Annotated in this window: 57 protein-coding genes and 1 tRNA gene (1 of these 58 running past the window's edge); 35 read left to right on the top strand and 23 right to left on the bottom strand. The window is 39.9% G+C overall.

Going from position 1 to position 57,671, the window contains the following annotated elements:
* Together PP181_RS00290 and PP181_RS00285 are read left to right on the top strand one after the other, a co-directional pair.
* A protein-coding gene (locus PP181_RS00290; RefSeq protein WP_272635531.1) for a LysR family transcriptional regulator crosses the window boundary here: on the top strand, window positions 1-7 show its 3' end. Its footprint begins 884 nt before the window's first position; only the last 7 of its 891 coding nucleotides appear in the window; the start codon falls outside the window, past its left edge; its stop codon occupies window positions 5-7.
* A gap of 92 nt (window positions 8-99) precedes the next feature.
* Window positions 100-654: a nitroreductase family protein gene (locus PP181_RS00285; RefSeq protein WP_272635530.1), complete on the top strand. Its 555-nt coding sequence runs from the start codon at window positions 100-102 to the stop codon at window positions 652-654.
* On the opposite strand, the gene PP181_RS00280 is transcribed toward PP181_RS00285, so the two are convergent.
* On the bottom strand, window positions 651-1,160 hold the full coding sequence (locus PP181_RS00280) for a DUF456 domain-containing protein (protein WP_272635529.1): 510 nt from the start codon (window positions 1,158-1,160) through the stop codon (window positions 651-653). The two genes, PP181_RS00285 and PP181_RS00280, sit on opposite strands and share 4 nt — an antisense overlap.
* Window positions 1,161-1,355: 195 nt before the next feature.
* Between PP181_RS00280 and PP181_RS00275 the strand changes: the two genes are divergently transcribed.
* The 14 genes from PP181_RS00275 (at window position 1,356) to rfbD (ending at window position 12,869) form a co-directional block, all read left to right on the top strand.
* The gene (locus PP181_RS00275) at window positions 1,356-1,718 is read left to right on the top strand and encodes a BlaI/MecI/CopY family transcriptional regulator (protein ID WP_272635528.1); all 363 of its coding nucleotides are present in this window, start codon (window positions 1,356-1,358) and stop codon (window positions 1,716-1,718) included.
* Window positions 1,715-3,346 (top strand): M56 family metallopeptidase, encoded by a 1,632-nt coding sequence (locus tag PP181_RS00270; protein ID WP_272635527.1) that lies wholly within the window; start codon window positions 1,715-1,717, stop codon window positions 3,344-3,346. The genes PP181_RS00275 and PP181_RS00270 overlap by 4 nt, the downstream gene beginning before the upstream one ends.
* Window positions 3,347-3,565: 219 nt before the next feature.
* On the top strand, window positions 3,566-4,042 hold the full coding sequence (locus PP181_RS00265) for a hypothetical protein (RefSeq protein ID WP_272635526.1): 477 nt from the start codon (window positions 3,566-3,568) through the stop codon (window positions 4,040-4,042).
* A gap of 3 nt (window positions 4,043-4,045) precedes the next feature.
* Window positions 4,046-4,603, top strand: coding sequence for a crossover junction endodeoxyribonuclease RuvC (ruvC, locus tag PP181_RS00260; RefSeq protein WP_154917279.1), 558 nt, complete (start codon window positions 4,046-4,048; stop codon window positions 4,601-4,603).
* Between the two features lie 35 nt (window positions 4,604-4,638).
* Window positions 4,639-4,995, top strand: a complete 357-nt coding sequence (locus PP181_RS00255) for a four helix bundle protein (protein WP_154917278.1) — start codon at window positions 4,639-4,641, stop codon at window positions 4,993-4,995.
* Between the two features lie 99 nt (window positions 4,996-5,094).
* Entirely contained in the window at window positions 5,095-6,261 is a 1,167-nt protein-coding gene (gene hemW / locus PP181_RS00250) for a radical SAM family heme chaperone HemW (protein ID WP_154917277.1), read from the top strand.
* Window positions 6,262-6,293: 32 nt separating this feature from the next.
* Window positions 6,294-7,046, top strand: a complete 753-nt coding sequence (locus PP181_RS00245) for a cyclase family protein (RefSeq protein WP_272635525.1) — start codon at window positions 6,294-6,296, stop codon at window positions 7,044-7,046.
* Window positions 7,043-7,402 (top strand): DUF4260 domain-containing protein, encoded by a 360-nt coding sequence (locus PP181_RS00240; protein WP_272635524.1) that lies wholly within the window; start codon window positions 7,043-7,045, stop codon window positions 7,400-7,402. Before PP181_RS00245 ends, PP181_RS00240 begins: the two co-directional genes overlap by 4 nt.
* Window positions 7,395-8,018, top strand: coding sequence for a DUF4230 domain-containing protein (locus PP181_RS00235; RefSeq protein ID WP_138257735.1), 624 nt, complete (start codon window positions 7,395-7,397; stop codon window positions 8,016-8,018). The genes PP181_RS00240 and PP181_RS00235 overlap by 8 nt, the downstream gene beginning before the upstream one ends.
* 95 nt (window positions 8,019-8,113) lie before the next feature.
* Window positions 8,114-8,437, top strand: coding sequence for a Dabb family protein (locus PP181_RS00230; protein ID WP_317129170.1), 324 nt, complete (start codon window positions 8,114-8,116; stop codon window positions 8,435-8,437).
* 114 nt (window positions 8,438-8,551) lie between these two features.
* On the top strand, window positions 8,552-8,911 hold the full coding sequence (locus PP181_RS00225; protein WP_154917273.1) for an MmcQ/YjbR family DNA-binding protein: 360 nt from the start codon (window positions 8,552-8,554) through the stop codon (window positions 8,909-8,911).
* Between the two features lie 250 nt (window positions 8,912-9,161).
* Window positions 9,162-10,937, top strand: a complete 1,776-nt coding sequence (locus tag PP181_RS00220; RefSeq protein WP_272635523.1) for a MutS-related protein — start codon at window positions 9,162-9,164, stop codon at window positions 10,935-10,937.
* A 507-nt stretch (window positions 10,938-11,444) separates the two neighbouring features.
* Window positions 11,445-11,993: a dTDP-4-dehydrorhamnose 3,5-epimerase gene (rfbC, locus tag PP181_RS00215; RefSeq protein WP_272635522.1), complete on the top strand. Its 549-nt coding sequence runs from the start codon at window positions 11,445-11,447 to the stop codon at window positions 11,991-11,993.
* A gap of 9 nt (window positions 11,994-12,002) precedes the next feature.
* Window positions 12,003-12,869, top strand: a complete 867-nt coding sequence (rfbD, locus tag PP181_RS00210) for a dTDP-4-dehydrorhamnose reductase (RefSeq protein ID WP_272635521.1) — start codon at window positions 12,003-12,005, stop codon at window positions 12,867-12,869.
* A gap of 34 nt (window positions 12,870-12,903) precedes the next feature.
* Here the strand turns inward: rfbD and tamL are convergent, their stop codons facing one another.
* The 5 genes from tamL to PP181_RS00185 all read right to left on the bottom strand — a co-directional run bounded on the left by tamL (window position 12,904) and on the right by PP181_RS00185 (window position 24,503).
* Window positions 12,904-15,225 carry a translocation and assembly module lipoprotein TamL gene (gene tamL / locus PP181_RS00205; protein WP_330072445.1) on the bottom strand — a complete coding sequence of 774 codons (2,322 nt, stop codon included), beginning with the start codon at window positions 15,223-15,225 and terminating at the stop codon, window positions 12,904-12,906.
* Window positions 15,226-15,228: 3 nt separating this feature from the next.
* The gene (locus PP181_RS00200) at window positions 15,229-20,205 is read right to left on the bottom strand and encodes a translocation/assembly module TamB domain-containing protein (protein WP_272635520.1); all 4,977 of its coding nucleotides are present in this window, start codon (window positions 20,203-20,205) and stop codon (window positions 15,229-15,231) included.
* Between the two features lie 407 nt (window positions 20,206-20,612).
* Window positions 20,613-21,713 (bottom strand): DUF4407 domain-containing protein, encoded by a 1,101-nt coding sequence (locus PP181_RS00195; protein WP_272635519.1) that lies wholly within the window; start codon window positions 21,711-21,713, stop codon window positions 20,613-20,615.
* Window positions 21,714-21,826: 113 nt separating this feature from the next.
* The gene (locus PP181_RS00190) at window positions 21,827-24,136 is read right to left on the bottom strand and encodes a M56 family metallopeptidase (RefSeq protein WP_272635518.1); all 2,310 of its coding nucleotides are present in this window, start codon (window positions 24,134-24,136) and stop codon (window positions 21,827-21,829) included.
* 1 nt (window position 24,137) lies between these two features.
* Window positions 24,138-24,503, bottom strand: a complete 366-nt coding sequence (locus tag PP181_RS00185) for a BlaI/MecI/CopY family transcriptional regulator (protein ID WP_154917266.1) — start codon at window positions 24,501-24,503, stop codon at window positions 24,138-24,140.
* A 155-nt stretch (window positions 24,504-24,658) separates the two neighbouring features.
* On the opposite strand from PP181_RS00185, the gene PP181_RS00180 reads away from it, so the two are divergent.
* Both PP181_RS00180 and PP181_RS00175 read left to right on the top strand, forming a co-directional pair.
* The gene (locus PP181_RS00180) at window positions 24,659-25,861 is read left to right on the top strand and encodes an NAD(P)/FAD-dependent oxidoreductase (protein ID WP_272635517.1); all 1,203 of its coding nucleotides are present in this window, start codon (window positions 24,659-24,661) and stop codon (window positions 25,859-25,861) included.
* A gap of 91 nt (window positions 25,862-25,952) precedes the next feature.
* The gene (locus tag PP181_RS00175; RefSeq protein WP_272635516.1) at window positions 25,953-26,531 is read left to right on the top strand and encodes a PhnA domain-containing protein; all 579 of its coding nucleotides are present in this window, start codon (window positions 25,953-25,955) and stop codon (window positions 26,529-26,531) included.
* Between the two features lie 92 nt (window positions 26,532-26,623).
* Here PP181_RS00175 and PP181_RS00170 read toward each other — a convergent pair whose 3' ends face one another.
* Window positions 26,624-28,018, bottom strand: a complete 1,395-nt coding sequence (locus tag PP181_RS00170; RefSeq protein WP_272635515.1) for a dipeptidase — start codon at window positions 28,016-28,018, stop codon at window positions 26,624-26,626.
* A 202-nt stretch (window positions 28,019-28,220) separates the two neighbouring features.
* Here PP181_RS00170 and PP181_RS00165 point away from each other — a divergent pair.
* The 13 genes from PP181_RS00165 to PP181_RS00105 all read left to right on the top strand — a co-directional run bounded on the left by PP181_RS00165 (window position 28,221) and on the right by PP181_RS00105 (window position 41,602).
* Window positions 28,221-28,302: transfer RNA gene (locus tag PP181_RS00165), tRNA-Leu, on the top strand.
* Window positions 28,303-28,695: 393 nt separating this feature from the next.
* Entirely contained in the window at window positions 28,696-30,483 is a 1,788-nt protein-coding gene (locus tag PP181_RS00160; protein ID WP_272635514.1) for a ParB/RepB/Spo0J family partition protein, read from the top strand.
* 261 nt (window positions 30,484-30,744) lie between these two features.
* Window positions 30,745-30,906 (top strand): hypothetical protein, encoded by a 162-nt coding sequence (locus tag PP181_RS00155; RefSeq protein ID WP_272635513.1) that lies wholly within the window; start codon window positions 30,745-30,747, stop codon window positions 30,904-30,906.
* A 389-nt stretch (window positions 30,907-31,295) separates the two neighbouring features.
* Window positions 31,296-32,132 carry a DUF932 domain-containing protein gene (locus PP181_RS00150; protein WP_272635512.1) on the top strand — a complete coding sequence of 279 codons (837 nt, stop codon included), beginning with the start codon at window positions 31,296-31,298 and terminating at the stop codon, window positions 32,130-32,132.
* Window positions 32,133-32,230: 98 nt separating this feature from the next.
* Window positions 32,231-32,398 carry a hypothetical protein gene (locus tag PP181_RS00145; protein ID WP_272635511.1) on the top strand — a complete coding sequence of 56 codons (168 nt, stop codon included), beginning with the start codon at window positions 32,231-32,233 and terminating at the stop codon, window positions 32,396-32,398.
* Between the two features lie 498 nt (window positions 32,399-32,896).
* Window positions 32,897-33,241, top strand: coding sequence for a single-stranded DNA-binding protein (locus tag PP181_RS00140; RefSeq protein ID WP_092205827.1), 345 nt, complete (start codon window positions 32,897-32,899; stop codon window positions 33,239-33,241).
* 120 nt (window positions 33,242-33,361) lie between these two features.
* Window positions 33,362-33,745: a DUF6876 family protein gene (locus PP181_RS00135; protein ID WP_272635510.1), complete on the top strand. Its 384-nt coding sequence runs from the start codon at window positions 33,362-33,364 to the stop codon at window positions 33,743-33,745.
* An 11-nt stretch (window positions 33,746-33,756) separates the two neighbouring features.
* Window positions 33,757-33,954 (top strand): hypothetical protein, encoded by a 198-nt coding sequence (locus PP181_RS00130; RefSeq protein WP_272635509.1) that lies wholly within the window; start codon window positions 33,757-33,759, stop codon window positions 33,952-33,954.
* Window positions 33,955-34,395: 441 nt separating this feature from the next.
* Window positions 34,396-34,776, top strand: a complete 381-nt coding sequence (locus PP181_RS00125) for a BfmA/BtgA family mobilization protein (protein ID WP_272635507.1) — start codon at window positions 34,396-34,398, stop codon at window positions 34,774-34,776.
* An 11-nt stretch (window positions 34,777-34,787) separates the two neighbouring features.
* Window positions 34,788-35,819, top strand: coding sequence for a MobB family relaxase (mobB, locus tag PP181_RS00120; RefSeq protein WP_272635506.1), 1,032 nt, complete (start codon window positions 34,788-34,790; stop codon window positions 35,817-35,819).
* A gap of 3 nt (window positions 35,820-35,822) precedes the next feature.
* On the top strand, window positions 35,823-37,403 hold the full coding sequence (locus tag PP181_RS00115) for a type IV secretory system conjugative DNA transfer family protein (protein WP_272635505.1): 1,581 nt from the start codon (window positions 35,823-35,825) through the stop codon (window positions 37,401-37,403).
* A 111-nt stretch (window positions 37,404-37,514) separates the two neighbouring features.
* Window positions 37,515-40,172 (top strand): TrlF family AAA-like ATPase, encoded by a 2,658-nt coding sequence (locus PP181_RS00110; RefSeq protein ID WP_272635504.1) that lies wholly within the window; start codon window positions 37,515-37,517, stop codon window positions 40,170-40,172.
* Between the two features lie 74 nt (window positions 40,173-40,246).
* Window positions 40,247-41,602 carry an RNA-binding domain-containing protein gene (locus PP181_RS00105; RefSeq protein WP_272635503.1) on the top strand — a complete coding sequence of 452 codons (1,356 nt, stop codon included), beginning with the start codon at window positions 40,247-40,249 and terminating at the stop codon, window positions 41,600-41,602.
* Window positions 41,603-41,611: 9 nt separating this feature from the next.
* On the opposite strand, the gene PP181_RS00100 is transcribed toward PP181_RS00105, so the two are convergent.
* The 9 genes from PP181_RS00100 to PP181_RS00060 are packed head-to-tail and all read right to left on the bottom strand — an operon-like array spanning window position 41,612 to window position 48,806.
* Complete coding sequence (locus PP181_RS00100; protein ID WP_272635502.1) at window positions 41,612-41,974, bottom strand: DUF4878 domain-containing protein; 363 nt, start codon at window positions 41,972-41,974, stop codon at window positions 41,612-41,614.
* A gap of 7 nt (window positions 41,975-41,981) precedes the next feature.
* Entirely contained in the window at window positions 41,982-42,818 is an 837-nt protein-coding gene (locus PP181_RS00095; RefSeq protein WP_272635501.1) for a DUF4138 domain-containing protein, read from the bottom strand.
* Window positions 42,815-43,744: a conjugative transposon protein TraM gene (traM, locus tag PP181_RS00090; RefSeq protein WP_272635500.1), complete on the bottom strand. Its 930-nt coding sequence runs from the start codon at window positions 43,742-43,744 to the stop codon at window positions 42,815-42,817. The genes PP181_RS00095 and traM overlap by 4 nt, the downstream gene beginning before the upstream one ends.
* Window positions 43,734-44,348, bottom strand: a complete 615-nt coding sequence (locus tag PP181_RS00085) for a conjugal transfer protein TraK (RefSeq protein WP_272635499.1) — start codon at window positions 44,346-44,348, stop codon at window positions 43,734-43,736. The genes traM and PP181_RS00085 overlap by 11 nt, the downstream gene beginning before the upstream one ends.
* Window positions 44,349-44,368: 20 nt before the next feature.
* Window positions 44,369-45,211 carry a hypothetical protein gene (locus tag PP181_RS00080; RefSeq protein WP_272635498.1) on the bottom strand — a complete coding sequence of 281 codons (843 nt, stop codon included), beginning with the start codon at window positions 45,209-45,211 and terminating at the stop codon, window positions 44,369-44,371.
* Window positions 45,212-45,213: 2 nt separating this feature from the next.
* On the bottom strand, window positions 45,214-45,840 hold the full coding sequence (locus PP181_RS00075; RefSeq protein WP_272635497.1) for a conjugal transfer protein: 627 nt from the start codon (window positions 45,838-45,840) through the stop codon (window positions 45,214-45,216).
* 4 nt (window positions 45,841-45,844) lie between these two features.
* Window positions 45,845-48,247, bottom strand: a complete 2,403-nt coding sequence (locus PP181_RS00070) for a TraG family conjugative transposon ATPase (protein ID WP_272635496.1) — start codon at window positions 48,245-48,247, stop codon at window positions 45,845-45,847.
* Window positions 48,234-48,518, bottom strand: coding sequence for a hypothetical protein (locus PP181_RS00065; protein WP_272635495.1), 285 nt, complete (start codon window positions 48,516-48,518; stop codon window positions 48,234-48,236). Before PP181_RS00065 ends, PP181_RS00070 begins: the two co-directional genes overlap by 14 nt.
* The gene (locus PP181_RS00060) at window positions 48,519-48,806 is read right to left on the bottom strand and encodes a hypothetical protein (protein WP_272635494.1); all 288 of its coding nucleotides are present in this window, start codon (window positions 48,804-48,806) and stop codon (window positions 48,519-48,521) included.
* A gap of 189 nt (window positions 48,807-48,995) precedes the next feature.
* On the opposite strand from PP181_RS00060, the gene PP181_RS00055 reads away from it, so the two are divergent.
* The 4 genes from PP181_RS00055 (at window position 48,996) to PP181_RS00040 (ending at window position 51,051) form a co-directional block, all read left to right on the top strand.
* Window positions 48,996-49,637: an N-acetylmuramoyl-L-alanine amidase family protein gene (locus PP181_RS00055; protein ID WP_272635493.1), complete on the top strand. Its 642-nt coding sequence runs from the start codon at window positions 48,996-48,998 to the stop codon at window positions 49,635-49,637.
* 209 nt (window positions 49,638-49,846) lie between these two features.
* Window positions 49,847-50,218, top strand: a complete 372-nt coding sequence (locus tag PP181_RS00050) for an ArsR/SmtB family transcription factor (protein ID WP_047550245.1) — start codon at window positions 49,847-49,849, stop codon at window positions 50,216-50,218.
* Between the two features lie 12 nt (window positions 50,219-50,230).
* Window positions 50,231-50,845: a mercuric transport protein MerTP gene (gene merTP, locus PP181_RS00045; protein WP_272635492.1), complete on the top strand. Its 615-nt coding sequence runs from the start codon at window positions 50,231-50,233 to the stop codon at window positions 50,843-50,845.
* Window positions 50,845-51,051 carry a GDCCVxC domain-containing (seleno)protein gene (locus PP181_RS00040; protein WP_272635491.1) on the top strand — a complete coding sequence of 69 codons (207 nt, stop codon included), beginning with the start codon at window positions 50,845-50,847 and terminating at the stop codon, window positions 51,049-51,051. Before merTP ends, PP181_RS00040 begins: the two co-directional genes overlap by 1 nt.
* A gap of 17 nt (window positions 51,052-51,068) precedes the next feature.
* On the opposite strand, the gene PP181_RS00035 is transcribed toward PP181_RS00040, so the two are convergent.
* From PP181_RS00035 to PP181_RS00005, 7 genes are all read right to left on the bottom strand, one after another.
* On the bottom strand, window positions 51,069-51,731 hold the full coding sequence (locus PP181_RS00035; RefSeq protein ID WP_272635489.1) for an ATPase: 663 nt from the start codon (window positions 51,729-51,731) through the stop codon (window positions 51,069-51,071).
* Window positions 51,715-52,467 carry a hypothetical protein gene (locus PP181_RS00030; RefSeq protein ID WP_272635488.1) on the bottom strand — a complete coding sequence of 251 codons (753 nt, stop codon included), beginning with the start codon at window positions 52,465-52,467 and terminating at the stop codon, window positions 51,715-51,717. The genes PP181_RS00035 and PP181_RS00030 overlap by 17 nt, the downstream gene beginning before the upstream one ends.
* A gap of 3 nt (window positions 52,468-52,470) precedes the next feature.
* The gene (locus tag PP181_RS00025) at window positions 52,471-52,755 is read right to left on the bottom strand and encodes a helix-turn-helix domain-containing protein (protein ID WP_047550478.1); all 285 of its coding nucleotides are present in this window, start codon (window positions 52,753-52,755) and stop codon (window positions 52,471-52,473) included.
* A gap of 299 nt (window positions 52,756-53,054) precedes the next feature.
* Window positions 53,055-53,891, bottom strand: a complete 837-nt coding sequence (locus PP181_RS00020; RefSeq protein ID WP_272635487.1) for an RteC domain-containing protein — start codon at window positions 53,889-53,891, stop codon at window positions 53,055-53,057.
* Window positions 53,892-54,166: 275 nt separating this feature from the next.
* Window positions 54,167-54,949, bottom strand: coding sequence for a helix-turn-helix domain-containing protein (locus PP181_RS00015; protein WP_272635486.1), 783 nt, complete (start codon window positions 54,947-54,949; stop codon window positions 54,167-54,169).
* 137 nt (window positions 54,950-55,086) lie between these two features.
* Window positions 55,087-55,575 carry an asparaginase domain-containing protein gene (locus tag PP181_RS00010; protein WP_272635485.1) on the bottom strand — a complete coding sequence of 163 codons (489 nt, stop codon included), beginning with the start codon at window positions 55,573-55,575 and terminating at the stop codon, window positions 55,087-55,089.
* 79 nt (window positions 55,576-55,654) lie between these two features.
* On the bottom strand, window positions 55,655-57,625 hold the full coding sequence (locus PP181_RS00005) for a heavy metal translocating P-type ATPase (protein ID WP_272635484.1): 1,971 nt from the start codon (window positions 57,623-57,625) through the stop codon (window positions 55,655-55,657).
* Between the last annotated feature and the right edge of the window lie 46 nt (window positions 57,626-57,671).

Genomic DNA, 57,671 nt, shown 5'->3' with positions numbered 1-57,671 from the left:
TAAATAGCATAGAAATCGTTGAGATTCATTTAATTGCTGTACTTAGACTTTGGAATCATGGGTTTTGAGGCTTAATTTTATGAACCTAAATATTGAACTATGATATTTGATTTGATTAAAAATAGAAGGTCGGTATTTCCACCTCAATATATAGAAAAGGAACTATCCAAAACCGATTTGGAGCGCATATTGGAGGCCGCCAATTGGGCGCCCACGCATAAAAAAACGGAACCTTGGCGATTTAAGGTGCTACGGGGAAAATCCAAGGAAGCCCTGGGCGCATTCCTGTCCAAAAAATATGAGGATACCGATGCACGGCCCCAACAGATCAAGATCAAAAAGTTACGCGCCAACGCCGATCAATCCGCAGCGATCATCGCCATTTGTATGCAGCGAGATCCAAAGGAAAGCCTTCCCGAATGGGAAGAGGTAGCTGCGGTTGCCATGGCGGTGCAGAACATGTGGTTATGTTGTACCGAGCTGGGAATTGGGTGTTATTGGAGCTCCCCGGGAATTATAAAGTATATGGATGAATTTTTCGACATGGCCGATGGGGAAAAATGCCTAGGATTTTTGTACATGGGCTATTATGACGGCGATGTGCCGGTATCTGCCAGAAATCCAATTTCCGAAAAAACCGTTTGGCTGGATTAATTAAAATACGGAAACAACGCCGCTCTGTACTCCCAAGCGGTGGAGATGTACAGTCCCAAATAAACCACGGCGACCACAAACTTCATAAACGTACCTGTAAGGAAACCCAAAAAGGAACCAAAGGCAGCTTTTAGGGCCGTTTTGTTATCGGCCTTCGCCGATAGTTCCCCTAGAAAGGCACCTACAAAAGGACCTATAATTATACCTCCAGGTATGGGTGCGAGCAAACCAACTATGAGGCCGATGGTCGTACCTATCATCCCGGCCCGTGTTCCACCAAATTTCTTCGTACCCATGGCAGGAATGATATAATCCAGCGCAAATACAATCAATGCAATGGTGAGTGTGATGCCCAACACCCACCAATTGTTGGGAATGGCCTTGGTAAGGTATAGAAGTAAGAGTCCGATCCAACTAATAGGTGGTCCTGGAAGTACGGGAAGAAAGCTGCCAAGGATGCCCAAAAGCATAAAAATAAACCCGATAATCAACAGTGCTATATCCATATAACGATGGGACGAAAATAGGTAGGATTTGTTACATCGGTATACATAAATACATTTTTAACTAAAAAATTAGTTTAAACTAAATATTTAGTTGTATTAGCACTGAAGTTTAATCATCGAACCGCTATCCTGAGCGGAGTCGAAGGGTGCTATAACTGAAATTTGTATTTAGAATAAAAATAAAAACCTAAAGTAATGAAGCAATTAACAAAGGCCGAAGAGGAGGTGATGCAGGTATTGTGGCGATTGGAAAAATCGAACGTAGCGGGTGTCATTGATGAATTGCCCGAACCCAAGCCGGCCTACAACACTGTTTCCACCATCATTCGGATTTTGGAGAGCAAGGGCTTTGTGGACCATGAGAAGGAGGGAAAGGGATACCTCTATTATCCAATCGTGAAAAAATCGGATTACAGCAACCAAAGCATTAACAAATTGGTGGACGGATATTTTCAGGGCTCCTTCAAGAGTATGGTTTCTTTTTTCATGAAGAAGAACGAAATGAGCCTGTCCGAATTGGAGTCCATTATGAACGAAATTAAAAAGGACAAGAAATGATACAGTATATCCTGGAGTGCATCGCCTTTCAATTGGTGTTCCTCGTCATTTATGATTTTTTCCTTAAGCGCGAGACCTTCTTTCAATGGAACCGGGTCTATCTGTTAGCCACATTTGCAGCTTCCCTGGTCTTGCCCTGGGTAAAAATAGAGGCCTTTAAAACCGATGCCCCCGCTATATTAGGGTATTCCGAATATTTATGGAACCTTCAGCCGACGCCTATCGTGGGAGTTGGAACTGCTCCGGAGGCCATGGAAATTACTTGGCCCATGGTCCTGTTTTTGGTTGGGTGCGGAATGGTCGCCATTGCCTTTGTCGTGAAACTTTGGCGCTTGCGAAACTTAAAGTTGACGGGGACGGTGCAATGTTATCGGGACCACAGAAGGATTCTGATTCCACACAGTTATGCGGCCTTTTCATTCCTAAAGTCCATTTTCTTAGGCGAGTATTTTAGCCCGAAGGAAACCGAATCCATTGTAGCACATGAGTTGGTCCATATTAGGCAGTGGCACACCTTGGACCTACTGTTTTTCGAAGTGCTACGAATCGTGTTTTGGTTCAATCCCTTGGTCTATGTCTATCAAAACCGATTGACGGAACTGCACGAATTTATCGCCGATGCCCAGGTTCCCAAACAAGAGCGACAAAACCACTGTGAAATGCTGTTGTCCCAAGCGTTCGAAGTGCAAAATATATCCTTCATCAATCCATTTTTTCAATCATCATTAATCAAAAAGCGAATAGTCATGTTACAAAAAAAAAGATCAAAAAAAATCTGGCAGTTAAAATATCTGGTATTGGTACCCCTGGTACTCGGTAAGTTATTCTATACCTCGTGTGAAAGCGAGGCAAATTCCAAAGAAAATTTGGAAGCTACTACCTTAAAATCCAATATGGTAACATTTTCAGAATTAGATGCTGTACCTATTTTTCCAGGTTGTGAGAATTCCGGAGATAAAAGGGCCTGTTTCAATCAAAAAATTATGGAACACATCAGTAAAAACTTTAATTATCCAGAGGAAGCCCTAGAGAAAAACATCGAAGGTCAAGTGAGTGTTATGTTTACCATAAATACAGAGGGAAGTATAGTTAATATCCAAAAGCGCGGTCCCCATCCTCTTTTGGAGGAGGAAGTGGAACGGATTATTTCCAAGCTTCCTAAAATGGAACCGGGGTTAAAGGATGGTAAGACCGTGAACATACCTTATTCCATTCCCGTAGTTTTTCAACTGGACGGAACATCGGCCCAAACAATTCGGGCCAATAAGGCTCTTGAATCGAATGCAATACCATTTGGGGAAGTAGATGAGGTTCCCGTTTTCCCGGGCTGTGAAAATGCAACCGACTCCCATGCCTGTTTCAATGAGAATATCATGCTGCATATCAGTAAAAATTTCAGTTATCCCCAAGAAGCCAAGGACAGGCGAATCCAAGGCAGGGTAAGTGCCCTTTTTACGATTTCAAAAGAAGGAAACGTCGAAAATATTGCCATGCGCGGACCTGATAAACTTTTGGAGGATGAGGTAGAGCGAATCTTAAAGCGTTTGCCAGTGATGAAACCGGGTAAAAATGTGGGAGAGGACGTGGCGGTTGCCTATTCCATTCCGGTAAATTTTAAGTTGGAATAATACGTTTTTAATTAAATAATTTAAGATCTGTCAGGTTTTCAAAACCTCACATGTCTTGTACTTCAAAATACATTCTACATAAATCATTAAACTGGAAATTCAAATAGCTTACCTTTCCAAAATAGCAACCAAACGCATTTCCGATCTCAAGGTGGAAATCCACTTACCCAAAAACTAAACCCGTCAAAAATTTGTAATTTCCACCATAGATTTGGTGACATGCAGCGCATATTGGTATTGTTGGTCGTTTTAAGTTTGGGTTCCTGTAACCTTTTCCAGTCCAAGGAAAAAAGGACCCAAGAATTGATTAACGCGGAACTTCGGGAAATGGACTGGAACTCCGTGGATTCCTATCCGCTGTTTATGGAATGTGATGAAACGGCCAGCAAAGAGGCACAGAGAAAATGCTTTGAACATCAATTGACGACCCATTTTGAAAATACCTTGCGGGAATTTGAATTTACCGTTGATTCTGACCGAGGGGCCATGGTAGATGTTATCTTTGTCATCGATGCGAAGGGGAAAATCAGTGTCGAAAAGATAATCAAGGATGCGGCCATCCTACGGCAAATGCCCGAATTTGATGGTATCATCACCCAAAGTCTCAAGAACATACCTCCCATCGCCCCGGCCCTAAAAAGGGGCATTCCGGTAAAAACAAAATTTAAGATACCCATACAATTAAACACCAAATAAGGTTTGGCGACAGAAAAAATCATTTTAGGGATAGATCCCGGAACTACGATTATGGGCTTCGGCCTTATAAAAGTAGTGGGCAAAAAGATGCAGTTCCTCCAAATGAACGAACTGCAATTGAAAAAATATGAAGACCCCTACACCAAGCTCAAATTGATCTTTGACCGCACGATTGAACTCATCGACACCTACCATCCGGATGAAATTGCGATCGAAGCACCGTTTTTTGGCAAGAACGTCCAGTCCATGCTAAAATTGGGCAGGGCACAAGGAGTTGCCATGGCGGCAGGTCTTTCCAGGCAGATACCTATTACGGAATATCTCCCAAAAAAGATAAAAATGGCCATTACGGGCAATGGGAATGCCAGTAAAGAGCAGGTGGCCAAAATGCTCCAAAGCCTACTCTCCTTAAAATCGCTCCCCAAAAATTTGGACAGCACGGACGGACTTGCGGCAGCAGTCTGTCATTTCTACAATGAAGGCAGGGTAGAGGTAGGGAAGTCGTATACTGGGTGGGAATCCTACATTAAAAGTAATCCGGGAAAGATTGGAGGTACTTAATCAATGAATAATTATCAGTTAACAATTAACAATGAATGAAAAATAATCCATTAGCTGAAAAGTCATATTTATTTGCTTTAGAGATTGTAAAAACTTCCAGATTTTTTATCGATGAGAAAAGGGAATTCATTCTTTCAAAACAGCTGCTTCGTGCAGGAACCTCTATTGGAGCTAATATTGCCGAGGCAAATGGTGCTATTTCAACAGCTGACTTTTCTTCTAAGATATCCATTGCCTACAAGGAAAGTTTAGAAACTAAGTATTGGTTGAGATTGCTTCAGGATTCTTATTATTTAGAAAAAAGTATTGCTGTTGATTTACTTGAAAGAGCGGACGAATTATCTAGAATTATGTTTTCAATATTGAAGTCCACACGAATTAATAAAGGTTAATTGAAAATATTATTATGATTATGATACTGCTAACTGTTTACTGTTAATAGCTAACTGCTTATTGTTAATTGCTAAATGATTCTTGAAAATCAGCTTCGTATGAATACTGAAAATAGCTCCCCCTTTGGGGGCGGGGGGGGCTTGTACATCCACATCCCTTTTTGCAAACAGGCCTGCCATTATTGCGATTTTCATTTTTCCACATCCCTGGGAAAAAAGGAAGCTATGATAGCCGCTTTAAAAAGGGAATTGGAATTACGAAAGTCGGAATTCGCCACTGAAAACGTGGAAACCATCTATTTTGGGGGTGGAACACCCTCGGTGCTGGAATTGGGTGAAATCCATGATTTGGTCTCGACCGTCTATAAGCATTATAAGGTGGCCGATACGCCAGAAATTACCCTGGAGGCCAATCCGGATGACCTTTCGCTCCAAAAAATCCAGGCATTGGCAAAAAGCCCCATCAACCGATTGAGCCTTGGCATACAGTCTTTTTTTGACACCGATTTAAAACTGATGAACCGTGCCCATTCTGCCGATGAAGCATCGGAATCCCTAAAAAATGCGGTACGCCATTTCGACAATATTTCCATCGACCTTATCTACGGCATGCCAGATATGACCTTGGACCGATGGAAAAAAAACATCGAAAAGGCCCTTTCCTATGGAGTGCCCCATATTTCAAGCTATGCGCTCACTATAGAGCCCAAAACGGCATTGGCCAATTTTGTGGACAAAGGATTGATTCGGCCTGCCAGTGATGAACTGGCCCAAGAGCACTTTCACCTCTTGTACGAAACATTGCTGCAGGAAGGTTTTATTTGTTACGAAATCTCCAATTTTGGCAAGCCGGGCTATTTTTCCCAGAACAATTCGGCCTACTGGCAGCAAAAGAAATATGTGGGTATCGGGCCATCGGCACATTCCTTTGACGGGATTCGCAGGGGGTGGAACATCGGCAACAACCCCAAATACATAAAGGCACTGGAAAAAGGGGAACTTCCCATGGAAACGGAAACCTTGTCCACAAAGGATAAATACAACGAGTATGTCATGACCGGCCTTCGAACCATTTGGGGCGTGGACGTAACCCGAATCCAAAAAGAGTATGGGGAAAAATTTAAGGACTATCTTTTGATGCAATCCAAAAAGTTTAGGGAAGAAGGCCTGTTGGTATTAGAGGAAAATGTACTTTCTACCACCAAAAAAGGGAAGTTTTTGGCGGATGGAATTGCCGCTGATCTGTTTATGATTAACTTGTCATAACAAACAAACCACGTAACCGATCTACAATTGTTTTGAAAGCGACCCTAACCATTAAAAAAAGGACTTATCAAGTAGACCTTTCCAAACCTTTGGATTTATCCATACCCATGACCGGTGATATTTCCAATGTGAATGCGTGGTACGTGGACCATCCCAGGATCGAGCCGCATGTGGAACATGGTTTTACGGGTAGCGTAAAGCAGGGCGCAAGCACCAATTTTAATGATATCTGGTTCAACCCCCATGCCCATGGCACGCACACGGAGTGCTACGGCCATATTACCCGTGAGGTCTATTCCGTCAACGAAAAATTGAAAAACTACTTTTTTTTGGCCGAAGTCATTACGATCGCCCCGGGAAAATTGGGGGACGATTTTGTGATTTCCAAGCATCAGTTGAGCAATGCCATGAAGGGGGCAAAACCGAATGCCTTGGTGGTACGCACCTTGCCCAACACCAAGGAGAAGTTCTCAAAACAGTATTCCAATAGCAATCCCCCTTATTTTATGGAGGATGCCATGGCATTTTTGGTCAACAGCGGTATAGACCATTTATTGGTAGACCTACCATCCGTGGATAAGGAAAGGGATGGCGGTGCCTTGCGTTGCCATCGAACCTTTTGGAACATGAACGGCGACATACGAAAGGAGGCCACCATTACGGAATTTATTTTTGTGCCCAACGAGGTAGCCGACGGAATGTATTTGTTGAACCTACAGGTAGCGCCGTTCGTGAATGATGCCAGCCCAAGCAGACCAGTGTTGTTTAAAATTACCGAAGTATGAGGAATTTATTGAGTTTGGAGGAAGTGGCCATGTTCGTGCTAGGCGTATTTATGTACGGACTATTGGGTTATCCGTGGTGGTTGTTTTTCGTACTGCTGCTAACGCCGGATATTGGTATGCTCGGTTATCTGATAAGCGAAAAGGTTGGGGCCATTGCATATAATCTTTTTCACCATAAGGGAATTGCCATACTTTTGTATTTTCTGGGGATGTACCTTTCCATGCCGGTCGTTCAGATGATAGGGGTCATACTATTCGCCCACGCATCTATGGACCGGATTTTTGGGTATGGACTTAAATATGAAAAGGGATTTAAATACACCCATTTAGGGGAGATAGGAAAAAGGAATGGATAATATACTTGATGTCTTTTTGGGCCTTATTTTGGGCGGAATCAGCATGTATTGGCTGTTTTCCCTCTTCCGAAAAAAACAGAGCAAGGAAATTACTACGCATCAGTCCACCGTTTTATTGGAAAAGATACGCAGTGTCTGCAAGTTGATTTCGGTTGAGGGCGATTTTGCCGAAGTCTACAAGTATGAAAATACGCGGGAACGGTTTATGAGCCTGTTGAGCAGCAAAAAAAAGGCGCTCATCGTCATTAAGGCGAAAGCCCAGATTGGGTACGACCTTAATAAAATATTGATGCATGCGGATACTGGCAAAAGGAAGATTATCCTTTCCAATTTTCCCGAACCTGAGGTTTTGTCGATTGAGCCCGATTTGGAATTTTATGATATTAAAAACGGACTTTTCAATACCTTTACCCCTGATGATTTGACAAGTCTCAACACCGAGGCAAAAAAGCATATCAGGGAAAAAATACCGGAAAGCGGACTCATGGAGACCGCCAAGAAGGAAGCGTTGCAATCGGTTTTGCTCATTGAAAAAATCGTGGAGACCATTGGCTGGAAATTGGATTATTCCGCCTTGCATATTTCGGAAAAGGACAAGAGACTACTCGAACAATAAACTTATCAAACTACGGATACAATCACATGAAAACTATAACAACTTTAGTATTTTTGGTACTTACAACCATGGCCTTTGGCCAAACAAAAGAAAACATGAAAGAATTCGATCCTAATTTCAACCATACCGTATTTTTTTGGTTGAAAAATCCAGATAGTCAGGCCGATAGAGATGCCTTTGTAAAATCCCTGTCCAAATTTCTGGACAATTCCGGGTATGCCAAGACCAAGTTCATAGGAACCCCGCCAAAAGCGAGTAGGGATGTCGTGGATGGTTCCTTTACTTTTTCATTGATGGTATCCTTTGAATCTGCAGAGGCACAACAGGCGTACCAAGATGAAGCCCCGCATAAACTTTTCATCGAGGAATCAGAACATCTTTGGGAGAAAGTGATTGTTTACGACTCAACAGGTATATAAGAGCCTCCCCAATCCCTCCAATGCTTTTACTTCGCTCAGCATAGGTGAAGGGAGGACTTAAATAGAAGAAAGATTTGCATTTTTTCCCTTAGGGTTTAAATAGTATTATTTGCAATGAACATTGAGGAATTTCGGGAATACTGCTTATCCAAAAAGGGCGTAACGGAAGGATTTCCTTTTGACGAAAAGACCCTCGTTTTCAAGGTCATGGGAAAAATGTTTGCGTTGTGCGGCTTGGAACGGGTACCCTCACAAGTGAACCTAAAGTGTGACCCGGATCGTGGCGAGGAATTAAGGGAAAAGTATGATGGCCAGATCATTCCCGGCTACCATATGAGCAAGATCCATTGGAATACCCTTTTTCTAGAAAACTTACCACCAAAATTGGTACTGGAGCTTACGGACCATTCCTATGATTTGGTGGTAGCGAAGTTCCCTAAAAAGCTTCGGACGGAATACGATGCCTTATTATAAGTAAGAGCAAGAAGAATCTTGGTTAATGCAACCAGACCCCAAAGGTTTTTTAAACCTTTGGGGTCTTTTAATTCCTGCAACCAAACGGATTTATAATTCCCCAATCTCGTGCCCCCACCAGCTCTGCAAGTTTTCGATTTTCGGAGCTACAGAACAACGGCTGGTTATGTGAGTGATTCAATCCCTATAAATTTCCCTGCTTAGCGTTTGAAACCCTACTTTTGTTGAAACTTCAGAAGTAAGCAATGGCATGAGGAATCCCCTATCTTTTTATCAGGATGAAATAAAATCGTACCAGGGGCTATTGGAAACGGTAAAGTCACAATTGCTCGCCTCCAGCACCGTTCGTTTGGTCGTTTTCATACTTGCGGTTGTTGGTGTTTATTTTTTATATGGGAATACCAGAATGGTCCTGGTAGTTTTGGTCGTTGCCATCGTCATTTTTCTTTATTTGGTCTCTAGGCATACCGATTTACAGTATAAAAGGGACAAGCTCAAAAGATTGATCGCTATCAATGAAACCGAGATCCAGGTTTTAAACAGGGACTATAAAAACCTTCCAACAGGAGATGAATTTAAGGACGATACCCATTTTTATAGTCAGGATATTGATCTATTTGGCAGGGGTTCCTTTTTTCAGTATCTGAACAGAAGCATCCTTCCGGAAGGCGGCCTACTCTTAGCTTCCATACTAAAGGAAAACACTGTGGACCGAATTGAAGCAAAACAAGAGTCAATGAAGGAATTGGCTCAAATCCCCAAATGGCGACAGGATTTTGCCGCCACCGCGGCGTTGTCGAAGTCGGAAGTAACTACCCAAACGGCATTGCACTGGATAACCAGTTACAGGCCCTTTGTTCCGGGTGTTATGCGATTTTTACCGTGGCTGTACACCGGAGGCAGTATTCTGTTTTTTGGCCTGTTGCTTATGGGTTTTCTACCTACTTCGGTATTGTTCTACTGGTTGTTGTTGGGGCTATTGATAACAGGTGCCTTTACCAAAAAAATGACCAAACTCGTTTCAGGCACAAGTAAGATCCAATCTTTATTCGAACGCTATAATCGTTTGCTGTCGGCCATCGAATCGCAAAAATTCGAGTCGGCCCTACTGAAGGAAAAACAGGCAGGAATACAAAGCCATGGCAAAAAGAACTCCGTAGTGCTAAGGGAATTCGCCGGTTTATTGTCGGATTTGGACCAAAACAACAATCTATTATACCTTATTTTTGGAAACGGCTTGTTTCTAAGAGGCCTGTATACGGCATATAAGGTTGAAAAATGGATTTCTGAGCACAAAGAATCCATGGGTATTTGGTTCGATTGTATCGCCTTTTTCGATGCCCATAATAGCTTGGCGAATTTTGTCTTTAACCATCCGGGATATACCTTTCCAATTCTTAAGGAAAACGGAATATGCATTAAATCCAAGCAGGCCGGGCATCCTTTGCTGGACCCCAAGAAATGTGTACGAAACGATTACGAAATAGGGCAAACCGATTTCTTTATCATCACGGGGGCCAATATGGCCGGCAAAAGTACCTTTTTGAGAACGGTTTCCTTACAGATTGTGATGGCGAATATTGGACTTCCTGTATGTGCGGCATCCATGGAATACAGTCCCATAAAACTGATCACCAGTATGCGTACATCAGATTCCCTTACGGATGACGCCTCCTACTTCTTTTCAGAATTGAAAAGGCTAAAGTTCATTGTGGACGAAATAAAAAAGGATCGTTATTTCGTTGTCTTGGACGAGATTCTCAAAGGCACCAATAGTACGGATAAGGCCGCAGGCTCAAGGAAGTTCGTGGAGCGTTTGGTATCTTCGGGTGCTGCGGGGATCATTGCCACCCATGACCTAAGCTTGTGCGAGGTGGCCCAGAAACTATCAAAGGTTAAAAACTACTATTTTGATGCGGAGATTGTGAATGACGAACTTCATTTTGACTATATCTTCAAAAAGGGTATCTGCCAGAACATGAACGCCTCTTTTTTATTAAGGAAAATGGATATCATAGGCGAGTAGCCAATACCTTGTTTATATATCCAAACTTAGTGATTGCAGATTCTCCTATTTAAACTTTTTTAATTAAGATCATAATCTAAGGTAATTTACCATTCGTCTACAGTAATTTGGGGTTTCATCTTGAGAGTCCTCATGTTCTCATTGCACGACTTTATATTTGTTTCATAATTAAATACAAACTATTATGAATAAGCGAAGTAAACTCAAAAAATCCCTGGGCTATTTAGAAATATCAAAATCACATTGTATTTATCAGATTTGTGATGTTAGTATCAACAGAAAGGAAATAATTCTAAGCACCCTAACTACCATAGCTCCTTAAAGTAAAACTACCATAGGTAGTTTCCCCCGAATCTTTCAAAAGCCGATATCCCTATCGGCTTATTTTTTTAGTTGAGGTTTACGTTTGGCATATTTCAAAACCAACTTCCCAAAAAGTAAGTATCTTGCACGTGTGAAATTTAGAAGAAGCAAACTTACTGTACATTTCATTGGCTGAAAGTGTAGATGCAAATTAAAGAAACAAACATAAAGGACTGTTATGAATTGGAACCTAGGGTCTTTGAAGATCAAAGGGGGTATTTCTTCGAGAGTTTTAATCAAAAAAGGTATGCTGAGCTTACAGGCTTTATGGTGAATTTTGTTCAGGACAATCAATCATTTTCCACAAAAGGGGTGTTGCGCGGGCTGCATTATCAAAAAGGTGAAAGTGCCCAGGCAAAACTGGTAAGGGTGCTTCAGGGAAAGGTGTTGGACGTGGCGGTGGACATCCGAAAGGATTCCCCAACGTATGGAAACGTATTCAAAACGATTTTATCCTCAGAAAATTATAGACATCTTTTTATCCCAAGGGGATGTGCACATGGTTTTGTTACCCTTAGTGATACGGCAACCTTCTTTTACAAGTGTGATAATTACTACGACCCAAAGGCCGAGGCGGGAATCATCTATAATGATCCTAACCTGAATATCGATTGGGAATTATCCGATAGCGAACTTGTCATTTCCGAGAAAGATCAAATACTTCCTCAATTCAAGGATTTGGTAATCCATTAAGCCCTATAGATGCAGCGTAAAAAAAGAGTATTGGTGACCGGAAGTTCGGGTCAGTTGGGAACAACCTTACAAAAATTGGTTCAACCGATTGATAAGAGCATTGAATTTGAATTCGCTAATTCGAAGGATTTGGATATTACGAACCTAGAGGCAGTCACGGAATTTTTAAATAAGTACAGCTTTGATTATTGTGTCAATTGTGCTGCTTATACCCAAGTGGACAAAGCAGAGGAGGATTCGGAAAGAGCCTTGCTCATAAATCAGCAGGGTGCCCAAAATCTAGCAAAAGCCTGCCATGCATACAACATTGTTTTAATACACATTTCTACGGATTTTGTTTTCGATGGCACAAAAAATACTCCCTACTTGGAAACTGATAGACCTCGTCCAATGGGTATTTATGGACATTCCAAATTCAAGGGCGAACAGGAGGTAGTAAGGAATATGGAGCGATATTTTATCATACGTACTTCTTGGTTGTATTCGGCATATGGTCATAACTTCTTTAAGTCCATGCTCAAATATGGTATGGAACGGGATCAGTTATCGGTCGTTTTCGATCAAGTGGGCACGCCCACATCGGCACATGATCTATCCGAAGTAATTCTAAAAATCATTTCGGAGGAAATAGACGCGTATGGAATCTATCACTTTAGCAATGAAGGCGTGGCCAGTTGGTACGATTTTGCGGCGGCCATCTTCGAAATCAACCATATTGAGGTAGACCTAAGACCCATCCGTTCCAAAGACTATCCAACGCCAGCTGAGCGACCCAGCTATAGTGTTTTGGACAAAAGCAAAATCAAGCATGTATTGCATTTGCGCATACGACATTGGAGAAGAAGTCTTGCAGAGGTATCCAAATTTATGGAATAGTCCTTATAGCCTTGTAGGTGCCAAAGAGCAACTCCTAAAAAGGGTATCCAATAGCAAAATTCAGTGTCATTCTGTTCCCTTTATCCCCAAAAAATGGAATATTCCATCGGTCGTTTTCTGGTCGGTAAGGAATGCGAAACGGTGATGCCAAGTCCAAACGAATTACAAAGTTTTGAATGTCGACCCGCGCTCCAAATCCAAATCCGGCAGCTACTTCACTAATCCAATCGGATTCAAATTTCCCATCAGTAAACAACGAATTGGAAGCTGCACTTTGTTGTTGGTCCGCTTCTAAATCCTCATAGCTTCCGGTCAACCAAACATTTCCCGCATCAACAAAGAAAGCACCTTTTAGATAGGATACTATTGGGAACCGATACTCCAAATTTGCTTCTAGCACCAGGTTTCCGGACCTATCGAAATAATCGGTAGTGGCATCTTCTTGTTGGGCATTAAAATTCCCGGGACCTAGGGATCGAATGTTAAAGGCCCTGACACTATAGGGCCCTCCAGAAAAAAACTGTTTTACAAAAGGTAAGGTTTCGCTATTGCCATAGGGTACGCCCCACCCTGCATAGACACGCGATACCAAGGTTTGATCATTGCCCCAACGCAAATAAAACCTAAAGTCCGCATCTAACTTCGCATATTGCGCATATTCCGAACCTATAATGGTGCCCGAGCCACCATCGATTAAACTGAAAAGATTTCCTGCAATATCCAGGTTGGTGGAGAAGAATATTGGGTAGTCTTTTTCCAAATCAGAAACTTCATCATAGGTAAATCCATATAACAATCCGGCGATGAACCTTTGCTCAAAACTGCGTCTTAAAAAGGGGTTGTCATCCAGGATTTCCTGAAAATCCTCCGTGACGTTCGTTAATCTCGCATAGCTCAGGCTTACGGGGTCCAATTGATGGTACACATACCTGTTCTCCTTCCAGGTATAACCAAAGGACCCGTTGATGGAGCTCAAGGTGAACAGCTGACTACGTCTCAAGTAATCGATACCAGCAGAAATTTTTGTTTTAGGCACGGAATATCTAAAGTTTTTTGGGGAAAAGGGAATGGATCTGGGGAATATTAGGTCTCCCTTGACCCCCCAGGCAATGCTGCTCAGACTTGAATTGTTTCCTGAAGATAGCTGCGATTCATAGGAAAAATTCGTGGATAAACTAAGTGTTTCGCCTCCCTTGAACAAATTTCTGTTACTATAGGTCAGTTGTATTCCGGGTCCGGTAAAACCATTGGATTTGGTTACGGCCTGCACCTCTGCCCGAATGGAACGTTTCGTTAATGGGGCCAAATAAATATCGGCAGCAAGGGAACCCCCGTCACCATCGGTCATGGTAGTGTCCAGTTCTGTATATTGGATATTCACATATTTGTAACTGCCCAATGAAGAAAGCCTATTGCTGGTAATCTTAGAGGTATTGGCATCATATAGATCACCTTCCTTAAAGAGTAAGTAGGTTTCCAATAATTCGGGTCTAAAGTAGAATTCGTTTTGGATAAAATCAGTTCCGTTTACGGTGGTTTTCTTTTGGTTAGAAACGGGTATGGTGTCGCCTTCTATAGAATAATTCGGGAAAACGGTAATGGAGTCTATAGTGAATGGAATGGCTGATTTTTTAGGGACTTCTTTTTTAAGTCTAAGGAACAGGTCGAATTTTCTGTTATTGTATTGGTTGGTATCCGCCTCAAAAATCAAAAGATTGGCTTGGCTGTTGTAATACCCTTTCTGCTTCAGGCCATTGTCAAGCCTTTCCCGTTCCGCTTTTAACAGGTCAAGGTCGAATCTGTCTTCCTTTTTTAAAGGGGTTTCTACAATTAGCTTTTTCAACTCCCTATAAATAGGGAGCGAATCCCTATCCAATTGATATTTCCCGAGGGTGTAGGGTTCTTGAATGGAAATACCATAATTGACCGAAGCCTTTTTATTCCCTATGATGGCTTCTGAGCTTGATCTACTGTAAAAGAAACCGTTATTGTCCAGTCGGTTCAATAAGAGCTCCTCTACTTGTTCCGGATTTATTTCAGAGAAGTATACAGGTTCTTCTCCAAAAGAATTGTTTAGGAATTTATATATAAAACCTGGACGCTCCCTTTGAGCCTTATAATAAAAAAAAAGTGCTGGTTTCATACCTAGAAACTTGGTATTTGGGTTAGGGGTTATTAAAGTTGTTAATTCCCTCTCGATATTTTTAAGGTCCCTAATGTCACCAATGGTATCCACTTTTAAAGTGGCACCCGTATATAGTTTTTCTCCTTCAGGAATGAACTTCTCAACACTACAGGCGGAGAGGAACATTACCAATAGGGGGAAGAGCGCGTATTTTACGTGGAACGTTTTCAAAGTCTAGTTCTCCTTTTTTTGGTTGTCATTTTCCTCTATATTGTCTTCTGTTTTTACCTTGACCGGGCTAAATAGTTGACTGAATTTATTAAACTCCCTATCGAAGATAAATGCAAGTCCGGTCACGATTAATTGTCCATCAATGATATTTTGATATTCTTGTCTTCTAAACCCTTTTAAGCGGTAGGTTCCCTTTTCGGATAAAAGATATTCAAGCATTACATTACCGATGACCGGAGTGGAAGTGTCTGAATTGGCGGCACTGCCCTCCACATCCAAGGCGCTTCCGGCCGTAACAATTAGGCGGTCATTGAATAATTTTTTACTTGCATTGACATTCAGTTGGGTTCTGTTCCGGTAGCCGTTTCCTTGATAATCCTGAAAACTGTCCAGGTCAAAATCAAGTTCAAAACCACTGTTTCCCAATATTTTGTTCGAAATCGTGTTCAGTTCGCTGGACAATACCTTGTTGACATTGTTTCTTGCCAAGGCAATGGCGCCCCCATTACTTCCATCACTACCGGAGGTGGGATAAAAACGATTCAGGGCCAGGAGGGAGAATACCTGTTTGTTCAATTCAGATTCCTGCTCGTTCAATTGTTGTATGCGCCCATACACCGCTCCACCGTAGGAACCCTGTGCATTTTCGGGCATATCGAGGGCAAAGGAGAGCTCGGGAGTGGTTATTTCCCCACCTACATTCAGATATACTAGAAAAGTGGATGATCTTTGATATTGCCCCGAAATTCCAGTATCCTGACCAAAACTGATAGATGACATTAAGGGTGCAGCCGATGTTTCCAGTTCGTAGATGGCCGTTACATTCAATTTTGCATTGTATGGGTCACCAGACCAGGTGACACTACTCCCCTCATTGATGGTAAACTCCCTGCTAACCAAATTGTACAAACTGGTCCTGTAAAAACCTGAATTGAGTTCCAACCTTCCTGATAATCGAATATCTTGATTGGGATCAATGTTTAGGCTTAAACTGGCATTGCCGGAGGCTTGTAATTTGTCTTGGGTCTTTTCATCCAGCACAATCGTAAAAACAGCATCGTCTAAAATCTCCAAGGTGGTATTGATGTCCATTCCGGAAAAGACGGAGCTGGCCGTCTCCCCGGTATTTCTCGTCAATATAGCATCCGGGTTTTCTCGATTTACAAAGATGACCACACCTTCCCTTTCCTGAATTTCGTATTGTGTTTGAGGTACCAAATAGGTAAGGTCCGTAGCGTAACCTATACTCAGGGAGCCATCAATAACCGGTAGTTCCAAATCTCCTGTAATTTCTAGGTCGGTATCGATTACGGCAGACCCATACACCAATTCGTTATCTCCTTTTTCCGAATTCAAGGCTGTAAAGTTTTTGGCCTTTACGGTAAGTTGAAAACCTGGATTTAAGAGGTTGTCCGTGGTAATCGCTCCATCCAATAGTAGGCTGCCTTGGTTGGAGTCATTTATACGAAAGGAGTTGAGGGCGATTTCTTCTTCGTTCAGATCCAACTGTTGGCCATTTATTTTGAGATCGGTTTTAAAGGCAGATAGTGTAAGACCCACATCATTGAATTTGATCCTACCCGAATACTCTGGCTCGGTTAGTGAACCGTTGACCAATAAACTTCCAGATATATTTCCTGAAGGGTTTGAGAGTTCATCGGCATAAAAACCTTGTACAATAGCAGTCTCCAATTTTTGTATGTCCAGCTCCAAGTTTAAATCGGCGCCGTTCTGTGTTGCCGCATAATCCCCCGTAAGGCGTACATTGGCACCACCATCTTTTAATAGTAAGTCGATATCATAATCCGATAGCGATTTTGAGGAGGCATTTAAGCTGAGGGTCCCTAACGGGTTTTGTAGCAACCGAAATTGGTCTATATTGAGTTCAGACACCAAACCGGATGCCCCGTACGGATTTAAAATGACAAAGTTGCCATCCACGATGCCCTTGGCCAAGGATTCTTCTGGATTGAAAAGGCTTAAAAAGGTCTGTAGCTGGAAGTTTTCAAATTGGATGCCGATATGGTCCGATGACATTTCAGGAATTTGGGTTGATACCTCCAATTTTTGACTGTTTCTGGAGAGTAATACGTTTTTAAATTGGGAGTACGAGTTCGCTAAGAGTATGACATTGTCCTCTGGAATGTCCCATGGTTTTTTGTTCAATACGAGATTTTTTGGAGACACATGAAGCCGAACCGTATCACGTTGGAAAACAAGTTCCGATGCAACGTGCATTACCGTAGTGCTATCGTCTACCGAACTAAAATCCAAGACCAGTTCCTTGTTTTTAAGACTGCCCTCCAAATACGTCTTTTTTAAAAGAACCGGTTGGTAATCAAGTTCAGAAACCCCGGCCATGAATTTAAAATCCTGGGAGTCGCCCTCCAAATCCACCCGGAGGCTATCTATCGTGCTCCCTGCATAGGAGACCCTGGGGACGATGACCTGACCGGATATTTCCTTGGTAAACGAATCGAACTTAGCATCAATGGTCAGGGAATCCAGTTCTTGTATACCATCAAAAAACACCTTTGAAATTATGGGGGTAGGTGCAAGTGCCAAGTCCAGGGTGGCTTTAACACTGTCCAACTCCATGGTCGTTAGGGAATCCGAACTGAAATAGGTTTCAAATTGGTTTTTTAAAGCGGCTGTGATTCTGGCAGGGGAGGCGTTTGAAAATAGTCCTCCGTTAATAAAACCGCTCTTTATTTTTACATCCGTAATAGAATCTTCTACATGGGCATTGATGTTGAGCGGCGCAATTTGATATTGTTGGTTGTCCGTTACCGCAATTCCATTGTCGATGGTGGTTTCAAGGCTGAAATTATTCGAAAGCCCGGTATAGGAGCCCTCCATATTGGCGGCTAGTTTAATATCCTTTCTGGTAAGGCCCAATGCCCTTAAGTCCGCCCCTATTAAATTGGCATTGAAGTTTACGGAATTGGTTGCTGCTTTTAAATCAATTGTTGCCGTGGATTTGAAATTAAGATTCCTGTCCTGCATTTCAAGGGACGCACCACCTGTTCCATTACTAATTTCCCCATTGATAAGAATATCTTTATACGCATAGTCATGAAATTCCACCATCGGGATTTGACCATCAATTTTAGAATTTAGGTTGGAAAGGTTTGTTCCGGACCCGCTGGCGTTTAGATGTAGTGATAGCAATCCCAACTGCGGATTTTTCAAGATTTTACCCAGATGGAGACTATCGGTTTTTAGGGTGCCATCAAAACTTTGAGTCGTATCAAAACGTGCATTACCATCCAGATGGACGAATCCTTCAGGGATTGAAAGTTGTAAATGCGTTTCTAAGGATTTTAATGTGCCTTTCGCATTCCCTATAAGTGCTATGGATTCTGAAATTTCAATTCCCAATTCTTTGTCCGATACGAGCTTATAAACATCCGTGTTTATCGTATTTAGGTTAATATCGTTCAAATTATAGCTAAATTCAATTTCATCCGTGATAGCACTGGCCTCCCCTTGAATGTAAAGATGTGTATTGGGACCCCAATGTATTTCCGACTGAAATCGGTCAATCCTTTTCACGTTTCCGAATACCTCTAGGTTCCCTGTAATATTGTGCTGCGATAGGGAATCCAAATATCGGTTGTGTTGGAGTTGTGGAAGGAATTTTTGAACATCCTTGGTGGCAATGGATACATCCGTAATACTGGCGTTTAGGTTGGAGTTGGACGTGTTGACCAACGCCTGCTCTAAGCTTTCATATTCCATCTCAAAATTTGCACGAGCTTTACTCTGATTGAAGGAAACAGATAAATCTTTTAGAGAGGACGCTTTGTCAGATACCTGCACATTGAAACCCAATTGTTTAAGGACCATTCCACTGGCTTCCTTAAAAGCTGTTTCATCCAAGATTAGTTCGAAAATTTTAGGCTTATAATTGAAATCTCGCGCAAGGAACGTCATCTCTTGAAAGTTGAGATTGTTCGGGTTGAAAGTGGTTTCGTTTGTATGGGCGTCCGGTCTGGAAAAATGGACTTCATTATTCTTTAGGCGGATATTGTTCGCGGAAAGTTCCATTTCGGGCCACTTGAAGGAAGTGTTCTGTGTCTGGGTGGTATCCACGGACTGATTAAGGGTGAGGGCTATTGATGAATCTTCAACAATGAAGTCCTCCACAGTGAATATAGATTCGGAAAGGTTCACATTCGCTTCCGTGATGTTAAAATGGTTTAGTTTTCCAGAGGTTGCAATACTATCGGGAGAGGAAGAATATTCATACGTTACGTTGTCAAGTAACAATTGGTCGACGTTTATTTTGGGTAATGGACTTGAATTAGGTTCGTCGCTTTCCGGAAAAGCATGTGCTTGGTTATAGGTTATTTGGGTATTTCCAAGTTCAAAATCGACAACACTAAAAATCATCGTTTCCAAATCGAATTCCTCCATATCGGTTTCTAAGGTTCCCAAGGAAAGATGTACGTAGGTCCCCAAATAGTCGTCCTCGTAGTCCACTTTCCAGTCGGAAAGGGAAAAATTACCCAAGCTAATTTCCATAGGTTCCGAGGACTGTGTGGAATCGGTCGGCGTCGAAAAAGCATCGATTATAAAGGAAAAATTGAATCGGTCCCTCTCAGAACCTCTATGGATATTGGCAATAATACCATCCGCAGAAACATCGTCGATGGAAAGTCGGTTCTTAAAAAGCAGTGGATAGAGGGGTAGATCCAATTGAAGTTCCTTTGCAAAGAGTAAAGTATCCCCTTGGATATCCTCCAAATAAATACCCTTGGTTTTTAAGTCTCCTGCAAATGTGATGAATACTCGTTCTATGGCTACTTTTGTACCTGTCTTACCGGAAACATAATCCGTTAGTTGCGTAACGATATAGTTTTGTGCCCATGGTGTTCTAAGAACCAAAACCAAAAGAACGAACAAGGCTAAAAGGGCAAGAAAAATCTTTCCTACCGATTTAAGAATGCGTTTGCGGTTCCATTTTTTGTTTTCCATAGGTCGTTAAAAAAGGAGATAAATAGGCGATTGGCCCTTGGCCATTTTATAAGGTATTCACCAAAATCGCGGTAATAATTACAAGCAGAAGGGAAATTATAATTACCAGATTGTATACCCTCCTCTTTTTCTGCTTTTGTTCCTTTAATGTACCCATTAAGCGCAAAGGTAGGTTGATATCTTCAAAAGGTGATGCTGTTATGAAATAAAGAGTGTCTCTTTTACTTGTAGTTAGATAGAGGAACGCCCACCTCTATCACGCTGGTTTGAAGGCTTAAAATTCAATAGTCCAGGCCGAAATAGCAGGGAAATTGTGGTTTGTCCTTTATAGGATATCCAGGAAGAATATCTTACATTTTAGGAAATCTAAACTTAAGTGGCTTAGGAAATCTTAACTTAATTGGTCTTTAGAGGTTTTTAACCTGAACCTCGTGGAATTTATCGGCCTGGAGGCGTAAGAGTTCCTCGGCTTTTTGTTTTTTGTACCCGTAAAGTTCCTCTTCTCCTTTTAAATCTTCGTAGATTTTTTGGTTGAGTTCCCCGTCCGTGGAAACAATGAGTTGACGCTGTGCCACCTTTTGGGCCACCCAAGAGGAAAGGATACTTTCCTGTTCTTCCAATTTTACATCGTACTCACCTTTGGGAGCCAGTAACTTGGCAATGATGGGAGAGGTTTCAATGGCAAGGAACAAAAGAAAGATGAAAAAGGAGGGAAACCAAGGTAGTTCACCTAAGGCATTGATACGGGCCATGAGTCCGTCAAAACCGTCTATGATGGGTTGGGTGTTCTGTACTACTTCTGCATATTCCGAATTAAGATCGGTTATTTGGTTTTCCAAACCGACAATCTTTTCACCGATGCTGGTTTTTAATTGTTGTAATTCGGCCAAGGAAGCATCGTGTTTCTCGCGTTTTTCCTTGTAGACTGGTCCTTTTCCGAGAAGACCCGTACCGGCTGTTCCCTCAGCTTCGTTGATATAGATATCATAGAGGGCGTTTGTTTCGGCTTCCTTTGCCGCTATTTCCGATTTTAGATTGGCGATATCCTGGTTCAATTGCTCCACTTTGGGCGTGTACTGTAAAGCAAGTTGTTCCTTGTTGGCCAAGGTAAGTTCGTTTTTCTGCTCCAAAAGCACCTGATTGATTTCCTTCTCAAAAATTTTCATTTCAAGCGGTTTGGAAATGACAACCGCGATGATGATGGCCAAAATAATCCTTGGGGTGGCCTGCAGCAATTCCTGTGAAAAATTGTTCCTTTTTTTTAGGGTGGAAACGATGAATCTGTCCAGATTAAAAATCAAAAGCCCCCAAATAAGCCCGAAAAATGCAGCGGCATACACACTGTCAAATACCGTATATAACGCGTAGCTACTGGCAATAAAGGCCATGACGGCCGTAAAGAATACGGTGGCGCCAATACCGGCGTATTTGTTCTGCTCGCCTTTGGAGCAGGTTTTTAAAATTTCGGAATCCGCTCCGGAACAGAGGATAAAAAAGTTTTGTAGCATGATGATTTGTTTTTTGATTGATTAAAGCCTTACCTGTTAGAACGTAGTTTACCAAAGTTTGTTACATAAAAAGCCCCTTGGAAGGGGCTTTTAACAGTATTTGTGAGTTCTTTTTAGTTCTTTAGATGGTTTGGGTCGACCGACAGCTTTACCAATGTTTTTTCATTCGTGGATTCCCTTGGGTCGATATTTATCTTGTCATTTTTTTTTACGACCTCCAGAGCTTTTTCGGCGGAAATGGGTGTGCCGTTGAGCATAAAGTCGGCTCCTTCTTTGGCCAACTTCTCAATGCTTTCAACGGGGGAGATAGGGTTTGGCGGAGGTGGTGGCGTTGCTATATTGGGTTCGCTCATCTTAATATAGGTTGGGATCGGTTGAGACTCCGGTAGTTCCGACCGATGAACCAGTATGGTCTTGCCAACCACATCATACGGATCCTGGGTGTCAATAATGCTTTCTATTTGGTTCACTGCATACTCTGTATCCGAAACATTTTTGGGAGGTTCGGGAGCTTTGGGAGCCGGAGGCGGTGGGGGAAAATTTGGAAAAGGTTCCGCATCCGCCTGCTGTTTTTTGGACATTTTGCCATACAGTTCCTTTAGGCGTTTTATTTCCTTGTTTTTGATGACCATACGGTTACGGTCCATTTCATTGTACTTTTTGGCCAATGCGTTGTATTCCTTCATTTCCTCACGGGTGGCGCTCTGCTGAACTCGAGAAAATTGTTCATCCTCCGGGCCTAAAATATTGATGGTGGCTACACCATATTCAACAAGTATTCGTTCGACTTTTTGAACCACTTCTTTAGGTGCTTTGGTATCGACATATATTTTAGAAGCTACAATCTTTCTTCTTTGCTCAACGGATAAATGTGGATTGATTTTCGTAAGGAACTTTGTTAACGCCTCCAAAGCAACCAAATCTTCTTGGACCAATAATTGACCTTTATTATTGATGTTGACAGAAATCTGTTTAACGGTATGCTGAATTGTTGTGTTGGTTTTTGGTAAACATTCAGGAAAGGGTTGCGCTTCCCTTTTCTGCACCTCGCTCATTTTACTGTAAATGGTCTCTAGAGTTTTTAAATCATTCAATGGAATTTTTCGTTTTTCAATAGGAATGACATTGTATTTTGTGGCCAAGGCATTGTATTTTTCAATTTCCTGCCTTTCTGGATAATCATTTTCAATGGTAAAAGGGGTATTTCCCTTTTCACGCATAACTTCTTGATTTGGTGCAACTATGCGGTAAAATCCATAATCCAAAAGCGAATTATACACGAACCAAACTTCGCTATTTGGAATGTCCTGTGAGGAGGTTAAATGGATGTTTAAGATTTTGTTTCTTATATCTGCATCGATATCAGTATTGAACTGATTTACAATGGATAAAAAATTATTTTTATTCACCGCGATATCTTCAACAAGGTAATTACCATTCCCCAAAATTTCTATGCTTAGGCTTCTTGCGTAATGTTCAGAAGAAGTGTCCGATGATGAACTTTTTGGAATATAAACTTCCTTACTGTTGCTAAATGCAAGAAGTAATAATACGGTTAATGGGAGCAATAGAAAACTCCTGAGTACAATTGATTTTTTTGATGTGTTTGTTTTCATGACTGTAAAACGTTTTTTAATGCTTCGACTACGCTCGGCACGGGTTGATGAATAAACTATAGCGTTCGCTATTTTGATGGATGAATGGTGGTTTTCACTCGCCTTTGTTAAAAAGGAAAGTAGAAGATGTTGGTATTTTGGTATGCTAGTATCGTTCTTGACGACGGCACTATCCGCCAAGAATTCATGATTCAGCTTTATGGCCGATTTTAACAGGTAAATAAGGGGATTGAACCAAAGGAGTACTTGGGCCAGCTCTACCAAAATAATGTCCAAACTATGCCATTGGTTGGCATGGGTTTCCTCATGTAACAATACTTCTTGTGGAATTTGGTCCGTTTCGTAAGCGGTCTTGTTCAAGAAAATATAGCTAAAAAAGGTGTGAGGAGGTAGTTTTGGTATCAATAAGACCCTTGTTGTAAGACGTGTCCTTAATTTTGGGTTTTTACGAATACGCCACCAAAGTTGTCCTAAATGAAGCAGAAACTGAATCCCGAATATGGTTACGCCAAACAAGTATATACTACAGAGAACGGTTTCCCAATTCATTTTTTCAGTCTGGATTTTTGATGGGGCATCGGTAAGGACGGGATTGGCCTCTCGAGGTGTTGCTTTAAGCAGGTCGGTATTTGTGGGAATCGCAACGTATTCGGTAAAAACGATGGTAGGTATCAGTAAAGAAGCCACTAAGGCACCCAGTAGGTAGGCCCTTTTAAAGTGGTGCATGCTTTCCTTTTCCAACAAAAGCTTGTAAAAGAGGAGAAAAATGGCCAAACAGGCGGTGAATTTTGAAAGAAACAACAGCATATCACTTCTTTTTTATTTCGTCGTCTATCAATTTTTTCAATTCTTCCAGTTCCGTTTTGCTGAGATTGGTTTCTTGCGCAAAAAAGGAGGCAAACTGACTGGCGCTGTCGTTGAAGAAGTTCTTGATCAGTCCGTTTACGTGTTTGGAAAAATAATCCTTCTTTTTTACCAAGGGATAATATTCCCGACTCCTTCCGTAACTGTTGTAGGCCACAAACCCCTTGTCCGCCATACGCTTTAAAAGAGTCGCCACCGTGGTGGTAGCCGGTTTTGGTTCCGGATACGCCTCCAGTAGGTCTTTCATGAAGGCCTTTTTGAGTTTCCATACGATGTTCATGAGCTCTTCTTCGGATTTTGACAACTGCATTTTTTCTACAGGTTAGGGTTTCTTCTACAAATATAGAATAAAATATTTTATTCTACAAATGTAGAATATCGGTTTTGTGAAATCTTTTGGAAACTGATAGTTGTCATAAAATCGGCCTATGCACCATTTTACCTTTGAACTATAAATCACGAACAATGACCACAACTGTAGTAATAGGTGGAAATTTCGCCGGAATGACCGCCGCCCTCGAACTTAAAAGAAAGGGGAAAAAGGAACAAAAGGTAATCGTAATCGATAAATCGCCCCTCTTTTTATTTATCCCGTCCTTAATTTGGGTGCCCTTTGGGAGACGGAATATAAAAGATATATCCTTTAGGAAAGATAAGATACTTCAAAAGAAGGGGGTGGAATTTGTACATGCCGAAGCGCTTCGTGTAGACCCCCAAGCCCAAAAGCTAAAAACCACCAAAGGGGAAATCGGTTATGACCAGTTGGTCATTGCTACGGGACCCAAGGTCGATTTTGATGTCGCACCGGGCGTTCTGGAGCATGCCCATTACATAGGAACCCCAGACGGTGCCATGAAGACCCGCAAGGCTTTGGAGGAATTCAAAAAGAATCCTGGTCCTATTGTCATAGGGGCCACCCAAAACGCAGGTTGTATGGGTGCTGCCTATGAGTTCTTGTTCAATATAGAGAAATGGTTGCGGGAAGAGAACATTCGCAAGAAGGTCGACCTACATTGGATAACCCCTGAAACCTATTTGGGACATTTTGGCATTGACGGTATGCCCGGAGCCGAAACCATGTTGAAGTCCTTTATGAAGATGTTCAATATCCACTACCATACCGAGGTCGGCGTTGCCGAGGTACAAAAGAATGCCGTGGTTTTAAGCGACGGAAAGGTGTTGAAAAGTAGTTTTACCATGCTGATGCCTCCTTTCAAAGGGGTTGATTTTGTACTAAACTCACCGGAGCTCCAACCAACGGCCACAGGCTATCTTCCCGTTGGCGAGGACTATAGACATGCCGTTTATCAAAATATTTGGGCAGCCGGTATCGCCGTAGATGTCAAGTTGCCGTTTGAACCAGGAAAAATCCCTTTTTCCGGACCCAAAACGGGGTATCCATCGGATGAAACCGGAAAAATTGTTGCCGAAAACATCATAAGGACCCTATCGGGCAAGAGCAAACTAAGGAAAAAGGCATGGGGCAAAATCCCGGGAATCTGTGTCATGGACGCCGGTAAAAAGGAGGTCATCATTTTGAGCGATCACCTGTTCAAGCCTCGCAATTTTGCCATCATGATTCCCAACGTACTGTACGATTTCAACAAGGTACTTTTTGAAAAATATTTTCTTTGGAAGACCAGAAAGGGCTATTCCTTTTTACCGTAGTATCGTTTTTTGAGCCTTTATTGCGATATAGATTTTGGGAATCGGCAATAGTGAACGAATTGGTGTATGTTTGCCGATAAATATTTTGAAAATGGGGTTATTGGAAGATTTACAAGACCGAAGTGGCAAAGTGTGCGAGTTTTGCGGCAGTGCCGATACCTTATCCATCTACGAAGTACCACCGGTTTCTACAGGCGGATTTGATGGCAGCGTATTGGCGTGCAGTACCTGTATTGGCCAAATTGAAAATCCAGATACGACCGATGCCAACCATTGGCGTTGTCTCAACGATAGTATGTGGAGCGAGCACGATGCGGTCAAAGTAGTGGCTTGGCGCATGCTGTCCCGATTAAAATCTGAAGGATGGCCTCAGGATTTGTTGGATATGCTGTATTTGGAACCGGAGACCTTGGAATGGGCCAAGGCCACGGGAGAGGGCGTTTTGGAAGCCGATAAAATCGTCCATAGGGATGCCAACGGAGCCATTTTGGAGAACGGGGATTCCGTGGTGTTGATTAAGGACCTAAAAGTTAAAGGTTCCAGTATGGTGGCCAAACAGGGTACGGCCGTTCGTAGAATTTCCTTGGACCATGAAAATGCCGAATATATAGAGGGCAGAGTAGATGGTCAGCAAATCGTCATCATTACGAAGTACGTGAAGAAGGTCTGATTAAGTTAAAAGTTAATAGTTAAAAGAGTTTTTTTGCTAACTGCTAACTGCTAACTGCTAACTGCTAACTGCTAACTGCTAACTGCTAACTGCTAACTGCTCTTTTTCATTTCCGTAAAATATTCATAGAAGTAGGGTATGGTCTCAATGCCTTTTAAATAGTTCCAAACCCCAAAATGTTCGTTGGGGGAGTGGATGGCGTCACTGTCGAGGCCGAAACCCATTAGGATTGTTTTACTATCCAATTCTTTTTCGAAAAGCGAAACGATTGGGATACTTCCACCACCGCGTTGCGGTATCGGCTTTTTGCCAAAGGTAGTTTCATAGGCTTTGGAGGCGGCCTGATAGCCATCAGTATCTATCGGTGTTACGTAGCCTTGACCCCCATGATGCGGTTTCACTTTCACTTTTACCCCTTTAGGAGCTATGGACTCAAAATGACGTTTGAAGAGCTCCGTAATCTCCCTCCAATCCTGATTGGGCACCAATCGCATGGATATTTTCGCGTAGGCTTTACTCGCAATGACCGTTTTGGCACCTTCGCCAATGTATCCACCCCAAATACCGTTCACGTCCAAGGTAGGCCTAATGGAGTTTCGTTCATTAGTGGTATATCCTTTTTCACCGTAGACGGAATCGATATCCAACGCTTTTTGATACGCCTCCAAAGAAAAGGGGGCTTTGGCCATTTCGGCGCGTTCTTCATCTGAAAGTTCCTGAACCTTATCGTAAAATCCCGGAATGGTAATATGATTGTTCCCATCATGTAGACTGGCGATCATCTTGGCGAGTATATTGATGGGATTGGCTACGGCACCGCCGTAGAGACCTGAATGCAAATCGCGGTTAGGCCCTGTGACTTCTACCTCCACATAGCTTAACCCACGAAGTCCCGTGGTAATGGAAGGCACATCATTGGCAATCATTCCGGTATCGGAAATAAGGATTATGTCGTTTTTTAGTTTTTCCTTGTTTTGCGAAACATAGGTAGATAAATTGTTACTGCCCACTTCTTCTTCCCCTTCGATCATAAATTTTACATTGCAGGGCAATTGATTCGTTTTGACCATAAATTCCAGAGCCTTGACGTGCATGAACATTTGGCCTTTATCATCACAGGTGCCCCGGGCAAAAATGGCACCTTCAGGATGGAGTTCCGTTTTCTTGATGACAGGTTCAAACGGAGGGGAGTTCCATAGATCCATGGGGTCTGGAGGTTGCACATCATAGTGTCCGTAAACCAGTACGGTGGGTAAATTGGTGTTTAGTATCTTTTCACCATACACAATGGGGTAGCCGTCCGTTTCATGAATTTCCACCAAATCACAACCGGCCTTTTCCAAGGCTTTTTTTACCGCTTTGGCAGTATCCAATACGTCTTGGGAGAAGGCGGAATCGGCACTGATGGAAGGAATTTTTAAAAGCTCAATAAGTTCCTGTAGGAATCTGTCTTTGTGTTGGGCAATATATTCTTTTACGTTTTGCATGTATGTGTTTTGAATAATCGATTTAAAAATACAAAAAGCTGGAATTTAAAGATTGATTATTTAGAGAATTGAAAATTTACTTTATATTTGCATCCCGAATAATTCGACAGTGGTCGGATGGGAAATGCAGGCGTGGTGGAATTGGTAGACACGCTAGACTTAGGATTTAACCAAGTATAGGTTCTTAAAATATTGTTAAAATGCGGGCGTGGTGGAATTGGTAGACACGTCAGACTTAGGATCTGATGCCGCGAGGTGTGGGAGTTCGAGTCTCCCCGCCCGTACAAAAGCCGAAGAGAAATCTTCGGCTTTTTCATTTTAAAAATGCGGCTTTTCTTCACGATTTTTGACCTTGGGTACAACATAGGTACAACATTTTGTCTTTTTTCAGAACCGAATTGGCTTTAATACTATATCCTTTCATTTGATACCAAATACAATTTTCTTTATTGAGAATTAATAAATTTTAGGTTAGCTCAACCTTCGTTCTTCGTTAGAGGGGTTTATTATCATACAATATACACGCAAGGTAAACTCGTAAAATACTTCCATCAAAAGACTACGGCATAAAGCCAACACTTCTTCCACTACTCATTTATTCCGTTTCCTTTTGAGCCAAGATTTTATCTTCCGTTTGGTTTCTGCTCAAATATTGTTTAATCAAAAATTTGAGTATTATGACAACAAAAGCTAGTACCACAAAGAAGCGCAGTAGAGCGAAATCTACTGCTAAGAATGAAGTAAACGGAAAGAAAACATCCGTACTTCAAATTCAGAACTTACCATTGGGTAAAATCAAGCCTGACCTTGAACAGCCGAGAAAGACCTTTAACGAAAATGCGTTAAAGCAGCTTTCTGAGAGTATCGAAAAGCACGGTGTGTTGCAACCAATCACGGTAAGACAACTAAATGGCCATTACGTCATTGTAATGGGCGAACGTCGATATCGTGCGAGCAAGCTTGCAGGAAAAAAGACCGTACCCTGTATCGTTAGGACTTATGAGAATAATGATGTTCTGGAAGTTCAAATCATTGAGAACCTGCAAAGACAGGATGTCGAGCCTACCGAAGAAGCCGAGGCGATTGCTTACCTAAGCGAGAAATACGCACCTACTGAAATCGCCAAGCGATTAGGTAGAACAGATAACTTCATCAGACAGCGACTTAAACTGGCTGGATTGATTGACGGTTTCAAGCACTTTGTCCGCAATGGCGAAATGACCATTTCCTTAGGTGTTGGTATAGCACTCTTCGAGCCGGAAGAACAGCAGATGATGTTGGAAACGATGGGCAAGGATTTTAATGCGCACCAAATAAATAGGATGATTAAAGACCAGACCTATGACTTGGAAAAAGCATCTTTTGATGTTAGCGATAAAAAATTGGTTCCGAAAGCTGGGTCCTGTGTGGAATGTCCATTCAATGCAGCCAATCAAGGTAATTTGTTTGGCGATGGTAAAATGGTCTGTACGAAAGCAGCCTGTTTTGAAACCAAGAAAAGCAAATCATTCTTGAAGCTGATTGAAAAATCCAAGAAAGAGAACATCTTATTGATTCCTGAAATACGACAGTATTGGGCAGATGATGAAAACAATCAGCTAATTATATCACAATTAGAAAAGAAGGGATTGAAAGTCTATCTACTGGATGATGTTGAAATTATAGAGCATCCGATTGAGCCAACAATCCAGGATATTAAGATAGAATATCAACACTATGATTATTCTGAAGAACGATTGAAAGCTGAACTTGAAGAAGCAAAACAGGACTATGATGAAGAATTTGTGAAATATAATTCAGCAAAAGAAGATGGGTTTAAAAATGGTATTGTGTTCCATCCCGATTCATTCCAGCACAAGGAAATCTTTGTAAAGATTGTTGAAAAATCCAAGAACGATTCTACGGAATATTCGGCACCATTGGCCAACAGAAAAATGGCAGATTGTACACCCGAAGAACAAATCGTAAAAATCAACGAAAGGGAAATCCGGAAGAAGCAAATCGAGAACAACAAGCAGTTTGAAGAAGTTGTGCAGATGATTCGTGAGACGAAATACATCGATACAAAGAAGACACTTTCCACAGATGAAATGGTCGCATTCTCGATATCGCTTTTTGAAAACAATGTGGACTATATGAGCCAACAGAAGTATTTCTCAAAATTCTTGGGCGACACTTCAAAGATGACCAAAGTTGAAATGGTAGAGAATTTCAAGAAGAAGTTCAAAAAGGAAATCTTTCACAAGTTGATACGCTATATGCTCACAAAGCAAGTTCATTTTGGCGAAAGCAATCACGTCAACAACTTGACGAACATTTCATTCTACAGCGCAATGCAAGGATATTACATATCCAAGATTGCCGGCATTGAGAAAGAATATGCCGAAAAGAGAGACAAGCGTGAAGCACGTTTGAAAGAGCGCATCACAGTTCTCGAAAAGCAAATTGAGGAACTCAACGATTAGCTTTTGTTGTTTGAAGAAGGGTCGGCATTCGTGCTGGCCCTTTTTCTTTTTTATGATAGTTTTTTAAAAGATGTATTTACAAGGAAGGGGTTATCAATCAATAGTTAGCGCAAAGTAAAACTCGTAAAATACACCCATCAAAAGACTACGGCATAAAACCAACGCAACATCCTACGCTTATTTATTCCGTTTCCTTTTGAGCTGAGATTTTATCTTCCGTTTGGGTACTGCTCAAATATTGTTTAATCAAAATATATCATTATGAAACGAGTATCTAAAAAACCTAAAATTTCGCTACAAGAAGCTGAAAAGCATTATCAGTCGAGTAGAGAAAATTACCAAGTTGATAGTGGCGAAAGTCTCTTGGCTTATTACAGGGATAAGCATCCCAACTATTACCGAGTATTATCAGAAAATGTTTAATTAAAAATCACAATTATGAAATGTAAAAACTGCAAATCCTCGGAAGCGTTAATCGACAATGACGCAATGTATAGTAGTCATCTCTGTATTGACTGCGGATACTATTACAAGGAAGATGGCCAAGAAGAAATTGAAATTTTGCCTTTCTGCTTATTGGTAATTGACGACGTACTATATCAGCCAATTGCAGCAATGAAAGCGCTGTTGAACATACTTAGAATTTACCGAGCGAAGAAAGGGCGGAATAAGATTGTCCTTAGAAAATTCTTTACTGAAACATCAACATTCAAGGAAAAATCATTTTTTCTGTGATGTTTAATTCAAAAACATAAAACTGAGGTCAATCTCTAAAATCGGCCTCTATAATGTCTAATTAAAATTCAAATATTATGTATTTAAAAAATTTGCAACAGGATGAAATCTTTGTTCCATCAGAAATGAAATCCTTAAAAAGTCTGACACAGATGGAATCCCGAAGAGGGCTCGAAAATGCCATTATCTCAAATGGTAAAATCGTCAACGTGGTATCGAACAGCTACGGCCATATTCCGAACCAACTGTTCTTCAAGAAAGCTGAAGAAATGCTGACCGATGCACAACTGAACTTCCACAAACGTACCATCAACAAAAATGATAGGTCGTTTATTACCGACTTTATCATCGATGACAAAAGCCAGTTTACTGTCAAGAACGATAAAGACCTTATACTGCCGATGCTTCGGTTCAAAAATTCCTATGACGGTAGTGAAAAGACCTCTGGTCACTTTGGATTTTATAGAGAAGTGTGTTCAAATGGTCTGCACGTTTCTCAAGCAGAAATCGAGTTTTCAATCAAGCACAGTAAAAATAATACACACTTGATTATGCCAAGGCTGAACAATCTATTCGATAAATTTCTGGATAATGAATTCTACACCATTACCAAGAAATTCGACAAGATGAAAGAATTTAAAATCATCGATACACAAGAATTTGTGAAAGCGATTCTTGATAAAACGAAATTGTTCCGGTATGAATGTAGCGACAAGAACAGCGACCCATCGAAAAAATCTCGTGAGGTCATCAAAATCTTGAACTATGAAGCCTTGTTGCTCAATGAAGAACCAAATCTCTGGTTGGGCTATAATGCGTTTAATTCAGTACTTCATAATGTTTTGAAGAAAAGCTTTGGCCAACAAGAACGGTTGGATAAAAAGCTATTTGATGAAGTCTATGCTATGGCATAAATTAAATAAAGGTTTGTCCAGTACCTCAAACTGGATGTCTAAATATATAACAAACTGTTACTTCCAATCCACTCAGCACATTCCCCTACATTCCACGCTTGCCTGCTGAAAAAGCAGGCAACCACTACACTTCGGGCAAAGAGCTTCACTACACAAGTCTTGGACACAATTCCCAATTTCAGCTTTCCATTCCGCTAACCCTTCCCGTCCCGAAACTTCGGGACTGGGAAGGAACACTACATTCCAGAGCCAAAATCGTGAATTAAGTCCGCTTTTACATCGGAAAGCCATCGGCTTGATTTTCTTGACAGGATTTTCGGTGCGGACTTCTTGAGCCCTCACTCGAAAATCCTTAAAAACCAAACCGCTGTCTTACACATTTTAAGGGGTTTATAATGGATAAAACCTTTGTTGTTTTTCGGGTCGTCGAAAAACAGGCACGACATAACCAATTCTAACTTAACCACAGCTGCTTATCTCGCTTAACTGTCGGTACGCTCAAACGCAACTGCGTTTTAAAGAATTGCTAATGCCCTTATGGAACTTGTCAAGACTATACAAGTTTTAGTGAAAAATAAGGTTTCTACTTCCTTGAAAATCCAAGGATTTTACTACGTCGCAAACACACCTGATTTTACGCTAAAAATCTTGACAAAACCCACTCTATCCATTGTGCGATGCACAGAAGAAAAGAACAAACACCCCTTAAAATTTAATCTGTTTTAAATCAATAGGGGAAATATAAATCACTTAAATATTTTATTATGAGTACTATTAGAAATCACGTACAGTTAATTGGAAACGTTGGACAAGAGCCAACCATTACGAACCTTGAAAGCGGTAAGAAAGTAGCCCGCTTCTCACTTGCTACAAACGAGTATTACAAAGACAGCAAAGGCGAAAAGCAAACGGACACCAACTGGCATACCGTAGTAGCTTGGGGTAAGACCGCTGAAATCGTTGAGAAATTTGTCGAAAAAGGCAAAGAAGTAGGAATTACAGGGAAACTAAAGACCCGAACCTACACAACCGATGATGGTAACCAACGCTATGTTACCGAAGTAGTAGCCGATGAAATCCTATTACTTGGAAGCAAAAACGACAAGTAAACTTCAAAATTAAAGAGGGCGTTCCTCTCGAAAGTTGCGCCCTCTTTTTCATTATTCACACATTTAAATATATGCACAATGAAATCGAAGATTCACGATTTCCATTAAAAAATAGAAACGATGAGTAAAGCACAAGTTAACGAAATAAAAGAGCGATTGCAATATTTTACAGGAACAGAGATGTTCTATCAAATCCCATTATTGCGAACCCGTTTTACGGACGGATTGAAATATTTATCGGAAGTAGCAGAATGTTTTTGGCTCATTACGGACACATCAGTAATCGCAAAAAGTCTGATGAACCGAAGCGAATTTGTAACCATTGACTTCAAAAGATTATCCGAAGAAAAGCAGGATTTTACAGGTTACGAAGCCGAGATAGTTTACAGCGATGGCAACGATAATATTTTAGAAAAACACGGTTATAGAGCAACCGATTTTCCACTCGATGAACTGCGGTTATTTTTTGTAAATGATACGCTGATGTTGCTAAGTGAATACTAAATTTTGAAGTTATGATTTACATTAAATTTCAAGATTTGAGCGAGGAAAAACAAGAGGAACTCTTACAGGTTTCGAGAGAACACGTTACACATATTTATGGGGAATCCATCCAAAAATATGTTGACGAAACTGGGGCAGATTATGATAGTTTGATAGATGAAGAAATGATTAAGAATTTATACACTAATCACTTCGTTTTCAACATCTAATTTCCCAATGATAATTTTAAAACACCTCTAAATTTTAGAGGTGTTTTTCTATGCAATTAATATATAGTCAAGAAAAAAACGTATCTTTATTTCGCTGAAATTCAGCATTCAAAATTACGTAGGGTTATCCACTTTTCGACTTTCGCCGATAACCCTGCACATCGAAAAATAACATATCGGAAAATCATTTTCCCTGAAAATGGCAATCGGCTTTTTAGCTGGATTGTATGGATTTTTGTCACGCTTGCGCGTGACGAAAAGGAATAGCAAGAGGGTAACGGGCTGCGCCGCGTTACATATTCTATTTTCGTTTTAATCTGTTGATTTTTAAGCATTTAAAAATAAGGCAGATAAAAAAATCCAGCAATTTGCGTCAAATGGTCTTGAAACACCAGTAAACAGGGATGGATTTACGTCAAATCTTTAAAAAAGCGAAAGGAAATGGACTCATTCATCACTATCAGGTTCAAACGGAAAACTGCAAAAAGGTTTCAGGAATTTTCCAAGAAGCACTTCAAAACGCACACAGAAGCGATGGAAAATATTCTTGATTTTTTCCTCTACAATGAGATATCGCCAAAGGAAAAATTGGGACCAACTGGACGTACCATCGAAGCTAAGTTACTCAAAAGAATCAATGCAGTTATCGCCATAATGCGAGATGTGGAAAAGACACAAACCAAACCTACGGTTGCAATGTTGCAATCTCTTTTTATAATGGATGAACCCATAAAGAAACCGCTCATTTTGGAAAAAAAATATGCTGAGGAAAAGAAAGAAGTACGCTTTCGCGAAAAGCGAAACACCAACAATGAACTTTAAAAATTTAGCTTATGTACATCACAATCACACCTCAAAAAATGGGTGGTAACTTTTCTAAAAGTTCAGCGGATTTTGTTGGCTATTTAGAGAAGGAAAACCAAGGATTGGAACAACACGAAATGGAACATTTTTTCAATCAATATGGCGATGAGATTTATGCTGAAGAAGTAGTCAAAGAAATAGATGGAAATACTGCAAAATTGGAAAAACACGAACCAAGATTCTATTCAATTACCGTGAGCCCTTCAAAATATGAATTGCGAAAACTTCAGAACAGTAGTGAAGATTTAAAAAGATATACTCGCGAGCTGATGAAGGATTACGTGGCTTCATTTAATAGGGAAATCAAAGGGCGACCTGTCAATATCGACGACATAAAATATTATGCAAAAATTGAACATCAACGCACATTTAAGGGGACGGATTTTCAGGTAAAGGAAAACCAACCCTTTGCCACAAAAATACTTCAGCTAAAAACTGAAATCCGAAATATTCAAGAAGGGCGAGCTGAAGGGAACATTAAAAGAATGAAAAAGGAAATTACCAAACTGGAACGCCAAGCACCACATCAACAAAATGGAAAACGGATTGTCCAGGGAATGGCGAAAGATGGAAACCAAAGTCATATTCATATCATCGTAAGCCGAAAGGATGCGTCCAACAGGTTCAGTTTGTCACCCGGAAGTAAATACAAAGCTTCCGATGTGAAGTTGAATGGGGAAACCGTAAAACGTGGTTTTGACAGAGATAAGTTTTTTGAGAAAGCTGAAAAGACGTTTGACAAGACTTTTGGCTACAAACGTAACTTTGCCGAGACCTATAAAGCCCGAAAGGATTTTGTAAAGAATCCCAATCTCTATTTCGCTGCCTTGATGAAATTACCTGCAAATGAAAAGGCTTTGGCGTTTAAAATGATAACAAAAACAGGTCTGCCAATAGTGCCAAGTATTCCAGTTAGTCAAACACAAATCGCACTTCGGATTTTCAAAAGGTTAAGACGTGGTGCAGAAGTGGCCATCAAATCAAGTTCAATAGGAATTTAGGATATGCAAATAGACAATCTTATAACAACACTTTCAATTATTGGTTTGGCGAGTACCGTTTTCTATGCGATGTTTCGAGTATCAAAATATGCTTTTGTATTGAATAGCATATTGCTTTCAGTTCTCGTGTTCTATTTGTCCGAAGAAAATGAATTGATATTTATATTACTTTATTTGGTTTGTCCGCTAATGCTAATTAATATAGGACTGTATGTTTTTCTACATAAAACCGAAAGCCCGAAAAATAGCGATAGCAAATACCAAGTAAACTTCGCGACCACCAAAGGAAATTTCAGATTGGATAATATCAAACGTGGTGCGTCCATTATTGGTTCTGCCGGAAGTGGGAAGACTGAAAGTGTTGTCTTTGGATTTTTGAAGCATTTTGAAAAAGAAGGCTTTTGCGGAATCATTCACGATTACAAAGATTTTGAATTGACCGAAATGGCATATCCACTTTTCAAGGATAGCGATATTCCGTTTAAGGTCATTTCCTTCGATAAAATCATCCATAGGGTAAATCCTATTGCGCCACGCTATTTAGAGAACGAGGAAAGCGTAAATGAGGTGTCACGGGTATTGATTGAAAACCTTTTGGAACAAAGGGAAAGCGGCACAACCGGAACCACAAAATTCTTTAACGACGCTGCTGAGGGTTTGATTGGTGGATTGATTTGGAAACTGAAAACCGACTATCCCAAATATTGTACGCTACCACATTTGATAGCCATTTATCAAATGCTCGATACAGATAGCCTTATCCAGTTTTTGGAAACCAACACCACATCGAGAGCGATGGCAGATGCTTTTATTAGTGGTAAGGATTCGGATAGGCAGACCGCTGGTGTAAAAAGCACTTTGGCAAATGCCCTGAAACGAATTAGTACACAACGTATTTTTATGGCACTATCCGCAGACGAAGTCCCATTGAATATTAATAGCGAGGAAGATCCTGCAATCATTTCGGTAGTAAACAATCCAAAATATGAAACATCCTATTCGCCAGTAATTGCCACAATCATTCACACCATTACTAAACAAATGAGCGTGAGAAATTCCAAACCGTCATTCCTCTTGATGGAAGAAGCACCAACGATTCGCCTGTTGAATATGCACCGAATTCCGGCAACGCTCAGAAGTTATGACATCGCTACTATTTATGTGATGCAGGATAAAATCCAGAACGATATGATGTATGGCGATAAGGCAAGTAAGGCTATTTTAAGCAATCTATCCTATCAGTTTTTTGGCAAGGTCAACGACCCAGATACTGCCAAATATTACGAGCGCTTTTTTGAAATCATCAAAGACCCAACTAAAAGCATCAGTCGTGGCCATAATCTCGATTTTGATACACGAATAACAACGGGCGAAAAGGAAATCCCAAAGATTAGAGCAGACGTTTTCTTTCGGTTAAAGCAAGGCGAGTTTATTACCTATGCTGATGGTAAGGATAAGAAAGTGCAGTTTAAATTATCCCAAATCCAAAGGCAACTTCCTGAAGAATCCAAGCAATTTTCTCAGGCGGATTTAGCGGATAATTTTGAGCGGGTTTATGATGAGGCGAGGTCGATATTTAATTGAAATTTAATGTGAATTTTTAAAGAATATTTTATCTGTTAAGAATAAACAATGATTTCTTTTGGCATAAAGCTAATTTTATTGCATTATTAGAGTTTAAAAATTCGGCAATTTATGACTAAAGGGGCAAGATTTCTTAGAGCAGATTTACACATACATTCATACGGGGAATTTGGATCTTACGATGTTAAAGATACCGCAATGACACCAGAGGCGATTGTTGATACCGCCATCGCGAAAGGATTGAAGATTATTAGTATTACTGACCATAATGAGATATTTAATTCAAATACAGCGATAAATTACGCTGCAGATAAGGATATTTTGATCATTCCCGGAATTGAAGTAACCACTACGCAAGGTCATTTGCTATTGTACTTCGACACTTTTCAAAATTTAAGGTCATTCGCTGGTAAATTAAATATAAGTGAGGATAAGAAAACCACTACACAAGGAATCGTAGAGTGTTTGGATTTTGCCCATCAATATAGTGGTGTTGGCATATTAGCTCACATCGAACTTGATTCAGGTTTTGAAAAAACTATTGGGCGGTTTGGTCCGCCTATTGAAGAAATTTTTAGCCACCCAAACCTTTTAGGACTTGAGATATCCAAAAAAGAAAATTTCCATTTCTATTCCAATAGCGATGAAGATGCGAATAGGAAGAGACTTGTGGGGCTGAGGCGCGACAATTTATTAATGGATGATGACCAAATCCTTCCTAAATTGATGGGTTCAGATTCCCATAATTTAAATAAGTTGGGAACCAATGCCGAAGGAAATGAAAAGTTGACCAGGATAAAAGTTGATGAACTAAATTTCCACGCCTTTAAGGTTGCGCTGTTGAGCCACGAATCAAGAATTCGACTGGAAGATTTAATACCTGAGCAACGACCGGTATTTAATAAAATTTTTATAGAAGGTGGATTATTAGATGAAATGGATATAGACCTAAGTCCTAATTTAACCTGTATAATTGGCAGTAGAGGTGCGGGAAAATCAACCTTATTAGAAACTTTACGAGAAACATCAGGGAATCAATCTTCTTCAAAGGTTGTTGATTCCGATGTATGGCCTCAGAAAATAACACTTCAATATACTGATGAAGCTGGGCAAACTATTGAATTTTCAAGAGAAAAGAATAATGGTACTCAGAATATAACAGACCCTATAAATGGAATATCACGTGTTGAAATTGAAAGTTATGGTCAAGGCGAAACAGCTGATACTATACAGCACAGCGATGAAAACCCAACGGTTTTGATAGATTTTCTTGATGGGTTTTTAGACTTAAAACCACTCATTTCCGAAGATAAAGAAATCATCACAGATTTGCTCGAAAACCAAAGCGATGCCAGGAAATTAAGACTCGAATTACTAAGTCTTGATGAAACAAAAAAAGCCCTTAAAAACGAGCAGAAAAAATTAGAGAATTTAAAAAAGCAAAAAGCAGGGGAATTGGTAAAATACCAAAACGCTTTAATAAAGGAAAGACAGATACGTCAAGATTTAATTGCCGACCTTAAGCTACTAATTCAGACTTATAAGGATATTTTAAATGATGAAGAAACCTTTGAAAATTTTGAAAAATTATCAGATGAAGAAATAGTCGTTGGTAAGGATTATTTTCAGAAAGTAAAGAATATTGTTAGTGATTTTTCAGCTATTGTTAAATTCAAGGCAGGGGAATTAAATGAAGCCCTTGGAACAAAAGTAGAAGAGCTTAGAACAGAACTTAAAAATTGGGCTTCCAAGGAAAAAGCAATTCAGGTACAGATGGACGCCAAAAAGCAAGAGTTGGCAGCTCAAGGTATTCCTTTTGATTTGGGTAAAATCAACCAAATATCGAAAGATATTATCGATTTAACCAATAGGGTAAAAAAACTTGAAAACAGCAAAAAACTTTTAAATGAACTACAAACTGTGCGTAAAGAATTGATAGGGAAAAGAAAGGACATAAAACAACGAATTTTCTACTACAGAAATGCATTTGGACAAACTATAAACGACAATCTTAAGAATACGCTCGATGGATTATATATAAATGTAAAATATGACCAAGGAAACTATTCTGACGAATTTGAGCAGTTATTAAAAACGACTATGGATTGGCGAACATCCCAAGTTCCAAGAGCATATCTAATCACTAAGAATTTATCGCCATTTGAGTTCGTCGATATTTGTATGCGCAAAGACAATGATGCCTTGAAGGCGTTGACAGATGATGAAGGGAAAAGATTTATTGGGGATTATGAAGCTCAAACCATCGTGGAAAAACTTCTTAAAGACCATACTTACGAAGATTTTGAAGCCTTGCCATTTGAAGATAGACCTTCAATTTCCGTTACACGATTATATAAGGATGATGTGACGGGTAAAACATTAAGAAATACAAAGTCGATATCGCAATTGTCGTTAGGTCAACAACAGTCGGTTTTACTTGGAATTTTAATGCTTTCAAAAAGTACTACGCCGCTTATAATTGACCAACCAGAGGATAATTTGGATAGTGAATTCATATTTAAAACGATTGTTAAGAATTTACGTAAAATCAAAGAATCAAGACAGGTAATCATTGTTACCCATAACCCTAACATTGCCGTACTTGGCGATGCAGAATTAATAATTCCATTAAAAAGCACAAGCGTAAAATCACACGTTTTGGAAGCAGGTTCTATTGACAGGAAGGGAACAAGGGAAATTAGTTGCGAAATTCTCGAAGGTGGTAAATCTGCATTTAAACAACGACAATTAATATATGGCATTAAGTAGGCGTAGTGAGAAACCAAATCTATTCCCACAATTTAATATCATTATCTTTACTACCAGATTTTTTTACTTAAATAATGACCGAAACAAACCGTATAGAATACAAACGAGAACTGTCCGATGGACTTGAAAAAGAGGTCATTGCTTTTTTAAACTATCGTGAAGGCGGCATTATTTATATTGGTATTGATAAGGAAGGGAATACTTGCGGTCTGGCTGATGCGGATGGCGACCAATTAAAAATTAAAGACAGGTTAAAGAACAATATCCGTCCTTCAGCTTTGGGTCTTTTTGATATTGTGAGTGAGGAACGAGATGGTAATAATATCCTTAAAATCATTGTGGCGAGCGGTCCAGAAAAACCATATCATCTCAAAAAATACGGGATGAGCGAAAAGGGTTGTTTTATCCGCTTAGGTTCAGCTGCTGAGCCAATGCCACAAAAAATGATTGACGAGCTCTTTGCCAAACGTACCCGAAATTCCATCAGCAAAATTAAAGCGGGTCGTCAAGATTTAAGCTTTAGCCAGTTGAAAATCTACTACGAGGAATCGGGTCATACCCTTGGTAAAGCTTTTGCAAAGAACTTGGAACTACTTACCGAAGATGGCGCATTCAATTACGCTGGCTATCTTTTGGCAGACAAGAACAACACTTCTATCAAAGTTGCCAAGTATTCGGGCAAAACCCGAACAGACTTGATAGAAAGCAACGAGTATGGTCACGAATGCCTGGTCAAAGCCACCAAGCAAGTGATTGATAAAATTGCGGTTGAAAACCGAACCAACACAAAAATAACCGCCAAAGAAAGGCAACAAGCCAATCTTTGGAATCCCATCGCATTGCGCGAGGCCGTCATCAATGCTTTTGTACATAATGATTATACCAATGAGATTACCCCAAAGTTTGAAATCTTTGCGGATAGAATTGAAATCACTTCGGCAGGTGGTCTTCCGGAAGGATTGAGCAAACAGGAATTTTTCGAGGGCTTTTCAGTTCCACGGAATAAAGAACTGATGCGGATTTTTAAGGATTTAGAACTGGTTGAACAATTAGGTTCTGGCATCCCTCGTATTTTGGAACACTATGGGAAAGAGAGTTTTGGTTTTTCTGATAACTTCCTTAGAATGACTTTTACCGCTAAAGAAACTGCTGTTGAAGAAGGTGGTCTAATGGGTGGTCAAAAAGGTGGTGTAATAGGTGGTGCAATAGGTGGTGTAATTGATACGACAGAAGCTCTAACTAAAAGACAAAAAGAAGTTCTTAAACTTATTGTTGCTAATCCTTCCATAACTTATAACGAAATAGCTGAAGCTTTGGGCATTAATGAATCTGCTGTTGGTAAACATATTACAGCTATCAAAAATAAAGGCTTTTTAACGCGTCAAGGCGATACAAGAGGTTATTGGGAAATCAATCTTGATGAAAACTAAAAAAGTCTTTTAAAAAGGCCCTTTTTCCCTCGGACCTTTACTGGTCACTTTCCATTGACCATTTTCTTTAGTCAGTTTAAAAATGCCTGTTTTTCCATCATAGGTCGTGCTGTATTTTACCCAGGCAATTTCGCCATTGATAGCTTCGTCTAAAATTTTTACCTCGATGTTTTGGTCAGAATCTGGCATCATATTCTGTACAGTAATCAAACTGGCATAGCCTTCAGAAGTAGTATGCTCTTTTAAGGCGGATTCATCTTTTGAGAAAAAGCTTGACGCAACAACTTTGGCAGTTTCAGAAGGGGATTTTGTTGTGCTTTCTGAACAAGAAAGGAACAACAATACGAGCGAGCAAATGACTAATTTTTTCATAACATTACTAATTTGGGTTATTGATATATCTATGCGATAATTTCATTTCTATATTACGTTCGCCATCTTTTTCATTCAATTCCAAAATTGCCCTACGGTCATCGGATAATGAAAATTTGGGCAACACATAAACGAATCGAGCCCTTTCATTTTCCTTAATCTTGGACGGCAGATTATGTTTATATATCGGTTCTTGATACAGTCGTTGCAACGATTTTCTTTTTCCTTTTTGTCTCGTTTCAATAGACAGGTTCAAGAAATTCAAATCGTAGTCCAACGTAGAATTATTTTCAATCTCGATAACGAAATAGAGTTCATCCTTATCAAAAACAATGTTCTCTACGGTCAAAATAATATTTTCGTTCCGTTTCTTGATGCGCCCTATGCGCTGTTTTCTATTGAGAAGATATGAGCAGAATTTTTGGTAATAATAGGTGCTGTTATCTACAAGTTCTTCAGAAGATTCAACAAGAACCGAATCTGTTACAATCGGCTTTTCATTACCGATACTATTTGACAGCGGAATGAAATAATTGAGCTTAGAAAGCTGTTTTTTATACCTTACAATATACGAAAAAATTGAACCATTTCTATTGACTACCAGCAAATTACTTTCCTTCCCAGGGGTTGCCTGAAGCAGTCCAAAATACTGTTCCTTTTCACGGTTATAGGTAAAAACAAAATTATCCGAACCAGTTATGCCTTGCCGTATAGGTTCAGGAAAAAATAGCGCAACATTTTTGGTTTCGTTAGCATAAATGGTGTCGAGTGGTATGGGTTGCTTTTGTGCTTTCGCGAAAGCGGTAACCAACACGAGTATTGAAATTGAGATAAATGTTTTCATAATTTCGGTTTTAAGATTAATCTGTAATTGTTCAATACCGTAACTTTTACATTGCGGTTGCTACGCCTGAGCACCTTTGTTACGCCACCTACTTGCGGAACGGAAGGTATGTTGATGTCGCCAATAATATCGTCCAAGACTTCGGTGGTGGCTTCTGCCCGAAAATTATTCTGGACGTAAATACCTTCGCTGCCATCTGACAAATCGAATGCTTTGAGCTTTGTAGGATGATGTTGTATGTTTTCAATTTCAATTAAAGCTCGATTAGGCTGAAAACTTATAAAACCGAATATGGGCGTGTTCTTTGGCATTTCTTTACCATTAATGTTAGCAGTTTTGGTCAGGCGCATTCGTAATCTGGTGTTTGCTTTTACGACTTGGTCACCATCAACGACCACGTAAATAGTTTCATCTGTATTGCCGATTATTGAAACTTCATTGGGTTTAGGTGCAGCAGCGAAGAACAATTGATGTTCCAAGCCCAATTCTTTTGCTTGAATTTTCTGTTCCCGTTTTACTTCTGCAGAATCGATTGTTGATGCCACTTTGCGAGCAGTTCTTCTCTGTCCCAAATTCTGGTATCGTTTTTCTGAATACTGAATCTTGCCAGCTTCATAGATACTATCTACGATACGTTCTTTTTCCCGTTCTGGTAAATCTGGGTCGTAAAACCCCAAGGAATCAATCAGTTTTTCATCGTAGATGCTGGGTGCATTGTTTTCACGTACTTTTTTCAAGTCGTTAATCGCATCCAGTTTGGAATCGTACTCTTTTTGGTCCTCTTCCAAATCTGGCACTAAGGTCTGCTTAAGATTTTCAGTTTCACTTTCATCATCGCCCATTACCATTACAGAATAGGAAATCAGGAATATGAAAATCACGGCCAATACCGCTGCAAATACTATTTTGTTTTTCTCAATTTTCATCGTTCAGTTTTTTTAAAGTGTTCTCGAAATAGTTGGTAATCAAAAGTCCGTGTGGATTGTTGGGGAAGTTTCGGTCAACCATAATCAAGTTTCCGGTGGAAACCAATTCGTAAGTGTCGATGATTGTGCCTCTATTGATTTCAAAAATGGTAGTCGTCGTAAAACCATACGAACCGTCATTTTCAGATATTCTTGAATCGATGCTCAGTACTTTTTGAACCAAGGAATACTGAAGCAATCTGTTATAGACACCATCGGCTTTTTTCTGGCGGTAGAGATTATCCACAGAACTATTGCCCAACCACAACGCCTTTTCCAAGTTGCGTTCATAATTACTGGCATCGATGTTATAGAAGTAATTATGGAACAGATCCAAATGTGACAAAGCTTCAACACGAAAATTTTCCTTTTGGGTCACGAGCTTCAGCGGAATGATACTGCCATCGGTATTGATGGCAAAGGCGCTATTGAGCGCTTTTTGATTGGTGTTGAATACCATCCAAACCGAAAATGTGCTGGACAGCAAGGCACAGGCAACGACTGCCAAAACGATAAACCGATTCAGCTTTAGGACGTTGTAAATATTCTTGTATGGTGTTTTCATATTTTTGTTTTTAATCTGCCTTAGGCAGTAAATAGTCTGAGAGTGAATGACGTCGCACGTTTATACAGTTTGAATTTCAAGAAAACGATAAATCCAACCGAACCTAACTGAACCACAGGTGCAAAAAAGCCCTGGCCTGTATCGGTTCCAAACAAGTTGACCCAAAAATTGGTGTTGATTTCCGTATAAAGTGCATTCACAAAGACGTTTACTAAAAAGAAAGCAGGTACTAACATATATACTGCCGCATAAAGCTTGAAGAATGTATAAGCTAACGAACGGAACTTTTCAAAGACTGCAAGGCTAATGACCAAAGGAAAAAAAGTTTGCATTATTCCGAGTAGAAAAAAGCGTTCTGCCAAAAACAGCGGATAGATGAACAAATCCAATATCCATAGGAAAAGACTTATGATAAACGCAAATATTTTGAAGCCGTAAAGAGGTGTAACCAAGGCTTCATATAAGAGCGTCATAGCAGCTTGGGCAACCTCGATAATACTCACGTCCTCTTCAATGGGAATGTCCTGCATTTGTAATGGCAATAAAGCTGGTGCTGTCCCTCGATATTGTCCTTCAATAGCTACTAATATTCCATCGAAAAATCCCAAGACCTGAGTTGAGAAAATGACCAAAATGACAATGGCAAAATTCTTTGCCAGTTCGCCAGGACTCAATCCCCAAGTGTAACCATCCTTATCTGCAATGCCTTCATTATATTTTTTGAGGATATTGACCAGAAAGAACAGGACAGCGAGCGTTTTCATTCCTGCAATGGTATATTGCGAAAAGTCGCTGGCCTGTATGGTCTGGAAAACGGTGTCGATGTATTCCAGCCCTATTCCTAAGAGAATGGTCGCCGTCATTTTTAGTAGGATGTTTCTCGGTTATTGACTTTATCCTGCATTTTTCTAAAAGAAATAATGTCACGATAGCGTTTGGTTTTTGTAGTGATGTTGGAAACCATTTGTTTGGATTCCTGCTCTTTTGCTTTCAGAATTTCAGCACGTTCGGCATCGCTCATTTTTAGGTAATCGCTGGATAGAACTTCATCAATAAAATCCACCGTGTCCAATGAGTTTTGAACTATGGCGTCAAACGATTCCACAACCCTTGAAACTTCATCGGGTTTGATGTAGGGCGAATTCAAAATATCCTGCAAATCATTTTGCATTACGTTGATAAGGCGCTGATTATTCTGTCCAATTTCCTCAACTGCTCTCAGTTGCTCAACAACGCTTGATACTTTCTCTATTGCCTCTTTTGCATCTTTCAGGAATTTTACAGACTTAATCATTTGAGCCGTTTGCTTGCCAGATTCTATCAGTTGTTTTACCAAGCTGATAAAATTGGTATTGTCATAAGTAGGCATTCCTTGTGCAGTAGCATTACCTGACATAAATAAGGTCAAGGCTACTGTCATTACTAAAATTTTGATTTTTGTTTTACTCATTGTAAAAAATTTGTTTTGGTATTCGTGAATCTTCGATTTCATAATATTATGTTTTAGATGTGAATTGAATTATTGCTTTTTGCATATCGTGATGCTCATTGTAGAGCTTCATTATTTCTTCGTTTTCCTGTCCATCGGTCAAATAAGCGGCATATACTTCCTTCGGGACTTCAAGCCGGAAGATGTTACTTTCCCTACCTATCTTGATAAACATTTCGGTGTATTTGCGTGGACCAGAAAGGTTGTTTTTGATGGATTTTAATTGGTTCAAGTCGTGGCTGGATAGGTTGAGCCTTTTAACCAGTTCGCCATAGCCTTTTTCATTGTTCAGGCTATAAATGACCTGTGTGTTTTCGAGAATGCTCGCCGAAGTTGAATTATTTGGAAGTTGATTGATAGACTGAAGAATTATTTCTATCGCACCGTTCTGTTTACGGATAGCTTGGTAGTAGAACTCGACGCTTTCCAACACGTTCTCAAATTTCAATTGCTTCGCAAACTCATCAAAAAGAATGATGCCTTTTTCGGCTCGGTTACGCCAGATGGTTCTCTGGATGGCAGATTTAATTAGCTTGAGCATTACCGACAGGATTTCCTTATTGTCCTTTACTTCGTCCAGTTCAAAAACAATCAATCTTTTGTCCTCAATTTTATAGGTCTGGTCTTCACTGACCTCAAACAGAAAACTATATAGACCATCGCCGACATATTCGGACATTACGTGCAAAAAGCTCGTGACATTGAAATAGTCGGGATGGATTTTTAAGGTGCTCAGAAGGTCTTTCTGATTCCTTTCTATAAAGCTGTAAAAACCATCCAACGAGTGATTTTCTGAAGTGCTATAGTAATAATGGCGCAATATCTTTTTGACCGATACTGATTGTGCTTTGGTCACTTTTAAATCTGAAGCAAATAACTCAAACAAAAAAACGGATAGGTCTTCCAGTCGCTCAGGTGTCAAGTCATTTGCATCACTTATGTAAAATGGATTGATGCCAAGGTTTTTTCCGCTCTCATAGCGAAGCACCGTGTATTTTTCAGGATAGAGTTTTGCAAATTTGGTGTAAGAGCCACCTAAATCAATGATGACCAGACGGACACCACTTTCAAAGTATTGGCGCAAGATGTTATTGGCCAAAAAAGATTTGCCTTCGCCAGTTGGCGCAAAAATGGCAAAGTTTCTTGCCTTGATGCGTTTCTTCTTTTCGTCCCAAACATCCTTGAGAACAGGAATGTTATGCTCGCGATCATTAAAGATAATTCCGGTATTATCACTTTTATAGTTGGTGTTATTAATGAACAGGCAGAGCGCGTGTTTTAAATCGGTTACATATAAATCGTTGTTTGAAAAGTTGGATGAAAAGCAGCAGTAACTATTTAGAATATAGTTCTTGCGTTCTTCGCCTCTTGGATAATAGGGGATGATATCCAATTCCTTAAATTCAGTCTTTATTTTTGAAGTTATTTTATCGAGCTCTTTAGCTTCCTTTGCCCAATACACTATGTTCAAATGACCACGAATGATTCGGGCATTATCATCGGCATTGATTTGGTCAAGGATGTGCTGAATTTTCCCTAAAACCACTTTATTCTGTGAACCGAAATTTGAACTTTTATTGAGTTCTTCAATCTTTTTATCCAGTAGCTTGCGCCACTTCTGTTTGTCATCGAGATATAGGATTTGATTGACAATGTGGTTCTCGTTTAGCGTAAGCCCTAAGCCATCAATAAACCCTTGATGAAATACAAAATCGTCAGAAGTGAATTTCTCATTGGTCTTGCTACTCTGTACACTTTCGCCAAAGCACAGTTCGCTGTTGATGGCAAGGGCATCAAAATGGTTTTCGCCAATATTGACGCTTTTCTTATCAAGTAAAATATCCGTATCGTAACCTTCATTGAAGCCATTGAAATAACTGCTTGTCAGTTGCTGTATCTCTTCCGCTTTAAGCGAAACAAAATCCATCTTTCGGCTATTGTTGATGAAGGAAACGGAATCACTTACCGAGTTTGCGAAACTCTTAATATTGTCATCCAGTTCCTGTACGATTCCCTTTGAAACTTTTCTGAAAGGGTTGACATATTTAGGATTGTTGAGCGCCTTATTTTTAGTCAAGATGAAGAACAAATAACAGCTGTGCTCGATATGCCCACGACCTTTAAAATGTTCGTGGGTAGCCTTTTCCAGAAAGGTTGAATTCGGAAGTTGTTCTGAAGAATAAGACTTCTTCAAGTAGATATCCTGTTTGTGAACCACAGTACCAACCGGTAATGACTTTAATGCCTGAAACCAAGCACCGTGCATATCCTCAAAATCCTTTTCAGATAACGAATAGATTTCAGGTAGATTTCCTTTATAGCACAAGACCACATTACCATTATTGGCAAATACGATATTGTCTTGAATATCTACAATGGGTTGATATGCCGAAAGGTTAATCTTGTTCATAATCGAAGCCAGAATTTCTTTTGTTACTGATAATTTTTGGAAAAGCTTTGGCCATTTGGAATAGTTGTGGATTGTGGGTTATTCTCGTCAAAGCCACATATAGGGAAGCATTGAATACCAACACACCTATTATTATCCCAAAGCTGAAAGAGAAGATGATGATGAGCAACGAAGCCAAAATGGAAACCATCATTAAGGCAAACAGGGAAATGGGCAGCCCAAAAATGACCGCCCGTTTCCTGATGTTTTTATAGACCTCGAACCGCTTCATCTATACTACGATTCCTATTAAGTAAGAGAAGATGCCTACTACTGCACCTGCAATAAGTACAAACACAAGAACTCTGGTTATCCCCTTTTTGAGGTCGGCATTTTCGCCGAAGAAATGTCCTGCATTAAATAGGAAGCCCACCAAGAAGATGACACCTAATAAAATTGGGAATATGGTTCTGATGGTATCGCCAACATCATTAACTGAATCTTCAATACCACCAATTTGAGCAAAAAGCGAAGTGGATAAGAGCGAAAGAATGGATGCTAAATAGAGTGATTTTTTCATAACGGAACGGATTAAATTTTTGGTTCATTTTCGTTTATTGAAATTTACATATATTTGAATATAAATAACTGAAAATCAAATATTTGTGGATAAAATATTATTTGATATTGTTTGAATTCCGTTGCTGTTATTTGACATCAAATCCTATGGTATTTTGAAGGGAAGTTGTTGATAACCCGAAAAGTGAAAATGAAAAAAGTGCTTAAAAACGTCAGTTTTGTGATTTTGGTTCTAAAAATGTGTTTCATTTTTGGACAAGAATCGAGTGCTCAAAAGCGAATAATAATTGACGTTGGACACGGCGGAAAAGATTCTGGTGCAATCGGCATAAAAGGCATTCAAGAAAAGGATGTGGTTTTGTCCATTGCAAATGCCATTTTGAAGCTGAATAATGAAATGAAAAAGCCTTTGGATATTTATTTAACCAGGTATAGTGATACACTAATTTCTTTATCGGACAGAACTAAGCTGGCCAAAGCCTTAAAAGCAGAGTTATTTGTGTCCTTGCATTGCAACCATTCTGAAAATCCAAATGCGAGAGGGATAGAGGTTTATGCTTCAAGAAAACAAAAGGAATTCTCAAAAGCATCGGTTTTTATGGGCTATCAAATTGAACGAGCCCTTTGTGAAGCCATTGGTTATGGAAGTCGAGGTGTAAAGTTTGCGAACTTTCAGGTACTTCGGGAAACTGTTGAGTATTGCGCCTCAATACTATCGGAATTGGGTTTTTTGAGCAATAAAGATGAAGGCAGCTACATTTCAGATAACAACAATATGGAACGCATCGCACTATCCATATTATTATCCATTCAAAAATCAATAGAATTATGAAAGATATTTTTTTAGAGTTAACAAAGAGCTTGAAGGACATTGTACTGCAATTTATTTCAGAAGTGATTTTATTGTACAAATCCTATAGAAGTTAGATTTCCTAAGTTTATTATCTACACATTATAAAAAGACATATCCGATAGTATATTTAAGTATTTGCTTAAATAATATAATAATGATATATTTGTGACCACTTTAAATCAAAAAAGATGAGCTTGGAAATAACTTGTACACGGAACGAAGCAGACAAGAAGCAAATATCGAGATGCAAGGAAACCATAGAGAATTCTTCGGACAGCCTTAATGCAATAAGCAAAGTTTTGTCTCTCGCGGGAAGCGAGGTACGACTGAAAATTCTATTCCTATTGAACATAGAGAATGAATTGTGTCCTTGCGATATTGCCGATATTCTTGAAATGAGTGTTCCCGCCGTATCCCAGCATATCCGAAAAATGAAGGATGCAGGAATTATTACATCGAGACGTGAAGGGCAAACATTATATTATTCGCTGGTAAAGAGTGAGGACAATGTTTTGAATGGAATTTTCAATTCAATTTCGACAAGAAAGAAAACAGCTTAGACATTTTATATTATGGCACCGAATAAAACTTCGAATACCGCAGCTTATACCGGCATTTTTACCGCAGTTGCAGCATCAATATGTTGTATTACACCCGTTTTGGCATTAATTGCCGGAACAAGTGGAATTGCATCTACATTCTCTTGGGTCGAGCCATTTAGACCCTATCTTATCGGCCTGACCATTATTGTTTTGGTCTTTGCCTGGTACCAGAAACTACGGCCGAAAACTCAGGAAGAAATTGATTGCGCTTGCGAGGATGATGCAAAACCAACGTTTTGGCAATCCAAACAGTTTTTGTTCATCGTAACACTATTCGCCGCATTGATGCTGACCTTCCCTTACTATTCCAACCTATTTTATGCGCAACCCACCAAGGATATCGTATATGTCTCTCAATCCAATGTCGAAAAGCACACTTTTGACGTTGAGGGAATGACCTGTGCAGGTTGTGAGGCACACGTAGAAAGTGAAGTCAATAAGTTGGACGGAATTATTTCGGTCAAAGCCAGCTACGAAAATGCTAACACCGTAGTGGAATTTGATAAGACCAAGATTGATGAATCGGAAATTGAGAAAGCAATTAATTCTACTGGCTACAAAGTGACCTATAAAAAAGAGAAATAATGGAAACTATATCGACATCTGAAATCACTTGTCCAAACTGTGGCCACAAAAAAGAAGAAGAAATGCCAACCACGGCCTGCCAATTCTTTTATGAATGTGAGAATTGCAAAACGGTTCTGAAGCCAAAAGAAGGGGATTGTTGTGTGTTTTGCTCTTATGGGACTGTCGCCTGTCCACCGATTCAAGAAAACAAAAATTGTTGCTAAAAAGCTATCCTTTAAGTTTACTTCCTTTTATCCCCAGCCTTAGTATCAAAAGCAATCAAATTAAAAAGTTCTCGCATTCGGCTACTAACTCGCTTACCGTAGCGTTCTTCCAATTCTTCAGCATTTAGGTTTGTTGTGGCGTGTGTTTTAATTTTGTGTTTGGTTTGTAGGTACAGCTCGTATCGAGATAAAAGCACTTCGCCCATCACATTCAAATCCTTTCCGTAGAATCTGCCAGAAGGTTCAACACCCAAATCATCAAAACAGTAAAATTTGGTATTACCATATTCCTCTACCGTTTTAAAACCTAAATGGTTAAAACTGAAGGTTACATTCCGGCAAGGAATCATCTCATAAGGACGTTGCAAAGGCACTAAATGGCGCAATAATTTCATTAAACTGGTTTTGCCGCAGCCAACAGGTCCAGAAAGTAGAATGCCTTTGTCAATATCAATACCATAAGTCTCACAGTTGTCTTTATCCTTGATGAAGTAGGAACAGAGTTTTAACAAAATATCTTTGTCTTCGTCATATATCCTAAACTTTTCGCCAAACAAAAGTTTGCCCTTGGCATTCAGGTAAATCAATATTTTTGGGAAATCGTAGAGTACACTTTTGCCATCAAATTTTCCGAGCGAATATTCCACGCCACCTTCGGTTATTTTAGAGGGGTTGTCCATAATCTTTGTTTTTAGTGGTTCGCAAGTTGTCCTTGATTTGGGACGCTTGTTTTTTGTTTAGCTTGTTTTCCTCGTCGAATATTTCGGTTCTGTCCATCCAATTGATGGCTACGGCTCGCCAATCCCGAATATCTTTTCCATCGCCAGTTTGCCAATTTCGGGCTTGGTAATGCTCATAGAATTTTTTTGCTTCATCAGCATCAAAACCTTTTTCTTCAAAAAAAATAAAAACGGCCTGCCAGCCCTTTGGCTGTTTTATATAGTTTTCTTGTTTGATATTGTTTGTATTAGATACCAATGCTTGTCCATCTATGGGAGGGTGTAGGTTCACAACCTGTTCATTTTTGGGATGGTGGTGTCCCTCAAGCGGTACACCTCTGGAATGGTACTGTTCCGCAAGCTGTTCTAAAATGGGATTGTACTGTCCCACAACCGGTTCATCGCTTGTCCCGATAATGGCCATCTTTATTTTGCTGCCTTTGTATGGATTGTTGGAAGGGAAATAAGACAAGTATTGCCAAGAATCCAGTTCCACAATACATCTATGGTACGTTGATTTAGAACCTATCTTGGCACAACGCATCAAATCCCGACGATTCACGTAGAATTCATCCATAAAGCGGCAACTGTTCCATTCTTGGAACAGCGCCATATACAGACTGATATGCGTTGGATTAAGGCGGTCATCAAAATAGAACTTCTCAAAAGCCGCATTAAGTAGCTTTATATAGTTCATCGCTTAAGAATTTAGACCGTGGTGCACACGGTTGGCATCCATCACTTTTTGAATTTCCTCGGTATCGTAATAGATAATGCCACCCACTTTGGTGTATGGTAATGTGCCATTGATGCGAAGGTTTTGCAATGTGCCAGGACTTACCTGAAGCAAGTCCATAACCTCGGAAGACTTGAGATACTTCTTCAGCTTACCGCTGGCTTGTCTGGTCAATAATTGTTTGATGTCATCGAGCAATTCCATTTTGAATTCCCGAAGGTCGTCTGTGGTAATAATACTTGTCGGCATAATAGAACGGTTTTTATGGAAAGGGACTATCTGGGTTTAGAGTTTTAAATGATAGTCCCTGGCCTGATTTGACTTTCGTTCTACAAATTTGAATAGGTTTAATGGATTTTATTCCCCAGTACGACCGTACTACGGTCAAAATTTAACATTTTGAAATTTGATGGGTTTTGTAGCGTTTTGATGCTTCTGAAGTAGAAACGGTGTGCTAAATCATATCAAATTATATGAAGACGGCTTCCAAAATCAGAAGACCGTAGGTCAACCGTAGTACGGTCTTTTTTAAGAGAAAAATCCGCTTGTTATTCCTCGCTTTTGTCCATTTCAATGAGAAGCGATGTGGAAAGTTCATCGAGGAAAAGTGTTCTGCTGTTCTTTCTGTTTTTGATGTCCTGATAGGTTTTGTAGATGTCCTTTGGCTCAATATCAAATAGCTGTTGCATTTTTTTGGAAACCTGCATTATGGCTTGATTGTCCTGTTTGCCCAATCCCTTTGAGCATAGCGCATAAACGAGTTCAACATAATCTGTGTTTGAAAATGGCCAATGTATCTTTTCCATTGGTTTAGCACCATTTAATTTGCCGTTCAATCCTTTCCGAATACGATGCTTTTTTTCATCCAAATAAATCACTAACAAGTCATACGCCTTGTATTTGCCAAGTAGCATATCCCTTGGTGTGCAAAACTCTGGGTCTTGAAAATAGAATTTAGAAGTTGTGATATGGAATGTTTCAAGGTAATCTCTGGTGTAGTATTCCTTGTCAAAATGGGTAGCACCGGAATTGACATAACGCCCAAAATCGATATTGTACAGGAAGAACCGATTGAGCTTGTTGATTTTCTTTTTTATCGATTTTAGTTGGGCATCCTTATCGCCCTTTGGAAGTTGAATTTCAAACGAATGTATTTCTGAAAAGTAGATGAGTTTGATAAGTGGAACCTGCTTTATCTTCTTAAAGAAATTTATTTCATCTTGAATCGTCCTAAATTTCGTCTCGATGATTTCTTTTTTGTAAGAACTCAATAGTTTGCGACAGGCTTTGATGGAAAGATATGCCTGTTCTAAAATGTTCCCATTCTGAATTTTAAACTCATCCAGATCCTTTAATAGTTTTTTTGATTGTAATTGCGAATTCATAAGCAGGAACTTTAATGTTGTAAACCATAGAAATGGGATTTAGTTGATACGATTTATTGGTGGTTGTCATAGTCCTGCAAAATGATATAAATGAAAGTCACGGGTCATAAAATTTGTGGCTTATTGTTGTATTTTAGGGAACTTTGTGTAAAGTAGCTTTACTTTGTAATTGTACAAGGAAAACGTGCCGTATATAATTACGGAATAGTCCGTATTTTTCTACGGATTATTTGTTAAATACTGCAAATAGTGGCTTTTATATAAATTTAATTTACTTACTTTTTCTTACGAAATCGCTTTAAAAATTCACGCCTATTCTTTACACCCGTTTTTTTGAAAATATTTGATGCGTGTTTTGATACGGTACTTTCTGCAATGAATAAATCTTTGGCGATATTTCTGTAGCTTAAATTACTTAAAATTGACAAAGCCACTTCAATTTCCCTTCTGGTCAAATCCTCATAAATGATTTTACGCTCTACCGATTCGTCACGTTGTTTTTTCTTTAAAGCAAAGACTTCATACATTCGGTTATTGTTTTCTATGAAGTACAAATACCTATCTGCTTCAATGGCGGTTATGGCAAAGAAAGCCAAGTTCATTACGGTAAATGTAATCCATTGGTAATCGCCGATGACTGTGCAAATAGGTAATAAGGCAATACTTGCTACACTTACCATTGAGAGTTTATTTCGTCTTACTATGAAAGGATTCGGATTGCTGGGATTCGATATACGACGATAGAAAATAAACAGAAAAACAAAAGCAACAGCAGATATAGGAATGGTAAATAGAAAGCGTGCAGAATTAAGGGAATCTTTCAGAAAATATGGGATTAGAAACAATACCACAAAACTCACGCTCGCGAGTATAGCAAGGTTTCTTATGGATGAATTGAATTTCAAAACAACAATATCGTATTCTTTATAGAGGTAGTAAACAATATAGACGCACAACGCTATTGCCACACCATAGGTAATAATATACTGAAAAATAAAAGGACCTGGGAAGTTGTCAATTGGTAAGAAACCACCAGTAGCATTATAAGCAACAAACAAGATTCCGAGGTAGAGAAAACGCCTTAGACTACTGCGCGTTTTCTTTCTGGAAAAGTAGAGTGTAAGCAATACTATGAACGTATCTATTAATAGATAGAAAAAAGTCGTCCAATGTATCGATGTGCCAAACATTTACTCTACTTCCCATTGCGCTCAAATTTGTTGGTTTCTAAATTCTTGGAAACATTGTTCCAATTAAAGATTTGTCCGTTCATAGCAATATAAACATCCGGTTTTAGAAGCTGTAATGAGCTAATTGCATACCCTAAATTAAAAGGTGCATCTGTGTCTGCAGATGAACCCAAAATGAAAGACCCAACCAAAACTATTGTCTTGTTCAAATTGAGTTTTCCTATATATTTTGCGGTATCTTCCATCGTGAAAGTACCGTGGGTAATCAGTATCTTAGTCGCATTAGTTTCCTTTATCTTGCTAACCAACAGCTTTCTGTCATCATCTGTTATGGCTCGACTGTCTTTTTTGAAGACACCTTCGATGATATATTCAAAATCGACATTTGCTTTATTTAAAAAATCTTCAATCCCTACGTCGGATGAAGTTATACCACTATCATCTGTATAATCCAACCCTTCGATTGTACCGCCTGTTGTGAATATGTGAATCATAATTAAGGACTTCCTCTACTTATAAAGATAGCGCTAATTTATTTGAAACCCCCTTTATATCTTCGGCCAAGATAGCACTCTAAGAATCCTGCCACTTCATTTTCTGCAATCTAACTGCATTGAGAATAGCGAGCAAAGCAACACCAACATCGGCAAACACAGCTTCCCACATTGTTGCTAATCCACCTGCACCGAGAATGAGGACTATGACCTTGACACCAAATGCAAGCGCAATATTTTGCCAGACAATTCGTCGCGTTGAACGACCAATTTTAATCGCTCTTGCAATCTTACTGGGTTGGTCGGTCTGTATGATTACATCGGCTGTTTCAATAGCGACATCGCTTCCTAAACCACCCATCGCAATACCTACACCACTTGCTGCCAAAACGGGTGCATCATTAATACCATCACCAATAAATGCGACTTTCGTTTCAGGTTGCTTTTTAAGTTCTTCAACCTCATTCAGTTTATCTTCAGGTAACAACCCACCTTTCGCCCAATCGATATTTAACTCTTTTGCAACTTGCTGTGTAATAGAATTTTTATCACCTGATAACATTATAATCTTGGAAATCCCTGCATCTCTAATTTGTTTAATGGCTTGGTGCGCATCATCTTTTAATTCATCTGCAATGGTAACATAACCTGCAAATGTTCCATCTATGGACACCATTACGATTGATTCTACAATACCATCTGTTTCCGAAGGGACTTCTATGCCATTTGAGGTCATCAAAGCTTTGTTTCCTACCAAAACGGTTTTTCCGTTGACTGTTCCCTTTAAACCCTTTCCGGCAACCTCTGAAACATCAGTCGCTTCATAATCTGAACCGTCTGCTTTATATTCGAGAATCGCCTTGGCGATAGGATGAGTGGATTGCTCTTCCATCGCCATCAAATACTTCATAAACTCGGTTTCCTCAAATGTGATGGAATTGATTTCCTTGATTTTAAAAACCCCTTTAGTAACAGTTCCTGTTTTGTCCATTACGACCGTGTTTACTTGGGTCATTGCATCAAGAAAGGATGCACCCTTAAACAGAATGCCGTTTCGCGATGCCGCACCCAATCCGCCAAAATAGCCCAGCGGAATAGAAATGACCAACGCACAAGGACACGAAATCACAAGGAATATCAATGCGCGATACAGCCAATCCCTAAACACGTAATCATCTACAAAAAAGTAAGGAAGGAACGTAAGTCCGATGGCAAGGAATACAACGATAGGCGTATAAATCCGAGCAAATTTTCTAATGAACAATTCGGTCTTTGATTTTCTGGCAGTTGCATTCTGCACCATATCCAGAATTCGTGCAATAGAACTATCCTTAAATTCCTTAGTAGTCTCGATTTCGATTACGCCATCAAGGTTGATACTTCCGGCAAAAACGGTATCGCCTTTAGCAATAGTATTGGGTTTGCTTTCGCCTGTCAAGGCAGCAGTATTAAAAGAGCCCTTTTCAGAAAGTAGAATACCATCAAGCGGAACTTTTTCGCCTACACGTACCTGAATCTTTTCGCCAATTTCAACAGTCTCGGGATTTACTGAAACAAAATCGCCATCACGGTAAACCAATGCCTCATTCGGACGGACATCAAGTAAGGCTTTTATATTTCCTTTTGCACGGTTAACAGCTGCATTCTGGAACAGCTCGCCTACAGCATAGAACAACATTACGGCCACACCTTCGGGATATTCGCCGATAGCGAATGCCCCTAATGTGGCAATGGACATTAAGAAAAATTCAGTAAAGAAATCCCCATTTTTGATACTGTTCCACCCTTCCTTTATGACGGGAAAGCCAACTGGAATGTAGGCGACGGAATACCAAACGATTCTTATCCATCCTTTAAAATGTGGAAATGCTTCAAAGTAATCAATAGCAATTCCGGCTATCAACATTACAAAGCTGAAAATAGCCGGTAGATAGGTTCTAAAGTTTGAAATTTCTTCAGGGCTGCTATGGTTATGGCCATCATCGTGACTGTGCTCGCCCTTATGTTCTTTTGGGTCAATGTCCCGTAAATTTACTTTTTTCTTTTTCATATGTTCTAATCAAGTTTGATATCATTTTAAAAACTACTTCGATAAT

Source organism: Maribacter sp. PR66, assembly GCF_028464205.1.
GTDB lineage: Bacteria > Bacteroidota > Bacteroidia > Flavobacteriales > Flavobacteriaceae > Maribacter > Maribacter flavus.
Note: the sequence above shows the minus strand (reverse complement) of the source record. Positions and strands in the feature narration are given on the sequence as shown.

Excerpts from the sequence above, each read along its gene's own strand:
- PP181_RS00285 (WP_272635530.1), top strand. The coding sequence starts at position 100 with ATGATATTTGATTTGATTAAAAATAGAAGGTCGGTATTTCCACCTCAA.
- PP181_RS00280 (WP_272635529.1), bottom strand. The coding sequence starts at position 1,160 with ATGGATATAGCACTGTTGATTATCGGGTTTATTTTTATGCTTTTGGGC.
- PP181_RS00275 (WP_272635528.1), top strand. The coding sequence starts at position 1,356 with ATGAAGCAATTAACAAAGGCCGAAGAGGAGGTGATGCAGGTATTGTGG.
- PP181_RS00270 (WP_272635527.1), top strand. The coding sequence starts at position 1,715 with ATGATACAGTATATCCTGGAGTGCATCGCCTTTCAATTGGTGTTCCTC.
- PP181_RS00265 (WP_272635526.1), top strand. The coding sequence starts at position 3,566 with ATGCAGCGCATATTGGTATTGTTGGTCGTTTTAAGTTTGGGTTCCTGT.
- PP181_RS00255 (WP_154917278.1), top strand. The coding sequence starts at position 4,639 with ATGAAAAATAATCCATTAGCTGAAAAGTCATATTTATTTGCTTTAGAG.
- hemW (WP_154917277.1), top strand. The coding sequence starts at position 5,095 with ATGAATACTGAAAATAGCTCCCCCTTTGGGGGCGGGGGGGGCTTGTAC.
- PP181_RS00240 (WP_272635524.1), top strand. The coding sequence starts at position 7,043 with ATGAGGAATTTATTGAGTTTGGAGGAAGTGGCCATGTTCGTGCTAGGC.
- PP181_RS00235 (WP_138257735.1), top strand. The coding sequence starts at position 7,395 with ATGGATAATATACTTGATGTCTTTTTGGGCCTTATTTTGGGCGGAATC.
- PP181_RS00230 (WP_317129170.1), top strand. The coding sequence starts at position 8,114 with ATGAAAGAATTCGATCCTAATTTCAACCATACCGTATTTTTTTGGTTG.
- PP181_RS00225 (WP_154917273.1), top strand. The coding sequence starts at position 8,552 with ATGAACATTGAGGAATTTCGGGAATACTGCTTATCCAAAAAGGGCGTA.
- PP181_RS00220 (WP_272635523.1), top strand. The coding sequence starts at position 9,162 with ATGAGGAATCCCCTATCTTTTTATCAGGATGAAATAAAATCGTACCAG.
- rfbC (WP_272635522.1), top strand. The coding sequence starts at position 11,445 with ATGCAAATTAAAGAAACAAACATAAAGGACTGTTATGAATTGGAACCT.
- rfbD (WP_272635521.1), top strand. The coding sequence starts at position 12,003 with ATGCAGCGTAAAAAAAGAGTATTGGTGACCGGAAGTTCGGGTCAGTTG.
- PP181_RS00200 (WP_272635520.1), bottom strand. The coding sequence starts at position 20,205 with ATGGAAAACAAAAAATGGAACCGCAAACGCATTCTTAAATCGGTAGGA.
- PP181_RS00195 (WP_272635519.1), bottom strand. The coding sequence starts at position 21,713 with ATGCTACAAAACTTTTTTATCCTCTGTTCCGGAGCGGATTCCGAAATT.
- PP181_RS00190 (WP_272635518.1), bottom strand. The coding sequence starts at position 24,136 with ATGCTGTTGTTTCTTTCAAAATTCACCGCCTGTTTGGCCATTTTTCTC.
- PP181_RS00185 (WP_154917266.1), bottom strand. The coding sequence starts at position 24,503 with ATGCAGTTGTCAAAATCCGAAGAAGAGCTCATGAACATCGTATGGAAA.
- PP181_RS00180 (WP_272635517.1), top strand. The coding sequence starts at position 24,659 with ATGACCACAACTGTAGTAATAGGTGGAAATTTCGCCGGAATGACCGCC.
- PP181_RS00175 (WP_272635516.1), top strand. The coding sequence starts at position 25,953 with ATGGGGTTATTGGAAGATTTACAAGACCGAAGTGGCAAAGTGTGCGAG.
- PP181_RS00170 (WP_272635515.1), bottom strand. The coding sequence starts at position 28,018 with ATGCAAAACGTAAAAGAATATATTGCCCAACACAAAGACAGATTCCTA.
- PP181_RS00160 (WP_272635514.1), top strand. The coding sequence starts at position 28,696 with ATGACAACAAAAGCTAGTACCACAAAGAAGCGCAGTAGAGCGAAATCT.
- PP181_RS00155 (WP_272635513.1), top strand. The coding sequence starts at position 30,745 with ATGAAACGAGTATCTAAAAAACCTAAAATTTCGCTACAAGAAGCTGAA.
- PP181_RS00150 (WP_272635512.1), top strand. The coding sequence starts at position 31,296 with ATGTATTTAAAAAATTTGCAACAGGATGAAATCTTTGTTCCATCAGAA.
- PP181_RS00140 (WP_092205827.1), top strand. The coding sequence starts at position 32,897 with ATGAGTACTATTAGAAATCACGTACAGTTAATTGGAAACGTTGGACAA.
- PP181_RS00135 (WP_272635510.1), top strand. The coding sequence starts at position 33,362 with ATGAGTAAAGCACAAGTTAACGAAATAAAAGAGCGATTGCAATATTTT.
- PP181_RS00130 (WP_272635509.1), top strand. The coding sequence starts at position 33,757 with ATGATTTACATTAAATTTCAAGATTTGAGCGAGGAAAAACAAGAGGAA.
- PP181_RS00125 (WP_272635507.1), top strand. The coding sequence starts at position 34,396 with ATGGACTCATTCATCACTATCAGGTTCAAACGGAAAACTGCAAAAAGG.
- mobB (WP_272635506.1), top strand. The coding sequence starts at position 34,788 with ATGTACATCACAATCACACCTCAAAAAATGGGTGGTAACTTTTCTAAA.
- PP181_RS00115 (WP_272635505.1), top strand. The coding sequence starts at position 35,823 with ATGCAAATAGACAATCTTATAACAACACTTTCAATTATTGGTTTGGCG.
- PP181_RS00110 (WP_272635504.1), top strand. The coding sequence starts at position 37,515 with ATGACTAAAGGGGCAAGATTTCTTAGAGCAGATTTACACATACATTCA.
- PP181_RS00105 (WP_272635503.1), top strand. The coding sequence starts at position 40,247 with ATGACCGAAACAAACCGTATAGAATACAAACGAGAACTGTCCGATGGA.
- PP181_RS00100 (WP_272635502.1), bottom strand. The coding sequence starts at position 41,974 with ATGAAAAAATTAGTCATTTGCTCGCTCGTATTGTTGTTCCTTTCTTGT.
- PP181_RS00095 (WP_272635501.1), bottom strand. The coding sequence starts at position 42,818 with ATGAAAACATTTATCTCAATTTCAATACTCGTGTTGGTTACCGCTTTC.
- traM (WP_272635500.1), bottom strand. The coding sequence starts at position 43,744 with ATGAAAATTGAGAAAAACAAAATAGTATTTGCAGCGGTATTGGCCGTG.
- PP181_RS00085 (WP_272635499.1), bottom strand. The coding sequence starts at position 44,348 with ATGAAAACACCATACAAGAATATTTACAACGTCCTAAAGCTGAATCGG.
- PP181_RS00080 (WP_272635498.1), bottom strand. The coding sequence starts at position 45,211 with ATGACGGCGACCATTCTCTTAGGAATAGGGCTGGAATACATCGACACC.
- PP181_RS00075 (WP_272635497.1), bottom strand. The coding sequence starts at position 45,840 with ATGAAATCGAAGATTCACGAATACCAAAACAAATTTTTTACAATGAGT.
- PP181_RS00070 (WP_272635496.1), bottom strand. The coding sequence starts at position 48,247 with ATGAACAAGATTAACCTTTCGGCATATCAACCCATTGTAGATATTCAA.
- PP181_RS00065 (WP_272635495.1), bottom strand. The coding sequence starts at position 48,518 with ATGAAGCGGTTCGAGGTCTATAAAAACATCAGGAAACGGGCGGTCATT.
- PP181_RS00060 (WP_272635494.1), bottom strand. The coding sequence starts at position 48,806 with ATGAAAAAATCACTCTATTTAGCATCCATTCTTTCGCTCTTATCCACT.
- PP181_RS00055 (WP_272635493.1), top strand. The coding sequence starts at position 48,996 with ATGAAAAAAGTGCTTAAAAACGTCAGTTTTGTGATTTTGGTTCTAAAA.
- PP181_RS00050 (WP_047550245.1), top strand. The coding sequence starts at position 49,847 with ATGAGCTTGGAAATAACTTGTACACGGAACGAAGCAGACAAGAAGCAA.
- merTP (WP_272635492.1), top strand. The coding sequence starts at position 50,231 with ATGGCACCGAATAAAACTTCGAATACCGCAGCTTATACCGGCATTTTT.
- PP181_RS00040 (WP_272635491.1), top strand. The coding sequence starts at position 50,845 with ATGGAAACTATATCGACATCTGAAATCACTTGTCCAAACTGTGGCCAC.
- PP181_RS00035 (WP_272635489.1), bottom strand. The coding sequence starts at position 51,731 with ATGGACAACCCCTCTAAAATAACCGAAGGTGGCGTGGAATATTCGCTC.
- PP181_RS00030 (WP_272635488.1), bottom strand. The coding sequence starts at position 52,467 with ATGAACTATATAAAGCTACTTAATGCGGCTTTTGAGAAGTTCTATTTT.
- PP181_RS00025 (WP_047550478.1), bottom strand. The coding sequence starts at position 52,755 with ATGCCGACAAGTATTATTACCACAGACGACCTTCGGGAATTCAAAATG.
- PP181_RS00020 (WP_272635487.1), bottom strand. The coding sequence starts at position 53,891 with ATGAATTCGCAATTACAATCAAAAAAACTATTAAAGGATCTGGATGAG.
- PP181_RS00010 (WP_272635485.1), bottom strand. The coding sequence starts at position 55,575 with ATGATTCACATATTCACAACAGGCGGTACAATCGAAGGGTTGGATTAT.
- PP181_RS00005 (WP_272635484.1), bottom strand. The coding sequence starts at position 57,625 with ATGAAAAAGAAAAAAGTAAATTTACGGGACATTGACCCAAAAGAACAT.